Raw genomic sequence first — 57,671 nt, forward strand, 5'->3', positions numbered from 1 at the left:
ATCAAATCTTGAGCAAGTTTCCAAGACGCTTGTGTATTATACTCACCCTTATACATCCTGTGATAAAGGTAGCGTAGAGCGGCACAACGGGCTTATCAGACGCTATATTCCTAAGGGAGACCGGATAGATAAGTACAGCGTGGAAGACATTGCTAAGATCGAAGTATGGTGCAACTCTCTTCCTCGAAAGATCTTAAACTACAAGACTCCAGAAGAGTGCTTTGACATAGAGCTTGACCATATTTATCGACACAGATAGTCAAAATCTACCAGATGCTATTGGCAAGTGTTCAATTTATTATTGCAATTGGCGAACTAAATTTAGAAGAAGTTAATCGCTGGATTAAATTCTTTTATTTGTCTGAAAAGTTACGTATAATTAATGTCAAAGTTAGTCAAACTGTTTTTAAAGAAGGGTAGATCTTATGCAAGGAAGAAATATTTCTGATATAATCGAAAATTATTTAAAAAGCATCTTATCAGATAATAATCAAATCGAGATCAAGCGTTCGCAAATTGCAGATAGGTTCGATGTAGTCCCTTCGCAAATTAATTATGTGATTAAGACCCGGTTTACTACTCAAGAAGGGTACATTGTAGAGAGTAAACGTGGCGGTGGTGGCTATATTCGTATCGAAAAAGTCAACTTACTCGATAATACGGACTTCTTGGATACGTTGATTGCATCAATTGGTGATCGTCTATCTGATAGTAAGGCTTTTAATATTATTCAGAGTCTGTATGAAGATAAAGTGATGACAGAAAAAGAGGCTAACATTGTTTTAGCCACAATTGATAAGCGAACATTGAACTTTGGTGACAAGTACTTAGAAGAGAAAGTACGTGCACATATTATGATCGGGGTACTTAATCGGCTCCGATATGACTTAAAAAACGGGAAGTGACGATGAATGACAGAAAACTATACCCCAAGTGCCAAGCGGGTACTGGTTATTGCTCAGTCAGAGGCTAAGCATTTCAAACACCAGGCAGTAGGAACAGAGCACCTGTTATTGGCACTAACAACGGTTGATAACTCAGTGGCTGGTAAAGCACTTAAGCAGTTTTCACTTTTTCCGTTGGATATTAGAGAAGAAATTGAGTACATTGTCAGTTATGGCAACCTAGACCGTTCCCAACGGTATGACTATTTACCGTATTCACCTAAAGCTAAGCTTGTCTTGGATGAAGCACAAAGATTGCAACGGTTAATTGGGGCACCAGCTGTAGGAACGGAACATATTTTATTGGCATTGTTAGCTGATCAAGATAATATTGCGCGGCGAATTTTAACAGACTTAAATGTTGATCCTAATGTCTTAACCAGAACAATTAATAAAATGATCGGGGTAAATGGGGCGCAATTACAGCGAAAACAACGCCAAATGAACCGTAATAAAGAGCAAGGGACACCAACTTTAAATGAGCTCGCACGCGATTTAACTAAAACAGCAGCAGAAGGGCGAGTTGATCCAGTGGTTGGTCGGGAGCGGGAAATCCGCCGCCTAACACAAATTTTAAGTCGTCGGACCAAAAACAACCCAGTTTTACTAGGGGATCCTGGTGTAGGAAAAACAGCTATTGTTGAAGGACTCGCTACTAAACTAGCCCAAAATGAAGTTCCAGAGAACTTGCAGAATAAACGCCTAATGATGTTAGATATGGGATCATTAGTCGCCGGAACTAAATACCGTGGTGAGTTTGAAAATCGTCTTAAAAAAATCATCGAAGAAATACAACGTGATCGGAACGTTATTCTTTTTATCGATGAAATGCATACAATCATTGGAGCCGGAGGTGCAGAGGGGGCAATTGATGCAGCCAATATTTTAAAACCTGCATTAGCCCGGGGTGAGGTTCAAATCATTGGGGCCACAACATTAGATGAGTATCAAAAATATGTTGAATCAGATTCTGCATTGGAACGCCGCTTTGCAACGATTACAGTTGAAGCACCTACTCCTGATCAGACAGTAAAGATTCTTCAAGGCTTGCGCCCGCGGTATGAACAACACCACCATGTGCAATTATCTGATGAAGCACTTGTTGCTGCGGTAAAATTGAGTGATCGGTATATTACCAATCGTTATTTACCTGATAAAGCAATCGACTTGATGGATGAAGCAGCAGCTAGAGTTCGAATTGATAAAAACGACAAGAAGTCACGTCTAGCTCAAGTTAATGATGAAATTGCTTCATTAGCTCAACAAATTCAATCTGCTTTAATTGCAGGTGATTTTAATCAAGCGGCAGCTCTGCGCAAACAGAAACAAGCTCGAGATAAAAAGGCGGCAACATTAACTAAACGCCAAGCAACAATGGTCACGAAAGGTGAGTTTACAGCTAAAGTTACCGCTGAAGATGTTGCACGGGTAGTTGCTGATTGGACTGGTGTTCCGGTAACACAAATAAATAAGAATGAAGGGGAACGCTTAATTAATTTGGAAGAAACACTTCATCGCCAAGTTGTTGGGCAAGACGAGGCGGTTGTTGCTGTAGCAAAGGCAATTCGGCGTGCTCGAAGTGGATTAGGTGATCCTAACCGTCCTATTGGTTCATTCATGTTTTTAGGGCCTACTGGTGTAGGGAAAACAGAATTGGCCAAAGCTTTAGCGCAAGCAGTATTTGGATCGGAAGATAGTATGATCCGGATCGATATGAGTGAATACATGGAGAAATACTCGGTCAGTCGCTTAGTGGGATCCCCTCCTGGTTATGTTGGTTATGATGAAGGGGGGCAATTGACGGAAAAAGTGCGGCAGCATCCATATTCAGTCGTCTTGCTTGATGAAGTAGAAAAAGCCCATCCTGATGTCTTTAATTTGCTATTACAAGTTTTAGATGATGGCTATTTGACAGATTCAAAGGGGCGTAAGGTCAATTTCCAAAATACAATCATAATTATGACATCTAATCTCGGCGCTACTGCATTACGTGATGAGAAGACTGTGGGCTTTGGTAAAAAAGAATTGGCTGATGACTATCAAGCAATGAGTAAAAAAATTCGGGAAACATTGAAACAAACGTATCGGCCAGAATTTCTAAACCGAATTGATGACATTGTTATTTTCCATGCATTACACCAAAAGGAACTACATCAGATTGTCCGGCTATTAGCACAGAAATTAGTTCAACGATTAGCAGATCAAGGAATCAAGCTAAAAATTACTCCGGCAGCTATTGATGTTGTGGCTCAGAAAGGATTTAATCCGCAATATGGTGCTCGACCATTACGGCGGGCGTTACAGACTGAAATCGAAGATCGATTAAGTGATGAACTTTTGCGAGGACATGTTGCACAAGGAGATCAACTTACAGTTGGAGCTTCTAAGGGTAAGATTACAGTCACAGTTAAAGAATTAGCAACAACTAAATAGGGCACAAAAAACACGGTTCGAATACCGTGTTTTTTGTATTGACAAACTTTTTTGTTCTCGCTATAATAAATAAATGCAAAAACTGTGAATTTAACGGCTGTCATGATCTATTGTCCATGATAGTTGCTATAAAGAAGCAAAAATAGAGGGTTAAAGGTTCTTTTACCAGTTCTATTTTTGGTTTTTTTTTGCCAAAAAAAGGGAAAAAAGCGCCAATATCAGCATTTGTAACAAAAATGTAATATTGGTTGGCATTCACAGAATATTTTCGAGAGGTGAACAACTTGGCAGGACATTTAGTAAAATACGGCAAGCACCGTACTCGGAGAAGTTATGCGCGGATTAAAGAAGTACTTGATCTGCCTAACTTGATCGAGATTCAAACTGATTCCTATAACTGGTTCTTGGATGAAGGATTACGTGAAATGTTCAACGACATTATGCCGATTGAAGATTTCCAAGGCAATCTTTCTTTAGAATTCGTTGATTACCGGTTACTTGAACCAAAGTATACGGTTGAAGAAGCACGGGAACACGATGCAAACTATTCTGCTCCATTACATGTTACTTTAAGACTTACTAACCATGAAACTGGGGAAATCAAGTCCCAAGATGTATTCTTTGGTGATTTCCCATTGATGACAAAACAAGGAACTTTCATTATCAACGGTGCTGAACGTGTTATTGTTTCCCAATTGGTTCGTTCGCCAGGTGTCTACTTTAATTCAGAAGTTGACAAGAATGGACGGACAACATTTGGAACAACAGTTATCCCTAACCGTGGGGCATGGCTGGAATACGAAACAGATGCCAAGGATATTTCCTATGTTCGGATTGATCGAACACGTAAGTTGCCAATGTCTGAATTAGTTCGGGCTTTGGGTTATGGCTCCGATAGTGAAATCATCAATATGCTTGGTGATAGTGAAAGCCTGATGCTTACTTTGGAAAAGGATGTTCATAAGGATACTAATGATTCACGGGTTGAAGAATCATTAAAGGATATTTACGAACGGTTACGTCCTGGTGAACCAAAGACTGCTGAATCTGCTCGTAACTTGTTAACAGCTCGTTTCTTTGATCCAAAGCGTTATGATTTAGCGCCAGTGGGACGTTACAAGATCAATAAGAAGTTAGATCTTAAGACGCGCTTGCTAAACACAACATTAGCTGAAACGTTGGCTGATCCTGATACTGGTGAAATCATTGCTCGTGAAGGCGATGTAATCACTAAGCAAGTGATGGATAAGTTAGCACCATATTTAAAGCGTGATGACTTTAAGACAGTTACCTTTACACCTTCTGAAGAAGGTGTTGTTCAAGAACCAATGACTTTACAAATCATTAAGGTTCTATCACCAGTGGATCCTGACCGTGTAATTAATGTAATCGGTAATGGAAACATTGATCTTAAGTTTAAACACATTACCCCAGCTGATATCATTGCATCAATGAACTATTTCTTGAATTTACAAGAAAACTTAGGTTCAACTGATGATATTGACCACTTGGGGAACCGTCGGATTCGCTCTGTGGGTGAATTATTGCAAAACCAATTCCGAATTGGTTTATCACGGATGGAACGGGTTGTACGGGAACGGATGTCAATCCAAGATACATCTACAATTACGCCACAACAGTTAATCAATATTCGTCCGGTTGTAGCTTCTGTGAAGGAATTCTTTGGTTCTTCACAGTTATCACAGTTCATGGATCAAACTAACCCATTGGGTGAATTGACACATAAGCGCCGTCTATCAGCCTTAGGTCCTGGCGGTTTGACTCGTGATCGTGCGGGTTATGAAGTGCGGGACGTGCACTATACGCATTATGGTCGGATGTGTCCAATTGAAACACCTGAAGGTCCTAACATCGGTTTGATTAACAGTTTGTCTTCCTATGCACGGGTTAACAAGTATGGATTCATTGAAACCCCATACCGGCGTGTTTCTTGGACAACTCATAAAGTTACTGATAAGATTGACTACTTAACTGCCGATGAAGAAGATAACTATATCATTGCTCAGGCTAACTCTCCGTTAAATGATGATGGTTCATTCGTTGATGATGAAGTTATGGCACGTCATAAAGATGATGACGTTGAAATTTCAATTGAAAAAGTTGACTACATGGACGTTTCTCCTAAGCAAGTAGTTGCGGTTGCCACAGCATGTATTCCATTCTTGGAAAACGATGACTCCAACCGTGCCTTGATGGGGGCTAACATGCAGCGGCAAGCTGTTCCGTTGATTCATCCACATGCACCACTTGTTGGTACAGGGATTGAATACAAGGCAGCCCATGACTCTGGGGTAGCATTGTTATCCAAGTATGCAGGGACTGTTGAATATGTAGATGCACGAGAAATCCGTGTTCGGCGTGACGATGGCTCACTTGACAAGTACAAACTGATGAAGTTCCGTCGTTCTAATGGTGGTAAGAACTATAACCAAACACCGATTGTTCGTGTGGGTGAAAAAGTTGAAGCTGACGAAGTTCTTGCAGATGGTCCAGCAATGGAAGAAGGGGAATTAGCCCTAGGGCAAAACCCATTGATCGCCTTTATGACTTGGGACGGATACAACTTCGAAGATGCCATCGCAATCAATGAACGATTAGTTAAGGAAGATGTTTATACGTCCATCCATATCGAATCATACGAATCTGAAGCACGTGACACTAAGTTAGGACCTGAAGAAATGACACGGGAAATTCCTAATGTTGGTGAAGATGCACTGAAGGATTTGGATGAATTCGGGATTATCCGGGTTGGTGCCGAAGTACAAGATGGCGATATCTTAGTTGGTAAAGTTACACCAAAGGGTATGACAGAATTATCCGCTGAAGAACGACTCTTACACGCAATCTTTGGTGAAAAGGCACGCGAAGTACGGGATACTTCTCTCCGTGTTCCACACGGTGGTGGCGGTATTATTCAAGATGTTAAGGTCTTCACCCGTGAAAATGGTGATGAATTGGCACCTGGTGTCAACATGATGGTTCGTGTCTACATTGCTCAAAAGCGTAAGATCCAAGTTGGGGATAAGATGGCTGGTCGTCACGGTAACAAAGGGACTGTTTCCATTGTTATTCCAGAAGAAGATATGCCATTTATGCCAGATGGTACGCCAATTGACATCATGCTTTCTCCAATGGGTGTGCCTTCCCGTATGAACATTGGGCAGGTGTTGGAACTCCACTTAGGCTTTGCTGCACGTAAATTAGGAATTCACATTGCAACGCCTGTTTTTGACGGTGCTACCGATGATGACATCTGGGATGCACTTAAAGAAGCCGGCTTGCCATCTGATGGTAAGTCTGTGTTGTATGATGGTCGGACGGGTGAACCATTTGATAATCGGATTGCCGTTGGTGTTATGTACTACCTGAAGTTGGCACACATGGTCGATGATAAGATTCACTCACGTTCAATTGGACCATACTCCTTGGTTACACAACAACCACTTGGTGGTAAGGCACAATTTGGTGGTCAGCGTTTCGGGGAAATGGAAGTTTGGGCCCTTGAAGCATATGGGGCAGCATATACTCTCCAAGAAATCTTGACTTACAAGTCAGATGATGTTGTGGGTCGTGTTCAAACTTACGAAGCCATCGTCAAGGGTGAACCAATTCCTAAACCAGGTGTACCTGAATCCTTCCGCGTGCTTGTAAAAGAATTACAAGCTTTAGGATTGGATATGAAGGTTCTTGATGCTGATAAGAACGACATTGACCTCCGTGAAATGGAAAGCGACGATGATGAAGTGATTAACGTCGATGCATTGAGCAAGGTTGCCAAAGAAGAAGCGGACAAACGAGCTGCTAAAGAAAAGGCACAAGAAGAACAGTCTGAAAAGTAATTAAAAGCAAAATATTGAAAGGGAGGTCGGTCCTTTGATCGATGTCAATAAATTCGATAGTATGCAAATTGGTTTGGCTTCATCTGATAAGATCCGTCAATGGTCTTATGGTGAAGTAAAGAAACCTGAAACTATCAACTATCGTACATTGAAACCAGAACGCGACGGTTTGTTCGATGAACGTATTTTCGGACCATCAAAAGATTGGGAATGTGCTTGCGGTAAATACAAGCGTATCCGGTATAAGGGTGTGGTCTGCGACCGTTGTGGTGTCGAAGTAACTAAGGCTAAGGTACGGCGTGAACGGATGGGGCACATCGAACTTGCTGCACCTGTAACTCACATTTGGTACTTCAAGGGTATTCCAAGTCGGATGGGACTTGTTTTAGATATGAGTCCTCGTGCTTTGGAAGAAATCATTTATTTTGCTTCCTATGTTGTTACTGATCCAGGCGACACAGCTTTGGAAAAGAAGCAACTCTTAACTGAAAGAGAATACCGTGAAAAACGAGACCAATATGGTCAAGGATTCAAGGCTAGCATGGGTGCCGATGCAATTCGGACATTGTTACGTGATGTTGACCTTGAAAAAGAATGTGCTGAACTGAAAGAAGAATTACGTGAAGCTACCGGTCAAAAGAGAACACGGGCAGTACGGCGTCTGGATATCTTGGAAGCCTTCTTAACTTCCGGAAACAAACCGGAATGGATGGTTATGGATACTATCCCAGTTATTCCACCAGATTTGCGGCCAATGGTTCAACTTGAAGGTGGACGCTTCGCTACTTCTGACTTGAATGATTTATACCGGCGGGTAATTAACCGTAACAACCGTCTCAAGCGGTTATTGGATTTACATGCACCTGGTATTATTGTTCAAAATGAAAAGCGGATGCTGCAAGAAGCAGTGGATGCTTTGATCGATAACGGTCGCCGTGGTCGTCCAGTTACTGGTCCAGGTAACCGCCCACTTAAGTCCTTGTCACACATGCTCAAGGGTAAGCAAGGACGTTTCCGTCAAAACCTGTTAGGGAAGCGTGTTGACTATTCTGGTCGTTCCGTTATCGACGTTGGACCTAAGTTGCGTTTGACACAAATGGGGTTGCCACACGAAATGGCCTTAGAATTGTTCAAGCCATTTGTAATGCGGGAACTAGTTAAACGGGATATGGCTTCTAACATTAAGAATGCTAAACGTAAGATTGATCGCCGCGATGAAGACATCTGGGATGTTGTGGAAGATGTCATCAAGGAACACCCAGTTCTCTTGAACCGGGCACCTACGTTACACCGTTTAGGGATTCAGGCATTCGAACCAGTATTGGTATCTGGGAAGTCTATGCGGTTGCACCCATTAGTATGTACGGCTTACAATGCCGACTTTGATGGGGACCAAATGGCCATTCACGTGCCATTATCTGCTGAAGCACAAGCTGAATCACGGTTACTGATGCTGGCTGCACACCACATCTTGGCACCTAAGGATGGTAAGCCTATCATTTCTCCATCACAGGATATGACGATTGGTAACTACTACTTATCAATTGAAGAAGCTAACCGTGAAGGCGAAGGGATGATCTTTAAGGACATCAACGAAATTCGGACTGCTTACCAAAATGGTTATGTTCACTTGCACACACGTGTTGGTTTGCAAACTGATTGCTTAGTTGCACAAGGTAAGCCATTCTCTGATTGGCAAAAAGATCGGATCCTGGTAACGACTGTTGGTAAGGTATTCTTTAATGAAATTCTTCCTGAAGATTTCATTTATTTAAATGAACCAACACAAGAAAACTTAACTAAGGCAACACCAGATAAGTATTTCTTGGAACCAGGACAGGATATTCATGCTTTCTTGGCTGCTCAAGAATTAGTAGCACCATTCAAGTCTGGTTTCTTGGCAGATATCATCGCTGAAGTTTATAAGGAATACAAAGTTACTGCAACTGCAGAACTGTTGGACCGGATGAAAGACTTAGGTTACTATGAATCAACTAAGTCTGGTTTGACGGTGGGAATTGCTGATATTACTGACTTGAAAGAAAAGCCAGAAATTATTGCCAATGCTCGGCATAAGGTTGAACAAGTTGCTAAGCAGTTCCGTCGTGGTTTGATTACAGACGACGAACGTTACAATCGGGTTATCTCAATTTGGAACAATGCTAAGGATGAAATTCAAGCTAAACTGGTTGAAGACGTCGATCCAAGCAACCCAATTCAAATGATGAGTGACTCCGGTGCCCGTGGTAACATTTCTAACTTTACTCAGTTATCTGGGATGCGTGGTTTGATGGCTGCTCCTAACGGTAAGACTATGGAATTGCCAATCTTGTCTAACTTCCGTGAAGGTCTTTCTGTTTTGGAAATGTTCATTTCTACACACGGTGCTCGTAAAGGGATGACGGATACAGCCTTGAAGACTGCCGATTCTGGTTACTTGACACGGCGTTTAGTTGATGTGGCTCAAGATGTCATTGTTCGTGAATTTGATTGTCATACTGATCGTGGCCTGGAAGTATCTGCTATTATGGAAGGCAACCAAATGGTTGAACCTCTGTATGACCGGATCTTGGGTCGGTATGCGATGAAGACAGTTAAGAACCCTGAAACAGGTGAAGTCATCGTTCCTGCTGATACAATGATGAACGAAAAGTTAGCTCAAGCTGTGATCGATGCGGGTGTCAAGACAGTTACTATCCGTTCCGTCTTCACTTGCAATACTCGTCACGGAGTTTGTGTGAAGTGCTACGGTCGTAACATGGCTACTGGAGATACGGTTGAAGTTGGTGAAGCCGTTGGTACTGTTGCCGCTCAATCAATCGGTGAACCAGGTACTCAGTTAACCATGCGTAACTTCCACCAAGGTGGGGTTGCCGGTGGCGATGATATCACGCAAGGGCTTCCTCGTGTTCAAGAAATTTTTGAAGCACGGAATCCTAAGGGGCGTGCTACAATCACTGAAGTTACAGGTGTGGTCGATTCAATCGAAGAAAATCCAGCTGAAAGAACTAAGGAAATTACAATCAGTGGTAAGACTGATACTCGGACTTACAACTTACCTTACACTGCTGTGCTTAGCGTTGCTGAAGGTGATGAAGTAGTTCGGGGGCAAGCATTGACTATTGGGTCTGTGGATCCTAAGGAATTAATCAAGGTCCGTGATGTGTTGACAACTGAAAACTACATCTTGCGGGAAATCCAAAAGGTTTACCGGATGCAAGGGGTGGATATCTCTGATAAGCACGTCGAAGTTATGGCTCGACAAATGTTGCGCAAGGTTCGGGTTATGGATCCTGGCGAAACAGACCTCTTGCCAGGTATCTTGATGGATATCGATCAATTCAAGGATCAAAATGCTAAGACAGTTATCAGTGGTGGTGTTCCTGCCACTGCACGTCCTGTTCTGTTAGGGATCACTAAGGCATCCTTGGAAACTAATAGTTTCTTGTCTGCTGCTTCCTTCCAGGAAACAACTCGTGTCTTGACTGATGCTGCTATTCGCGGTAAGAATGATCCATTAGTTGGATTGAAAGAAAATGTTATCATTGGTAAGATCATTCCTGCTGGTACAGGGATGAAGAAGTACCGTGATATTCAACCAGAAGAAGTAGGTGCTGTTTCTAAGAGCGTTTACTCAATTGCTGATGTTGAAGCTGGTAACATTCCAACTGATTTCAATTTGTCTTCTGATAACAACTAATTAATTGAAAATAGGAGTTTGCACTAAGTGCAAACTCCTATTTTTTATGGATTTATAAATTTAATAAAACGGAAAAAAGAGTAATAGAATAAAATTTCCGGGGAAAAAGCAAGGGAAGAATGCGAGAGATTTTTTATCGTCCTCAATAAACAAATAATAGAGTAGTCCGCAACTACTGGCTAGCAAGAGATTTAAGCAGGTTAAAGTACTCCCCCACGTTAAAATCCAGAAAAGGATAAGTAAAAAATCCGCCCAGCCAAGAAGTTGACTGAGACAGCAACTAGTGAGAATCAAAATAAGGATAATTGCCGGTTGGTCTGGAAAAGAAAAATGGTGACAAAAACAAAAGCTGTAGAGGATTAATATTAGTAGTCCACTCCCAAAAAGAAAAAAGGAGACAGCTTGTTCATAATAGTCTTCAAATAAAAGGATATTAGCCCAAGTGAAATAAGCGATTAAAACCATAGCTTGATCAAGGGGAAAAATGTAAGTGATAATTGAACAGTAGATTCCTGCTAGAAATTCAAGGATTCCTTTCCAGATTGAGGGATGATAATGACATTGGGCGCAACTTGGCCCCCAGATGCTGCCCCAAACAGGAATCAATTGCTGAAAACTTAGTGGGGATTGACAATTGTCACAAATAGAACGATGCTGATGAGTTAAATTATTATTTTGCGCTAGGCGCCAGCCAAGGCACTGACTAAATGAGCATAAGCAAGTGCCAAGAGTAAAGAAGATTAAGTAATAAATGAACAAATTAATTCCTCCTTTACAAGATAGGTACGAAAAACAATCGGAAGTTAACATTAAAAAAGTGTTTGACAGGGAATGAAATAAAGTGTTAACCTATTGAAGGTGCTTTTATGTGAACAGTTCTTCTGGGCAACCAGAATCGTGCTGGCTGTGAGCAAAGTTAGCACACAATTTCGTACGTCTTGGACGTCTTTTTTAAACCCAAAAAAAGAAACTCCTGGATGTGTGTACTTAAATCATAATTTTAATCGGAAAATAGGAAGGAGGAACTCTTTAGATGCCTACAATCAACCAATTAATTCGGAAGGGTCGTAAGTCTAAAAGTTCAAAATCTGACTCCCCAGCTTTAAACTTTGGGTATAACAGTCACAAGAAAGTTACAACTAAGAATCCTGCTCCACAAAAGCGTGGGGTTGCTACTCGTGTCGGCACAATGACACCTAAGAAGCCTAACTCAGCTTTACGTAAATATGCTCGTGTACGCTTGTCCAACCTGATTGAAGTTACTGCTTACATTCCAGGTATTGGCCACAACTTACAAGAACACAGTGTTGTACTTATCCGTGGTGGTCGTGTAAAGGACTTGCCTGGGGTTCGTTACCACGTTATCCGTGGTGCGCTTGATACTGCTGGTGTAGAAGGCCGTATGCAAAGCCGTTCCAAGTACGGTGCTAAGAAGCCTAAGAAATAAGAGGAGGTAATATAGATGCCAAGAAAAGGTGCTGTCGCAAAACGTGACGTTTTACCAGACCCAATGTACAATTCAAAATTGGTTACACGCCTCATCAACAACTTAATGATCGATGGTAAGCGTGGTAACGCATCAAAGATCCTTTACAAGGCCTTTGAAATTATTAAAGAACAAACTGGCAATGAACCATTGGATGTGTTTGAAGAAGCTATGAAGAACATTATGCCTGTTCTTGAAGTTAAGGCACGTCGTGTTGGTGGTTCTAACTACCAAGTTCCTATTGAAGTACGTCCAGAACGTCGTACTACTTTAGGTTTACGCTGGTTAGTAAGCTACGCTCGTTTACGTGGCGAACACACTATGCCAGAACGTTTAGCTAAGGAAATCATGGATGCTGCCAACAACACTGGTGCATCTGTTAAGAAGCGTGAAGATACGCACAAGATGGCCGAAGCTAACCGTGCATTTGCTCACTATCGCTGGTAATATTTTGCATTGGCTATTATATGATTTCATAGGCAAATCCTATAGTAGCCTTTTTTTGAAGCTAACCAATAAAAGATTTTCTTAATTTTAGGAAGGAGAGAAACTCTCAATGGCAAACAAACGTGAATTCTCATTGGAAAAGACACGTAACATCGGTATCGTTGCCCACATCGACGCTGGTAAAACAACGACTACTGAACGGATTCTTTACTATACTGGTAAGATCCACAAGATCGGTGAAACTCACGACGGTGCTTCCCAAATGGACTGGATGGAGCAAGAACAAGAACGTGGTATCACTATCACTTCTGCAGCTACTACAGCTCAATGGAAAGATCACCGGATTAACATCATCGATACCCCAGGGCACGTTGACTTTACTATCGAAGTTGAACGTTCCTTGCGTGTTCTTGATGGTGCCGTAGTTGTTTTGGATGCTCAATCAGGGGTAGAACCACAAACTGAAAACGTATGGCGCCAAGCTACTACTTACGGTGTTCCAAGAATTGTGTTTGTTAACAAGATGGATAAGATCGGGGCTAACTTCGACTATTCTGTAAGCACAATCAAGGAACGTTTGCAAGCAAATCCATTGCCAGTTCAAATGCCAATTGGTGCTGAAGATAACTTCGAAGGTGTCATTGACTTGATCGAAATGAAGGCTGACCTTTATGACGAAGATGAATTAGGTTCTAAGTGGGATGTTGTTGATATTCCAGAAGACTACAAGGAAGAAGCTGCATCACGTCGTGACGAAATGATTGAAGCTTTGGCTGATGTTGATGAAGACATCATGGACAAGTACCTTGAAGGTGAAGAAATCAGCAACGACGAAATTCGGGCTGCTATCCGTAAAGCTACTTTGAACTTAGATGTATTCCCTGTTTTTGCAGGTTCTGCCTTCAAGAACAAGGGTGTGCAAATGATGTTGGACGGTGTTAACGACTACTTGCCATCACCATTAGATGTTAAGCCATACAAGGCAACTAACCCTGATACAAACGAAGAAGTTGACTTGATTGCTGATGACAGTGCTCCATTTGCTGGTTTGGCCTTCAAGATTGCAACTGACCCATTCGTAGGTCGTTTGACATTCTTCCGTGTATACACTGGTACCTTGGAAGCTGGTTCATACGTATTGAACGCATCTAAGGGCAAGCGTGAACGTGTAGGTCGTTTATTGCAAATGCACTCTAACCACCGTAACGAAATCCCAGAAGTATTCTCTGGTGATATCGCTGCCGCTATCGGGTTGAAGAACACTACAACTGGTGACTCATTAACTGATCCAAAGAACCCATTGATTCTTGAATCTATGGAATTCCCAGAACCAGTTATCCAAGTTTCTGTTGAACCTAAGTCCAAGGCTGACCAAGATAAGATGGACGTTGCTTTACAAAAGTTAGCTGAAGAAGATCCATCCTTCCGTGCAGAAACTAACCCTGAAACTGGTGAAACTTTGATCGCCGGGATGGGTGAGTTGCACTTGGATATCATCGTTGACCGGATGAAGCGTGAATTCAACGTTGAAGCTACTGTCGGTGCACCTCAAGTTGCTTACCGTGAAACATTCACTAAGCAAGTTAGTGCCCAAGGTAAGTTCGTTCGTCAGTCTGGTGGTAAGGGTCAATACGGTGACGTTTGGGTAGAATTTACTCCAAACGAAGAAGGCAAGGGCTTCGAATTCGAAGATGCAATTGTCGGTGGTGTTGTTCCTCGTGAATACATTCCTTCAGTTGAAGAAGGTTTGAAAGAAGCTATGTCTAACGGTGTCTTGGCTGGTTATCCATTGATCGACGTTAAGGCTAAGTTATACGATGGTAGTTACCACGAAGTCGACTCCTCAGAAGCTGCCTTCAAAGTTGCTGCATCCTTAGCATTGAAGAATGCTGCTAAGAAGGCTGGCGCTGTGATCCTTGAACCAATTATGAAGGTTGAAATCATCGCTCCTGAAGACAACTTGGGTGATGTTATGGGTCACGTTACTGCTCGTCGTGGTCGTGTTGAAGGTATGGCAGCACGTGGTAATACACAAGTTGTTAAAGCCTTTGTTCCACTTTCTGAAATGTTCGGTTACGCAACTACATTGCGTTCTGCAACACAAGGTCGTGGTACTTTCACAATGACTATGGATCACTACGAAGCTGTTCCTAAGTCAATCCAAGAAGAAATCATCAAGAAGAACGGCGGCGACGCAGAATAATTCTTCTATAATGATTTAATTGGAAAAGTAAAGATCGAGATGTATTGAAACTGCATCTCGGTCTTTTTTTATTTAACTAAATAAAGTGGCAATTATTGAAAAGGTATTCAATGAATTTCGTTGAAAAAAGCCCTTGATTTCAAGAATTGAATGTATTATTATAGTTAAGTGCTTGTTCAAGGGACAAGTATGTACTTAGTTGTTTTAATTAAGCTATGATGTAGAAGGTTGCGACACGCCCGGACGCTTTGCCACGAACGTGGCGGTAATTTCTACGGAGCTAGTCTTATTTTTTAAAATAGACGAAGGAGGGAATAACATGGCAAAACAAAAGATTCGTATTCGTTTAAAGGCATACGAACACCGCATTTTAGATCAATCCGCAGACAAGATTGTGGAAACAGCAAAGAGAACAGGTGCTGAAATTTCAGGTCCTATTCCATTGCCAACAGAACGGACAGTGTACACTGTTATCCGTTCCCCACACAAGTACAAGTATTCACGTGAACAGTTCGAAATGCGGACTCACAAGCGTTTGATTGACATTGTCAACCCAACACCAAAGACAGTCGACTCATTAATGAAGCTCGACTTACCATCAGGTGTTGACATCGAAATCAAGCTATAATTTACGAAATACAAATTACTATTAAATATATGGAGGTGTACTCATGACCACAAAAGGAATCTTAGGAAAAAAGGTAGGTATGACGCAAGTCTTTACTGAAGCTGGTGAATTGGTTCCTGTAACTGTTGTTAAGGTTGATGCTAACGTTGTTATGCAAGTTAAGACCATGGAAAACGATGGTTACGAAGCTATCCAATTAGGTTTCGAAGATCAACGTCCAGTTGCAGCTAACAAACCTGCCAAAGGTCATGCAGATAAAGCAAAAACTGCTCCTAAGCGCTTCGTTCGTGAAATCCGCGATGTTGAGCTAGGAGAATACAACGTCGGAGATGAAATCAAGGCTGATATTTTCGAAGCCGGTGAATTCGTGGATGTCACAGGTACATCTAAAGGTCATGGTTTCGCAGGTTCAATCAAGCGGAACAACCAACAACGTGGTCCTATGGCACACGGTTCTCGTTACCACCGTCGTCCTGGTTCAATGGGTTCAATCATTAACCGGGTATTCAAGGGTAAGTTATTACCAGGTCGGATGGGTAACAAGACTGTTACTATTCAAAATCTCGAAGTTGTTAAAGCTGACACTGAAAACGGCGTACTTTTGATCAAGGGTAATGTTCCAGGCGCAAACAAGTCTTACGTTACTATCAAGAGTACAGTTAAATAATAAGGAAGGGAGGAAACAACATGCCAACAGTTGCATTATTCAAACAAGACGGTAGCAAAAATGGTGACGTTCAATTGAACGACGGTATTTTTGGTATCGAACCAAACAACAATGTTGTATTTGACGCAGTGTTGATGCAACGTGCATCTTTACGTCAAGGTACACATGATGTTAAGAATAGAAGCGAAGTTCGTGGTGGCGGTCGTAAGCCATGGCGTCAAAAGGGTACTGGTCGTGCTCGTCAAGGTTCTATTCGTTCACCACAATGGGTTGGTGGTGGTGTCGTATTTGGCCCAACACCTCGCTCATACAGTTACAAGCTTCCTCGCAAAGTTCGTCGCTTGGCTATCAAGTCCGTCCTTTCTCAAAAGGTTATTGACGAAAGCTTAGTAGTTGTTGATCAATTACAATTTGAACAACCAAAGACTAAGGAATTTGCACAAGTTTTAGCTAACTTAAACGTTAACGAAAAAGTATTAGTAGTTCTTGAAGATGACAACAAAGTTGCTGCATTAGCTGCACGTAACTTAGCAAACGTTACTGTTATCCCTGCTAAGGGCTTAAACGTTTTAGACGTTATCAATAACGACAAGATGGTCATCACTCAAGGAGCTCTTTCTCAAGTAGAGGAGGTTCTTGCATAATGGAATCACGCGATATTATTTTACGTCCTATCATCACTGAAGCTTCAATGGCAAGCTTAGATGATAAGCGTTATACATTCGAAGTTGACCCACGTGCAACTAAGACACAAGTTAAGCTTGCTGTTGAAGACATCTTTGATGTTAAAGTTGCTAAGGTTAACATTATGAACGTAAAAGGCAAAAAGAAGCGTATGGGCCAATATGTTGGTTACAGAAAAGACCGGCGTAAGGCTATCGTTACTTTGACTGCCGATTCTAAAGAAATCAAATTATTCGACGAAGAATAAATCTATATATAGGAGGGAATCACAGTGGGGATCAAAAAGTTTAAACCTACATCAAATGGTCGCCGTAATATGACTGGACTTGACTATGCTGAAATCACTAAGTCCAAGCCAGAAAAGTCCTTGCTTGCTTCTAAAGCAAAGACAGCTGGACGTAACGCATACGGCCACATCACTGTTCGTCATCGTGGCGGTGGCAACAAGCGCCAATACCGTATCATCGACTTCAAGCGGATTAAAGATGATGTTCCAGCAACTGTAAAGGCCATTGAATATGATCCAAACCGTTCCACAAACATTGCGCTGCTTGTTTACGCAGACGGTGTTAAGTCTTACATTATCGCACCAAAGGGCCTCGAAGTAGGTCAAGTTGTTGAATCTGGTGTAGATGCCGACATCAAGGTTGGTAATGCATTGCCATTAGCTAACATTCCTGTTGGTACTGTTATTCACAACGTAGAATTAAAGCCTGGTAAGGGTGGCCAGTTGGCTCGTTCAGCTGGTACTTCTGCTCAATTACTTGGTAAGGAAGGCAAATATGCTATCGTTCGTTTGACTTCTGGTGAAGTACGGATGATCCTCTTATCATGCCGGGCAACTATCGGTGTTGTTGGTAATGAACAACACGAATTGATCAACATTGGTAAAGCTGGTCGTAACCGTTGGTTAGGCAAGCGTCCACAATCTCGTGGTTCTGTAATGAACCCTAACGATCACCCACACGGTGGTGGTGAAGGTAAGGCCCCTGTTGGTCGTCCAAGTCCATTATCCCCATGGGGTAAGAAGACTGTTGGTAAGAAGACACGTAAGAAGAAGAACAGATCAAACAAATTCATCGTTCGTAACCGTAAAAAGAAATAGTCACCGTGCATTAGCTGCATAGCGTGACTCATAATCCGAAGGGAGGATTACACTTTGAGTCGTAGTTTGAAAAAAGGACCTTTCGCAGATGAACATCTGTTAAAGAAGATCAAGGCACAAGCTGATCAAGAAAAGAAGTCTGTTATCAAGACATGGTCACGTCGTTCAACGATCTTCCCAAGCTTCATTGGCTACACAATCGCAGTATATGATGGACGGAAGCACGTTCCAGTTTATATTCAAGAAGATATGGTAGGCCACAAGTTGGGTGAATTCGTTCCAACACGTACTTTCCATGGTCATGCTAGTGATGACAAGAAGACTGGGAAATAGATAAGGGAGGATAATATAGATGGCTGAACAAGTAACATCGGCAAGAGCAACTGCTCGCACAGTTCGCATTCCTGCACGTAAAGCTCGTCTTGTGATCGACCTTATTCGTGGCAAGAGCGTTGCTGAAGCAATGGGGATTTTAAAGTTCACACCTAACAAAGGTGCTTTCATCATTGAAAAAGTTTTGAAATCAGCTGTTGCAAATGCAGAAAACAATTTTGACTTAGACGCTGAAGATTTATACGTAAGCGAAGCATTTGTTAACGAAGGACCAACTCTTAAGCGGTTCCGTCCTCGTGCAAAGGGTTCTGCTTCTCCAATCAACAAGCGGACAAGCCACATTACTGTAGTTGTATCTGAAAAATAAGGAGGGATAACGCGTGGGTCAAAAAATTAATCCAACTGGTTTACGTGTAGGTATCATTCGTGACTGGGATGCAAAATGGTACGCTGAAAAAGATTTTGCTGCTAACCTTCATGAAGATCTTCGTATCCGGGAATATATCGAAAATAGATTAGCCGACGCTTCTGTTTCTACCGTTGAAATCGAACGTGCCGCAAAGCGCGTTAATATTTCAATCCATACAGCTAAGCCTGGTATGGTAATCGGTAAAGGCGGTTCTGAAGTTGAAAAGCTTCGTAAAGAATTAAATGATTTGACAGGCAAGCGAGTACACATTAACATTGTGGAAATCAAGAAGCCTGACTTAGATGCTAAGTTGGTCGGTGAAAATGTTGCTGCTCAATTAGAAAACCGGATTGCTTTCCGTCGTGCTATGAAGCAAGCAATCCAACGGACAATGCGTGCTGGTGCAAAGGGTATCAAGATTCAGACTGCAGGTCGTTTAAACGGTGCAGATATGTCCCGTGTTGAACACTTCTCTGAAGGTACTGTGCCATTGCACACATTGCGTGCGGATATTGATTACGCATGGGTTGAAGCTCACACTACTTATGGTCGGATCGGTGTCAAGACTTGGATCTACCGTGGTGAAGTTTTACCAGAAAAAAAAGATAACAGTAAGGGAGGGAAATAATCTATGTTAGTACCAAAACGTACAAAGCATCGTCACGAATTCCGTGGTCACATGCGTGGTCGCGCTAAGGGTGGCAGATCTGTTGCTTTCGGTGAATATGGTTTAGTTGCACTTGAATCACACTGGATCACAAACCGTCAAATTGAAGCTGCGCGTATTGCGATGACTCGTTACATGAAGCGTGGCGGGAAGGTTTGGATTAAGATTTTCCCTCATAAGACTTATTCCGATAAGCCAATTGGTGTTCGGATGGGTTCAGGTAAAGGTGCTCCTGCTGGTTGGGTAGCTCCAGTTAAGCGCGAAAAGGTATTGTTTGAAATTGCCGGCGTTTCTGAAGAAGTTGCTCGTGAAGCTTTCCGTTTGGCTTCTCACAAGCTCCCAATCAAGACTAAGTTTGTAAAACGTGGGGAAGTAGGTGGCGAATCAAATGACTAATAAGGAAATTACTGAATTAACCACTGCTGAAATGCTTGAAAAAGAAAAGCAATTCAAAGATGAATTATTTAACTTACGCTTCCAATTAGCAACTGGTCAGTTGGAAAACACTGCTCGCTTGAAGGAAGTTCGTAAGACGATCGCACGTATTAAGACTGCGCTGCGTCAACAAGAATTAAACAAATAAAGAATACGAAAAGGAGGCTAATTCCTAATGAGTGAACGTAACGAACGCAAGGTTTACCAAGGACGTGTCGTTTCTGACAAGATGGACAAAACCATCACCGTTGTTGTTGAAACATACAAGAACGATCCAGTTTACGGTAAGCGTGTTAAGTACTCTAAGAAATACAAGGCCCATGATGAAAACAACGAAGCAAAGACTGGCGACATTGTTAAGATCATGGCAACACGCCCATTGTCAGCTACAAAGCGTTTCCGTTTATTAGAAATCGTTGAAAAAGCAGTTATCATTTAAGATAGTTAACTGATAAAATTGCACTGATTCGTATTCTTATCTAATAAATTGTGAAAGGAGGACACTAACTGTGATCCAACAAGAAAGTCGTTTAAAAGTTGCTGACAACTCCGGTGCTCGTGAAATCTTAGTTATCAAGATCTTGGGCGGTTCTCGTGTAAAGACTGCTACTGTCGGTGATATCATCGTTGCTACTGTTAAACAAGCAATACCAGGGGGCGTTGTCAAAAAGGGTGACGTTGTCAAGGCTGTTGTTGTTCGTACTAAGTACGGCACACACCGTCCTGATGGTTCATACATCAAGTTTGATGAAAACGCTGCTGTAATTATCGGTGAAGATAAGTCACCTAAAGGGACACGTATCTTCGGGCCAGTTGCTCGTGAATTACGTGACGGAAACTTCATGAAGATTGTTTCCTTAGCACCTGAAGTATTATAATCAACCATCGTCTAGCAAGGAGGTGCACAGATAAAGATGTTCATTAAGAAGAATGATAAAGTCAAGGTAATCGCCGGTAAAGACAAGGGTAAGGAAGGCGAAGTATTGCAAACTTTCCCTGGTAAAGACCGTGTGATTGTTAAGGGTGTTAACGTTGTTAAGAAACACCAAAAGCCAACTAACGCTAATCCAAACGGTGGAATTATTGATGTGGAAGCACCAATCCACGTTTCAAACGTTATGTTGATCGATCCTTCTAACAATGAAGCAACTCGTGTTGGTTTCAAGGTAGAAGATGGTAAAAAGGTCCGGGTTTCTAAGAAGTCTGGCAAAACTTTATAATAAATAAGGAAGGAGGATACTTTCTTCATGAGTCGTTTAAAGGATAAATATACTAATGAAATTGTCCCATCAATGATGGAAAAATTTAACTACACATCAATCATGCAAGTGCCTAAGGTTGACAAGATCGTTATCAACATGGGTGTTGGTGATGCTGTAAATAACTCTAAGTTTTTGGATGAAGCTGTCGAAGAATTAACTCTTATCTCTGGTCAAAAGCCAGTTATCACAAGAGCTAAGAAGTCTATCGCTGGCTTCCGTCTGCGTGAAGGTATGGCAATCGGTACTAAGGTTACCTTACGTGGACAACGGATGTACGAATTCTTAGACAAGTTAGTTTCTGTATCACTTCCACGTGTGCGTGACTTCCACGGTGTAAGCAAGCGTGCTTTCGATGGTCGTGGTAACTACACACTGGGTGTACGTGAACAGCTGATCTTCCCTGAAATCGATTTTGATAACGTTAATAAGGTACGGGGATTAGATATCGTTATTGTTACAACTGCTAACACAGACGAAGAATCCAAGGAATTATTAACTCAATTAGGAATGCCATTCGCCAAATAAGAGGGGGTTTCACATTGGCTAAAAAGTCACAAATTGCAAAGAATAAGCGTCCAGCAAAGTTCTCAACTCAAGAATATACTCGTTGTGAACGTTGTGGCAGACCACATTCTGTTTATCGTAAATTTAAGTTATGCCGTGTTTGCCTGCGCGAACTTGCTCACAAGGGTCAAATCCCTGGCATGAAAAAGGCTAGCTGGTAATCCACATATACTTTGATAAAAGGAGGCAAACAAGGTCATGACAGATCCAATTGCAGATTTCTTGACTCGCATTCGTAATGCAAATCAAGCAAGACTTGAATCTTTAGAAGTGCCTGCTTCAAACATGAAGAAGGCCATCGCTGAAATCCTTCAAAAAGAAGGATTTATCCGCGACGTTGAATACATTGATGACGACAAACAAGGCGTTATCCGCGTATTCCTTAAATACGGTAAGAACAACGAACGCGTAATCACTGGTCTTCGTCGTATTTCTAAACCAGGTTTACGTTCTTACGTTAAGTCCGATGATGTACCTAAGGTTTTAAACGGTTTAGGTATTGCTATCTTGTCAACACCAGAAGGCGTGATTACTGACAAAGAAGCACGGGCAAAGCACGTTGGCGGCGAAGTGCTCGCTTACGTTTGGTAATTAATATAAACAGTAAGGAGGTGTCAATCTCGTGAGTCGTATTGGTTATAAAGTAGTTGAATTACCAGAAGGCGTTGAAGTAAAACAAGATGGTAACGTAGTTACTGTTAAGGGTCCTTTGGGTGAATTAACTCGTGAATTTTCAAATCAAATCACAATGAAGATCGAAGGCAACGAAGTTACTTTCGAACGTTCATCAGAAGATAACAAAGTTAAGGCTCTTCACGGTACTACTCGTGCAAACTTCGCCAACATGGTTGAAGGTGTTTCTAAGGGCTTTAAGAAAGAACTTGAATTGCGTGGTGTTGGTTACCGTGCAGTTAAGAAGGGTAACAAGCTTGAATTAAGTCTTGGTTACTCCCACCCAGTTTACTTTGAAGAAGAAGATGGCATTAAGCTTGAAGCTCCTTCTGCAACTTCTGTAATCGTTTCTGGGATTAACAAAGAAGAAGTTGGGGATTTCGCTGCACGGATTCGTGCTAAGCGTGCTCCAGAACCTTACAAGGGCAAGGGTGTTCGCTATGTTGGCGAATTCGTACGTCGTAAGGAAGGTAAGACTGGTAAATAATGCAGCATAACTTGCTGATCCAAATTTAATTAAGAGGTGAAAATTTTGATTTCAAAACCAGATAAGAATAAGACACGTCAACGTCGTCACGTTCGTGTTCGTGGTAAGATCTCTGGTACTGCTGAGTGCCCACGCTTAAATGTTTATCGTTCAAACAAAAACATCTACGCTCAAGTTATTGATGACGTAGCGGGTGTGACGCTAGTTAGTGCCTCTACTTTAGACAGTGAAGTTAGTGGCAACACTAAGACTGAACAAGCTGCTTCAGTTGGTGCTGTTGTTGCAAAGCGTGCTCAAGATAAGGGTATCGAACAAGTTGTATTTGACCGTGGTGGATACCTGTACCATGGACGTGTTCAAGCTTTAGCCGAAGCTGCACGTGAAAATGGTTTACAATTCTAGGAAAGGGAGGAAATAACATTTATGGCTTTTATCGATCCAACTCAATTAGAATTAGAAGATCGTGTTGTAGCAATCAACCGTGTTACTAAAGTTGTAAAAGGTGGACGTCGTCTTCGTTTTGCTGCTTTAGTTGTTGTCGGCGACCACAATGGCCACGTTGGCTTTGGTACTGGTAAAGCTCAAGAAGTTCCAGAAGCTATTCGTAAAGCTGTTGACGCTGCTCGTAAGAACTTAATCGAAGTTCCGGTTGTTGGAACTACTCTTCCTCACGAAATCATCGGTCAACACAGCGGTAGTCGCATCTTGTTGAAGCCAGCTATTGCCGGTTCTGGGGTTGCTGCTGGTGGTGCCGTACGTGCCATCATGGAACTTGCTGGTATTGACGATGTGACAAGTAAGTCATTAGGTTCAAACACACCAGTTAACGTAGTCCGTGCTACAATGGATGGTTTGTTGCGTATGAAGAGTGCAGAAGAAGTTGCCCAATTACGTGGTGTTTCTGTACAACACTTAGCTGAATAAGGAGGACAAAAATTATGGCTCAATTAAAAGTTACATTAATTCGTTCTGTCATTGGACGTCCTCAAAATCAACGCGAAATTGTTAAAGGTTTAGGCCTTGGCCGCATTAATAGTTCAGTTGTTGTTCCTGACAACGCAGCTATGCGCGGAGCAATTACAAAGATCAATCATTTAGTGGACGTTAAATTGGCTGACTAAAGTCAAGATAAGTTAATGAGGAGGTGCCAACCCTAATGAAATTACATGAATTAAAGCCAAGTGAAGGCTCACGTAAAGTACGCAACCGCGTAGGTCGTGGTACTTCATCCGGTAATGGTAAGACTGCAGGCCGTGGTCAAAAGGGTCAAAAGGCTCGTGGCAAGGTTCGTCTTGGTTTCGAAGGTGGCCAAATGCCATTATTCCGCCGGATGCCAAAACGTGGTTTCAACAACATTAACCGTAAAGAATATGCTGTTGTAAACCTTACTGAATTAAACAAATTTGAAGATGGTGCTGTTGTTTCTGTTGCAGAATTAACTGAAGCAGGCATCGTTAAGAATCTCAAAGATGGGATCAAGATTCTTGGTAATGGTGAATTGAACAAGAAGTTAACTGTTAAAGCTAACAAGTTCTCTGCATCTGCTAAGGAAGCGATCGAAGCAAAAGGCGGTCAAGCTGAGGTGATTTAATTGCTTAAGACAATGAAGAACGCCTTTACTGTAAAAGAGATTCGCAATAAAATCTTATTTACTTTAGGTGTCTTGATTGTATTTCGCTTAGGCACTTATATCACTGTCCCTGGGATCAACGCTAAAGCTCTGCAAAGTGTTGCGTCTTCAGGGTTAATTAGTATATTGAACACTTTCAGTGGTGGTGGATTGACTAACTATTCCATCTTGGCAATGGGGGTTTCACCATATATTACTGCACAAATTGTAATCCAATTATTACAAATGGACATTGTGCCGAAGTATGTGGAGTGGAGCAAACAAGGTGAAGTTGGTCGGCGTAAACTTAATCAGCATACGCGGATCCTGACGATTGTCCTTGCGTTTATACAATCAATTGGTGTTACAGCAGGGTTTAATTTTTTGAGTTCATTAAACCTTGTGGAAAATCCAAGTATTCAAACCTATGTTAGCATTGGTTTGATTTTAACGGGGGGTACAATGTTTACCGCCTGGCTTGGTGACATGATTACAGATCGTGGGATTGGTAATGGAGTTTCCATTATCATCATGGCTGGTATCTTAGCTCGGGTTCCTACTGGAATTCAGCAAATTTACCAAGAACAATTTGGAAGTGCAAGTGATTTGGTTCAGCCACTGCTATACTGTGGCCTCTTATTGGTAGTAATCCTCATCATCGTAACTTTTGTTACGTTTGTTGAACAAGCTGCTTATAAGATTCCTATTCAGTATACGCGGCGGATGGCTGGAGCATCTGATAGCTCATATCTGCCATTAAAGATCAATGTTGCTGGGGTTATCCCAGTTATCTTTGCTAGTTCGTTTATTGCTACGCCCCAAGCAATCCTAATGGTTTTCACGCAAAATCATTCTGAAGATACATGGTATAAGATCATGACCAATCTGTTTTCAATGCAGACGACAGCAGGGATGATTTTATATACAGTATTGATTGTTGGTTTTACTTTCTTCTACGCTTTTGTTCAGGTAAACCCTGAGAAGCTAGCAGAAAATTTACAAAAACAGGGAAGTTATATTCCATCTGTTTGGCCAGGACGGGAAACACAAAATTATGTTTCTAGTCTATTGATCCGACTAAGTTCGGTTGGGTCACTTTACTTGGGCTTAGTATCATTGATTCCGTTAGTCTCCAGCAATGTTTGGGGATTGAATGAATCAATCGGACTAGGTGGTACCAGTTTACTAATTGTTGTTGGGGTTACAATCCAAACAATCAATCAGTTAAACGGGATGATGATGAAACAAGAATACGTTGGCTTCATCAGAGAATAATTTATCTATTTATTAATACGGGAAATAAGTAGTAGTACCTTATTTCCCGTATTTTCTTTAGATGAAAAACTTAAAGTACGGTATAATGATAATCGTATAAATATTTGAGGAGGAGTCATTACTATGGCTTTACAGTTAATGTTAATGGGCTTGCCAGGTGCTGGTAAGGGGACCCAAGCAGAACAGATTGTTGATGAGTACAAGATTCCACATATTTCAACTGGGGATATCTTCCGGGCAGCAATCAAGAATCAAACCCCAATGGGTGTTGAAGCTAAGAAATATATCGACAAGGGCGAATTGGTGCCGGATGATGTGGTTAACGGGATTGTGAAAGAACGTTTAGGCCAAGACGATGTTCAAAACGGCTACATGTTAGATGGCTTTCCAAGAAACATGGTTCAAGCACGAGCATTAAAGGAATTTAGTGCTGAACTTGGTCAACCATTGAACTGTGTGATCAATATTCACGTAGATCCTGAATCACTGATGGAACGTTTGACGGGACGCTTTATTTGCAAGAACTGTGGTGCTACATACCATAAGGTTTTCAACCCAACTAAAGTTGAAGGCACTTGTGATCGTTGTGGTGGCCATGAATTCTTCCAACGGGACGATGACAAGCCGGAAACAGTTGAGAACCGTTTGAAGGTTAACATTGAAATGAATACACCTTTACTCGATTTCTACCGTGAAGAAGGTATTTTACACGAAGTAAACGGAAATCAACCAATCGAAAAGGTTTTCGCTGATATTAAACAAATTTTAGATGCAATTAAGTAGCTAAAGGCTTACAATGAAGTTGTCGCTTTGCGGCAACTTTTTTTATGGAAATTTTTATTGAAAACAAATCCTTGCTAAGCACTTTAGAATATGATAGTATTATCAAGGTTTATCTTTTCAATAGGATTAGTTCGCGCTTTTTTGCGTTCATCCTGCGGAAAAAGGTGGGACTCCGTGAAGCTTCTCACATTTTTACGTGTAAAGTTTTCAAACCAAAATTTAAGGAGGTACTTTTACGTGGCGAAAGATGATGTGATTGAAATTGAAGGTAAAGTAAAAGAAACTTTACCAAATGCGATGTTCAAAGTTGAGCTCGAAAATGGTCACGAGATTTTAGCGCATGTTTCTGGGAAGATCAGAATGCACTACATTCGGATTTTACCTGGTGACAAGGTAACGGTTGAAATGTCACCATACGACTTAACTAAGGGTCGCATTACCTATCGCTTTAAATAGATTGTACTTCAAGTAAATATAGGAGGTATAATTCATGAAAGTAAGACCATCAGTTAAACCAATGTGCGAAAACTGCAAGGTCATTAAGCGCAAGGGTCGCGTAATGGTTATCTGCAGCAATCCTAAGCACAAACAACGTCAAGGCTAATTTTTAAGGAGGTGAATTTTAAATGGCTCGTATCGCAGGTGTCGACTTACCACGTGACAAGCGTATCGTAATCGGCTTAACATATATTTTTGGTATCGGTAATACAACAGCTCAAAAGATTTTGGCTGATGCCGGTGTTTCAGAAGATATCCGTGTTCGTGACTTGACTCCAGATCAAGAAGACAAGATCCGTGAACAAGTTGATAACTACAAGGTTGAAGGTGACCTTCGTCGTGAAGTTTCCTTGAACATTAAGCGTCTTTCTGAAATCGGTTCTTACCGTGGCCTTCGTCACCGTCGTCATTTACCAGTTCGTGGTCAAAACACGAAGAACAATGCGCGGACTCGTAAAGGCCCAGCAGTTGCTATTGCTGGTAAAAAAGGTTAATAAATAAATTAAAATAAAGGAGGTTAGTCAAATTCATGGCTGTTAAGAAATCACGTAAGCGCCGTGTGAAGAAGCATATTGAAGCCGGCGTTGCACACATTCACTCAACATTTAACAACACACTTGTTATGATCACTGACGTTCATGGTAACGCCGTTGCATGGTCATCAGCTGGTTCCTTAGGCTTCAAGGGTAGCCGTAAGTCTACTCCATTTGCTGCCCAAATGGCTTCTGAAGCTGCTGCAAAGGTTGCAATGGAAAACGGTATGAAGACTGTTGAAGTTGCTGTTAAGGGTCCTGGTTCAGGTCGTGAAGCTGCTATTCGTGCACTTCAAACTACAGGTCTCGAAGTTACATCTATCAAGGATGTTACACCAGTTCCTCATAATGGATGTCGTCCTCCAAAGCGTCGGCGTGTTTAATGTGGAACTTTGAAGCTTGCCTTCACAGTGTTGAAACCATGTTACTACACGTTACGTTTTGAAAGGGGTAAAGATAAGAATGATCGAATTTGAAAAACCAAAAATTCATAAGATTGAAGAAAATGATGGCTACGGCAAGTTTGTTATCGAACCGCTTGAACGTGGGTATGGTACAACTTTAGGTAACTCTTTACGCCGGGTCTTATTATCTTCATTGCCAGGTGCTGCTATTACTGATATCCAAATCGATGGGGTTCTCCATGAATTCTCTACCGTCGAAGGTGTTCTAGAAGATGTTACTCAAATCATCTTGAACTTAAAGAAGGTTGCATTGGGTATCAAGTCAGATGATCGTGTATCCTTAGAGATTGATGTTGTTGGTCCAATGGAAGTAACTGCCGGTGATATCCAAGGTAGTGCCGACGTTGAAATCTTCAACCCAGATCAATATATTTGTACTGTGGCTGATGGAGCTTCATTCCATGTTCGGATGACCGCTAACACGGGTCGTGGTTACGTTTCTGCAAAGGAAAACAAAGAAATGGCTGATGATATGCCAATCGGTGTTTTACCAATCGATTCGATTTATACCCCGATCGAACGCGTGAACTACCAAGTTGAAAAAACACGTGTTGGTCAAAAGAACGATTACGATAAGTTGACCTTAGATGTTTGGACTAACAAGTCCATCACACCTAGTGAAGCTGTTAGCTTATCCGCAAAAGTCTTAACTGAACACTTGAGTTTGTTTGTTAACCTGACTGAAGAAGCAATGAATGCTGAAATGATGGTTGTAACTGAAGAAACTCACAAAGAAAAGATGCTTGAGATGACAATTGAAGAGCTTGATCTCTCTGTTCGTTCATACAACTGCTTGAAGCGTGCAGGTATCAATACTGTTCAAGAGTTAACTAATAAGACTGAAGCAGATATGATGAAGGTTAGAAACCTTGGTCGCAAGTCTTTGGATGAAGTTAAGGAAAAATTAGCAAACCTTGGTTTATCATTACGCCAAGATGACTAAACATTATCAGAAATAAAGGAGGGAAACATTCATGGCATACCGCAAATTAGGTCGGACAAGCGAACACCGTAAGGCAATGTTACGCAATTTGACTACTGATTTGATTGTTAACGAAAAGATCGTTACTACTGAACAACGTGCTAAAGAAGTACGTAAATTTGCTGACAAGATGATCACTTTAGGTAAGAAGGGTGACTTGGCTGCTCGCCGGCGCGCTGCTGCTTTCATGATGAACGTTATTGCTGACGTTAAGGAAAACGGTGACGACGTAGTTATCCAAACTGCTTTACAAAAGTTATTTGATGATCTTGCACCACGTTTTGCTGAACGTAACGGTGGTTACACTCGGATCTTAAAGATGGACAAGCGTCGGGGCGATGCTGCTCAAATGGTTGTTCTTGAATTGGTTGACTAATTCGTTAACTGGTATTAATTGAATATATTCAATTAACAAAGTGTCACTTTTATAATGATAAATGGGCGTTAGGATGTTGGTTACAACCTTTACCTAGTCTAGCTCAGAGTACGTCGTCCTTGAGGCGGGGGAACTTTCATTATAAAAAGTGATTTTTTTGTTTTATAGGCATTAAAATGATCGATATGATGATTTTAATGCCTTTTTCTTGTGTTTAAGACTATGGTATATTAGAGACATTAGTAACGAGAAGGGATGTTGTAACGATGGGTAAGATCATTGAGGTTAAGGACTTGACCTTCCATTATCCTGACCAAAAAGAACCACTCTTTGACCAGCTGTCGTTGAGTATTGAACGAGGACAATGGGTAGCGATTATTGGTCACAATGGTAGTGGCAAGAGTACCCTTGTACGGATAATCGATGGTCTTTTAGCACCACAAGCCGGCACGATCTTTGTTGATGGAATGCCTGTGACACCAGAGAATATTTGGCAAATTAGGGAGAAGATCGGGATGGTCTTTCAAAATCCAGACAATCAGTTTGTCAGCGCTGATGTCGAAGGCGATGTTGCATTCGGGATGGAAAATCTAGGTCTTGACCGCGATGTGATGAAGTACCGTGTAGACCAGGCACTGCGCAAGGTGAATATGGAGGACTTCAAAGGCCATGATCCATCACGTTTATCTGGGGGGCAAAAGCAGCGAGTAGCCATTGCTGGTGTTTTGACCCTGCGTCCAGATGTTATTATCTTTGACGAGGCAACGAGTATGCTTGATCCGGAAGGACGCCAGGATATTATCAAGTTGATGACCAAATTGCACAAGAAAGGTTACACTCTAATCTCAATTACCCATAATATTGATGAGGCCGCTATGGCAGACAGGGTTTGTGTAATTGACGATGGGAAGATAGCTGCTGATAGCAGTCCAGCAGAGATTTTTGCACAAGAAAAAGAGTTAATAGCAATGGGGTTAGATGTTCCATATTCAGAACGTCTTAAGGATGAGTTGCTTCACAATGGGATTGAGGTCCCACACGAATATCTCACTGAGAAGGGAATGGTTGACTGGCTATGCAAATTACATTCGAAAAATTAGGTTTTACCTATCAACCAGGAACCCCGTTAGCATTTACAGCTTTAAAGGACGTTTCTTTCACGATTGCGGAACATAGCTACACAGCAATTGTCGGGCATACTGGAAGTGGTAAATCTACTCTTATTCAACACCTGAATGGTTTACTGAAACCAACAACAGGAACAGTACAAATCGGTGAGCAAGTGATTACAAGTGCAACTAGTAATAAGGACCTGAATAAATTGCGACGGAAAGTAGGCTATGTTTTTCAATTTCCCGAAGCCCAATTGTTTGAAGAAACAGTCTTAAAAGATATTGAATTCGCTCCGCTGAACTTTGGATATAGTCCTAAGGAGGCACGACAAATAGCAATTGAGCAGGCCCAAGCTGTACAACTACCGACAGACGTTTGGGAGAAATCTCCGTTTGAGCTTTCTGGGGGGCAGATGCGGCGGGTAGCCATTGCGGGAATTTTAGCAATGAAGCCCGAAGTTCTGGTTCTGGATGAACCAACGGCCGGTTTAGATCCCCAAGGTAGCCGTGAAATTATGAGTTTATTTCAACGGTTACATCAAGAACAGGGCTTAACTATTGTATTGGTCACCCACAACATGAATGATGTGGCAGACTATGCTGATCATGTTGTAGTGCTGGAAAAAGGAACAGTTGTTGGAGACGGACAACCACGGGAAATTTTTGCCGATCCACAGTGGTTGACGGATCATCATTTAGGTCTTCCACAGACAACGGCTTTTGCATATCAACTACAACAACGAGGGTTTGTCTTTACCGAAGGTTTACCCTTAACTGAAAAGCAACTAGCACATGAGTTAGCTATGATGCTCAAAGGGGGGAATAACCAATGAATAAACTCCTTTTAGGGCGGTACATTCATGCTGATTCGTTCGTTCATAAATTGGATGCACGCGCAAAGCTATTTTTGAGTTTTTATTTCATAGTGATCATCTTTTTATGTAACAACTGGCAAACGTATACTTTATTAGGGATTTTAACCTTAGTTAGTGTGGTATGTTCCAAGATAAAATTGAAGTTTTTCTGGGATGGGATTCGCCCCTTAGTATGGTTGATCATCTTTACGGTCGTATTACAACTATTCTTCTCCAGTGGTGGTCATGTTTACTGGCAGTGGGGAATTTTTAGAATCACTAGCTTGGGGATTGAAAATGCAATCTATATTTTTTGTCGGTTTGTCCTGATTGTATGTATGTCAACTTTGCTGACTTTGACGACACCGCCATTACAGATTGCTGACGGGATGGAGGCTTTGATGAAGCCATTAAAGAAAGTAAAAGTCCCGGTTGATGAGATTGCTTTGATGTTGTCAATAGCACTACGGTTTGTCCCGACCCTGATGGATGAGACAACGAAAATCATGAATGCCCAACGATCACGGGGGGTTAACTTTGAGGAAGGTAGCTTATGGCATCGTGCTAAGATGCTGGTTCCGTTATTGATTCCGTTATTCGTTAGTTCATTTAATCGGGCAGAAGATTTAGCGATTGCGATGGAAGCACGGGGGTATCGTGGTGGTTCGCATCGCACTAAGTATCGGCAGCAAGTATGGCACCGCAATGATACGCTTGTGATGATGCTTTTTGCGGTAGTGACAGGCTTGTTGATCTATTTACGTAAATAACGGGTAGAGGAGGAGAGCTGTGACTCAAAGATATAAGGTAACCATCGCGTATGATGGAACTAATTTTGCTGGTTTTCAAAAACAACCCCAGCAGCGTACGGTGCAATCTGTTATCGAAGATGCACTGAACAAGATGAATAAAACGGACGAACATATTTTCATTGTTGGTTCTGGGAGAACTGATGCAGGTGTCCATGCTTTAGCTCAGGTAATTCACTTTGATTTTCCCCATGAAATTCCAGCTCTAGGGATGAAACGAGGACTTAACAGTATGTTACCTTTGGATCTAGAAGTTAAAGACTGTGAAATAGTTGATGATAGTTTTCATGCTCGGTTCAGTACTCATGGTAAACGGTATATGTATCGGGTAAGTCGGGGCGAGTTTGTTAATCCGTTTAAGCGATTTTATACGGCCCATTACAAGTATCCGTTAGATATTGATAAAATTCGTGCTGCATTGCCAGATGTTGTAGGGACACATGATTTTACTAGCTTTGTAGCAGCTGGTAGTCAGGCCCGCGATCATGTTCGGACAATTTATGAGGCAACAGTTCGAGAAGATCTGGCTAACGATGAAGTAATATTTGAATTCTATGGGAATGGCTTTTTGTATAATCAGGTGCGAATTATGGTAGCAGCCCTGTTAGAAATTGGGCGGGGGCAACGACCGGTCCATGATTTTTTACGGTTATATGAAGTGAAAAATCGCAAAGAATGTTATCGTACTGCTCCAGCTAGTGGGTTATATTTGAAAGAAGTAGTATATAATCAACCGCAATAAGCAGAAAACATTACAATTATTTCGTGAATTGTAATTGACTTAGATACTGAAAGTAAGTATTATAGTACTTGGTATTGTTTGCCCCACAGTAAGCCCCGTTAACCTTATTGTTTGTCAAACATGCATTAAAAATGGAGGAAATAAACGTGCGTACAACATATATTGCAAAACCAGGCGAAGTAGAACGTAAATGGTATGTAGTTGATGCCACTGATGTATCTTTAGGTCGTTTAGCATCACAAGTTGCTGCTATTTTACGTGGTAAGAACAAGCCAACATTCACACCTCATGTTGATACTGGTGACAATGTTATCATTATCAATGCAGAAAAGGTTGCTTTAACAGGTCACAAGGCTGCTAAGAAGCTTTACTACTTCCACTCAGATTATCCTGGTGGATTTAAGAAGATCAAGGCTGGCGATATGCGGAATGACAAGCCAGAACGCTTGATTGAATTAGCAGTTAAGAACATGCTTCCAAAGAACTCTCTTGGTCGCAAGATGATTAAGAAGATGCATGTATACCGTGGTGCAGAACACAAGCATGCTGCACAACAACCAGAAGCATTGGACATCAACAAGTTAATCTAATAACATAGGAGGAAAATGATTTGGCACAAGTACAATATTTCGGCACAGGTCGTCGTAAGCATTCCGTTGCTCGTGTTCGTTTAGTACCAGGTTCTGGTAAGATCACTATGAACGGCAAACCTGCTGAAGAATACATTCCATATGAAAACTTACGCGCAGTTATGATGCAACCATTCGACGTTACTGAAACAAACGGTTCATACGATGTTTTAGTAAATGTTAACGGCGGTGGCTTCTCTGGCCAAGCTGGTGCAACTCGTCATGGTATTGCACGTGCATTACTTACTGTTGATCCTGACTTCCGTGGCGTATTAAAGCGCGCTGGTCTCTTAACTCGTGACCCACGGATGAAGGAACGTAAGAAGCCAGGTCTCAAGAAGGCTCGTAAGGCTTCCCAATTCTCAAAGCGTTAATCAGATTTCTGGTTACACTTTCCAAGCATCAGCATTTGCTGGTGCTTTTTTATTGTAAAAATTAAAAGCCCGGATAAAAAGTGAAGAGAAAATAATCTTTGTGTAATCCGCTTGTACTTAGCACTTAGACTTACGGGTAATTTTCCCGTCATTTAAACTATGGGAAATAATAAAAAGACTGGAAAATAGTTTTCCAGCCTTTTTTAGTATATATTTAGTCTTTAATATTAGCAGTAACAACAGCAGCAAACTTAACAAATAAACGTTGGTAAAGATTGAGCTGATGCAATTGTTCTAGTTGTTCCTTCTTTTTGAGCATGAAATCAAACATCCCCACAATGTACTTTTGGTACAGACGAGTATGAGTGATCCAAGCATGGAAGCGCGGCGAAACTTTCGATAAACTAAAGATTGCCAGTAAGAAGAAAGGAACTTGAGGAATGACTGGCAAAAGTAGACCAATAATTCCACATGTAAAGCCAAGAACAGCTAACAATAACCAAAAAAACTTAGCAATATTTTTCGTCATAAAAGCCCCTTTCTTACAAAACAGAACTTACCTACTACTTCTTGTTGTCATTATACCATAGGACCCAAGAATAGTCCGTTTATGAATTTATTAAGAAAGAGTGCTAAAATAAACAACTATAAATAACTTTAATAATTAGTAAAAGAGGCGTTTTTAGATGTTAGACAATATGATTCTCAAACAAGTGATGAAGCGGTCATTTACTATCCCTATTGAAGTGACCTATGCTGACGGTAAAACGGAACGGTACGGGAAAGGAACACCTGAGGTTAAAGTTAAATTTAATCAGAAGATTGCTCTGAAAGACCTGCGAAAGAATGCATCCATCACACTGGGAGAAGCATATATGGATAAAGCTATCGAAGTCGAAGGCTCATTGCAAAAGCTCATTGCATCAGCATATGCATCAGCTGATAGTTTTTTAAACAATAAAAAGTTCAAGCGTTTTTTGCCCCACCAAAGTCACGATGAGGCTGAAACTAAGCATGATGTGCAAACACACTATGACATTGGCAATGATTTTTATCGTTTGTGGCTTGACCCGACAATGACCTATTCTTGTGCTTATTTTGAAAAGCCCACTGATAGTTTAGAACAAGCCCAGGAAAATAAGGTACATCACATCATCAATAAATTGAATCCGCAACCTGGAAAGACCATGTTAGATATAGGCTGTGGTTGGGGAACGTTGATTTTAACGGCAGCACAAGAATATGGACTAAACGTGTGTGGAATCACTCTTAGTCAAGAGCAATATGAGTTTGTTAACAAGCGGATAAAGGAATTGGGCTTAGAACATCAAGCGCAAGTAATTTTGACTGATTATCGTGAATTAGATCATGTTCCTTTCGATTACATCACTAGTGTGGGGATGTTTGAACATGTTGGTCAAGAAGATCTCGGCCAATATTTTCGAACTGTAGCTTCATTGTTGAAGGATGATGGGACGGCATTGATTCACGGAATTACGCGGCAACAAGGGGGAGCTTATAATGGATGGATCAATAAATATATTTTCCCCGGTGGCTATATCCCTGGTTTGCAAGAAAATATTCAACACATCTTGGATGCAGGGATGCAGCTGGCCGATATTGAAATGTTGCGACGTCATTACCAAAAAACATTAGAGATCTGGGATGCTAACTTCAAAAAGGTAATTCCCCAAGTGATTGCGCAAAAAGGGGAACGTTTCGCCCGGATGTGGGACTTATATCTACAGGCATGTGCAGCATCATTTGAATCAGGCAATATCGATGTGATCCAGTTCCTGATGTCGAAAGGCCCAAGTGCAAAGAATTTACCGTTAACGCGGAATTATGTATATGCCAAGGAACTCACTGTACAGAATTAGTTGGACGTTCTGGTATAATCACAGTAGAAGAAAGAAGGGGAGGAGTGATCACAACGTGAAAGAGGCAAGCTCAGTTGAGATTACCAATGCGGAGTGGGAAATTATGCGCATCGTTTGGACTCTAGGGGCAGCAACAAGTAAGCAGATCAGTGAAGTGATGGCGGTTAAGAAAAACTGGAAAATGGCAACGACGAAAACCTTGTTGGGACGTTTGGTAACTAAAAATTATCTTGAAACTACGCGACAAGGGCGCGCTTTTATTTATCGGCCAACCGTAGACGAACAGGCAACCATCAACCAGCTGTTAGAGGCTGACCTGCGAACAATTTGTCAAATGCACACGGGCCGTTCGTTAGCAGAAATTCTCCGCAAGTTTACTTTTACGAAACATGACCTCCAGGTAATGCAAGATATCTTGCAAGCCAAGATGGCGGATGCACCGACAGAACTGCCATGTGATTGTGTACCGGCAGAGTTGGCTCCAGAATTAGACCATGATGAACAAACGTGTTGTCGTTAGGGATGTTTGATAAAAAAGTTTGGCAAACCTAAATATGTGGTATAATAAAAGGGTCAAAGATCTATGGTGGCAGATATGCAATGAGGAGTGATTAGGTTGGAAAAGATTCGCAATATTAAACGAATTTTAGTTGGGGTTGATGCTTCCGATGACGCGCAACTGGCTTTTCGGGTGGCCATTCACCGGGCCCGCGAATTGGGAGCAGACCTATATATTGTTAATGTTATTGAAGACCATGACATTAACGTGTATGAAAAGTTAGACGATGATTTCATGCGTCGCAAGCGGAGCATGCACGGTGAAACATTAACTAAGTATAAGCAACTGGCTGAAGAAGCTGGGGTAAAGAACGTTAAGATTATTTCGGTTGAAGGCAATCCAGGGAAAACAATTGTTAAAGATGTGATCCCATCAGTCAAGCCAGACTTGCTAATTGTTGGTTCGATTGGTAAACAAGGCGTCCGGAAATACTTTGGTTCGCAAGCAGCATACATGGCTAAATATTCACCAGTATCAGTTCTAGTTGTACGTTAAATTTTATAGTAATAGTAGGGGAGAATAATTTTGCTAATTATTCTCCCCTTTTGCTGTTTTTATGGTAAAGTCAATATATAAAATAAATTATATTATCTTTATATCCTAAACTACTGATAGGAAGGATAAGGAGAGGTGGCAATGACAAGACATCAAGAAGAACGGAAGCAAGCTTTTGCTGCTAGCTTAACTAATTTATTGCGGAAAGAAGCGATTGAGAAAATCACAGTTGATCAAATTTGCGAGGAAGCTAACGTTCATCGGAGTACTTTTTATCGCTACTTCACTGATAAATACGACCTCTTAGAATACGTTTTTAAAAATATCTTCGTTGCGCAAGTGGACCGGAGCAACGTAGTTGAATCCATTATCAGACACATTGCTAGTGAAAAGAAAATTTTTCGTAATGTGTTTAATAATAACAATAAGGCAGATTATTATTTATTTGGGACAATTTTACGTATTTTTAGTAGCCAAATCTATGACGCGGTGATGGCAGGACACCTGCATGAAATTCCGTGGATCGAGATTATGGTCAAAAATAGTAAGTATCCTAAAATTGCCACAGATATGATTGCTGGGGGCTTTTTAACGGTATTAATCGAGTGGATTAGTACCAACTATGAGATGGATGAAGAAGAACTCGCCCGCTTTATCCTCCATATTGAAGAGAGCTTGAAGGATAAGAAAATAAATATTAACGATTAGTTTAGCTTTTCTATTTTACATACAATCTTAAAAAGCGTAAAATAGTAGTAGCTATTGCGGGATAAACTATTAATTAATTAACACTGGTAGGAATTATATAGTAGTTGGCAACCAGTAGCGGTTACATTTTTTGTTTACCATATTAAGTTACCTTTATGCAATAGGAGGCGAACAAGTGTGAATTCATTGCAAAAGTCGATGACTAATTTGGCTCAGGTGCTACGGCTTCATGAACAAAAGAGTGGATCCAGTGATGAACTGGCTAAGCTGGGTGTAATAGATGTTTATTATCTCGAAGCAATCTATCAGCTTAAAGATCCAACTATTGGGACGATTTCTAAGCTTCTGGGTCAATCTACCCCCAACACTAACTACCATATCAAGAAGCTCGAAAAGAGTGGGCTTATCGAAAAGCGTTTAGATGACGTGGATCGACGGGTTACTCACCTATATGTCACGGAAAAGTATCTACAGATGCTAGAGTTTGATGCTGCTTTTTGGGCAGACCTACAACAAAAGCTCGAAGAAAGTGTTACTCCAAGCGATTTAGCAATTTTTAGACAGGTTTTGAGAGAAACAACCGATATTATTACGGAAAGTACACTACATAGAGATTAAGAGTGACGTAAGCGTAGAAAAAAATACTATGGGAAAGCTCATAGATGATAATAAAATATTGGTTATCAAAAGAGTGAGGCCAGCTGATAATTCAGTTGGCCTCACTCTTTTAGTTATTCCAAGGATGAAAAGTGGTAATTAGGTCCAATAATGCAGGGGCAGGAGGAAAACTTTCCCGATAAGCAAGTCCAATCTTGAACTCAGGCACCCCTTTGTTAGCCAAATCAAGGGCGACAAGATCATCATCTGGACGTAGTGCAATTGAGGTAATAAAGCTGATCCCTACGTTTTGAGCAACGAGTTTTTTGACGATTTGGATATCGTCAGTATGAAAGATCCGCGGTGGGTGGATAGCATTGATGGTTTCAAGCCGGGAAAAAGCCTTATTGTGGGTAAAACTATTAGTTAGGGCAATAAACGGATAGGATGCTAAATCTTTAAAGTACAGGGGTTGGGTCCGGTGCGCTAAAGGGTGGTTTTTACTAACAATGATCTTGAAAGTGGAATTAGCAAAGTAATTAACTACAAGGTTAGGATCTTTGACCTCATCCAAAATACCAATGAAAGCAAAATCAATGCTTCCTGTTGAAACAAGAGATAACAAGCGCTGAGATCCCTGCTCGACTGGTTGCATTCGGTTGAGTAGGTTGGCTTGGAGCAACTGGGGGGCAAGTAAAGGAAAGAGATAAGTCCCAATAATTGGTGGCAGGCCAAACTTGATTTTACGTGCTTTAAGGCGAACTAATTCTGTTTGAGCTAGGGCTAATTCTTGCAGGATTTTTTTGACATGGCGGTGAAAATTTTCACCGCTAGCGGTTAGGCGGAGGGTTTTATGCCGGTAGTCACGTTCAAAAAAATGTGTTTGGTAACTTTCTTCAAGGCGTTTGATAGCCATCGTGATGGTAGGTTGGCTAACACCAAAAAAAGTTGCAACTTTAGAGAAATTTTTTTCTTCGACTAATTTATCGTAATATTCTAACCATTTTAAATTCATGCTAAACCTCCTTTAAAGCATAGCTTAAATAGCTTTAGTATAAAATATATTTATATGTTACCACACTTTTGACTATAAACTAATCTTCACGCTAAGATACTATATGTAAACAAAAACAAAGGGAGTGGAAACATGCCACAAGCAGCAACTATTTTAAACAACCCTTATCTCAACAAGGGAACTGGTTTTACTTATGAAGAAAGAAAAGAATTAGGCTTAGTGGGGGCATTGCCACCCCGGGTCCAAACGTTAGCTGAACAAGCTGAACAAGCCTACCAACAATTTCAACGGATTGAAGATGGGTTGGACCAACGCCTCTTTTTAATGAAGATTTTTGATACTAACCGCACATTATTCTATTACCTTTTTGGGCAGCATATTGTGGAATTCATGCCAATTGTTTATGATCCGGTGATTGCTGAATCGATTGAACAATATAGTGAAATCTACACCCGACCACAGGATGCAGCTTTTATTTCAATTGACCGAATGGATGAAATTGAAGATACATTGCGGAACGCAGCCTCTGGTCGTGACATCCGTCTTATCGTTGTAACTGATGGTGAAGGAATCTTAGGAATTGGTGACTGGGGCGTCAACGGGGTTGATATTTCTGTTGGTAAGTTGATGGTTTATACAGCAGCTGCCGGGATTGATCCCGCCCAAGTACTAGCCGTTTCATTAGATGCCGGAACAAATAATGAACAATTACTTACTGATCCATTGTATTTAGGAAATCGCCATGAGCGGGTCTATGGGGACCGTTACTATGAGATGGTTGACAAGTTTGTAGCCGCTGCTGAAAAATTATTCCCGCAAGTGTTGTTGCACTTTGAAGACTTTGGCCGTGCCAATGCTTCCAATATTTTGAATAAGTATCAAGATAAGATTTTGACATTTAATGACGATATCCAGGGAACGGGGATTATTTGTTTGGCTGGGGTTCTAGGTGCCTTAAACATTTCTAAGCAAAAAATCACCGACCAAACATTCCTGACTTTCGGAGCTGGTAATGCCGGTGTCGGAATCGCCAAGATGATGTATGATGAATTGCTCCGTGAAGGGTTAACTCCTGAAGAAGCTAAGCAACATTTCTATTTAGTTGATAAACAAGGATTGCTATTTGAAGATACTCCAGATTTAACCCCAGAGCAAAAGCAATTTTTACGTAAGCGGAGTGAATTTGCTAACGCGGATGAATTGACTAATTTAGAAGCAGTAGTCAAAGCAGTTCACCCAACAGTGATGATTGGGACTTCCAAACAACCAGGAGCATTTACCGAAGCAATTGTTAAGGAAATGGCGGCTCATACTGAACGGCCAATTATTTTCCCAATCTCCAATCCGACGAAGTTAGCTGAAGCAAAAGCAGCTGATTTGTTGAAGTGGACAGACGGTAAAGCGTTGATCGGAACAGGTATTCCAGTCGCTCCAATTGAATACAAGGGAGTAACTTATGAAATTGGACAGGCTAACAATGCCTTGGTTTACCCTGGTGTTGGGGTTGGGGCATTGGCCGTTAATGCCAAAGTAATCAATGAGAAGATGTTGGCTCAAGCAGCCCATGCTTTAGGCGGGATTGTTGATCCAGACCAACCAGGGGCAGCCGTCTTACCTCCAGTAGAACGATTAACGGAATTCTCCACTACGGTGGCTGAAACAGTAGCTCAAGCAGCTATTGACCAAGGATTGGCACAAACCGATTTAACAGCCCATGATGCCGTTCAAGCTATGAAATGGGAACCTAAATATTAAGTAAAGAGATTTAGAAAGAGAATTGATTTGAGGGGAGTTGAATACAAGTGCAAGTATTCTTAACATCATTATCAAGCATCGCTGTGATCGTGTTGATTATGGCTTTGGGATATATTTTGCGGCGGACCGGTTGGTTTGCTGATTCCTTTGGGAGTAATATTGCTGGGTTGATTACCAAGATTGCCTTGCCTGCGTCGATTTTCGTCAGTGTAATGAACTACCTAACACGGGATAAATTGGCAAGCTTAGGGGTAGGGATTCTTTTCCCAGCAGTCGCGGTAATCATTGGTTATCTAATCGCTTGGGTAACAGTCAAAGTAGCACGGATCCGTCCCGGTCGCCGAGGGATCTTCATGAACGCCGTAGTTAACGCGAATACAATCTTCATCGGAATGCCATTGAACAACGCTTTGTTTGGCGCCAAGGCAATGAGTTATTTCTTGATTTACTATATTATCAATACGGTTTCGACATGGGCGTTTGGGATCTATTTGATTTCCAACGATGATCCAACAGTAGATAAAAGTGAACAGGAAAAGAGTCATAAGATTAACTGGAAGAAACTTCTGCCAATGCCATTGGTAGGATTTGTGGTAGCAGTTGTTTGGTTATTATTAGGAATTCCAGTACCAACATTTATGAACCAGACCCTGTCATATGTTGGTGGCTTGGTTACACCATTATCCTTGATTTATATCGGGATTGTGTTAGCAGATGCGGGCTTGGATAAGTTTAAGTTCGAACGGGATTCGGTAATGGCTTTAATCGGTCGGTTTATCCTGTCACCATTAGTGCTGATCCTAGTGATTAAACTCGGGACAGGGATGATGGGAATTAGCTTACCAACCCTGATGCGGCAAACATTGGTAGTTCAATCAGCTCTCCCAATGTTGGCAGTATTGCCAATTCTAGCCAAAGAAGCTCATGGTGATGTTGACTATGCAACCAATATTGTAGTGATGAGTACTGTGTTGTTCATCGTGGTTGTTCCAGTTCTGATGGCCATTCTACAATTTATTTAAGTTATATCTATAACGTAAGAAACGCGCGCAAAACTTATATGGTTGAGCGCACGTTTTTTGTTTAAAAAATACTGAGAAGCAAAGGAGAAGTTGTCAGTGTAACTAGTTAGAAAAATATTTTATGCTATAATCATCTTAATACACTAATCAAAGGGGAACGGGTCAACTTGCCGCAAAAAAAGACTGGAAATAAGGCCAAGGTCAGGTCCAAAAAAAGACGACGTAAGCCGCACAAATGGCGGTATTTTTTTCATAAAAATGGTCATTTACGCCCAGCCAATATTTTATTGACGGTAGTACTTTTATCCCTATTGTCGTTACAGGTTTTACGGTGGGTGGGACAACATCGTTTAGCTACCTGGGAACAGCAGACAGAGACGCAACAAGGGACAACTGTGGACGAGCAACGCCAGCAATTTTTGGATAAGATTGCTGGTGCGGCTCAAGCGGACCAAAAGCAGTATCATTTGCGAGCAAGCATCACGTTGGCCCAGGCAGCTTTAGAATCTGACTGGGGACGGAGCGCACTGGCGACTAAATACAATAATCTGTTTGGGATTAAGGATCGTGGTCCCGATGCGACTATGATGACTACCAAAGAGTATGTAAATGGACAATGGATCACAGTCAAAGCCCCGTTTGCAGTATATAGTAGCTGGACCGACTCAGTACATGCTCATACAATGCTGATTGTTAATGGGACAAAGTGGGATCCTAATCACTATCAAGCAGTGTTGACGGCAACAAATTATCAGGAAGCGGCCCAAGCTTTACAGCGTCAGGGGTATGCTACTGATCCGACTTACGCTGAAAAGTTAATTAATGTCATTAAGAAATATCACTTGGATCGGTATGATTCATAAAGAAAAGGGAGTTGCAGAATGGAAGAGCTGAAACAAAGAATTCGGGAAGATGGGGTCGTTTTACCAGGAAACGTTTTAAAAGTTAATCAATTTTTAAATCACCAAATTGATCCCGATTTGTTATATCGAATTGGACAAGAATTTGTGGAATTATTTAAAGATCAAAAGATTACTAAGATTGTAACAGTAGAATCTTCAGGAATTGCTCCCGCAACAATGGTTGGCTTGAATTTGCATGTACCAGTTGTGTTTGCGCGTAAAAAGAAGAGTTCAACCATGAATGACAATCTCTATACTGCAGATGTTTTTTCATATACTAAGCGCGTAACTAATACAATTTCGATTGACAGTAAATTTTTGAGTGCCGATGATCATGTTTTGATCATTGATGACTTCTTGGCAAATGGTCAAGCCATTTTAGGTTTGATTGATATTTGTCGGCAAGCCCAATGTACTATTGTTGGAGCTGGTGTTGTTATTGAAAAATCCTTCCAAGAAGGAGCAAGTTTGATCAAAGAAAAGGGTGTGCACTTAGAGTCATTGGCTCGGATTGCCTCGTTTGCTGGTGACGAAGTACACTTTGTTGGGGAAGAAAACTAATCAGTCCGTAGCTATGGCTGAGAATATGGTAAAATGAGAAACGAATAAGTTTTTCTAAAAGCCGGTTTGATTGCAAATTAAAGCAAAGGTTGTGACAGAAATGGCAGAGAAGGTTCTATTTCCAGGAGATACGATTGGTATCGTTGGTGATAGTCCCAATGGTATCATGATGGTTGCAGCAGCAAAGCGTTTAGGCTTTAAGGTCATTGTGTGTGGAAGCAATGAATCTAGTCCTACGATGCAGGCTGCTGACGTAAGAATTGTTGGTACAAGCAAAGAAAAATTACAAGATTTTGCAGAACGCTGTGACTTGATCACGTATGAATCACAGTATGTGCCTGCTAGTGTGATTGAATTTCTCAGTCGCTTTACGGCGGTTCCCCAGGGAAAAGATACGTTGGAGATCACTCAAGATCGGTTGTTGGAGCGGGCATTTTTTGAACAGATCAATGTTAACATTGCGCCGTATGCAACAATTGTTAGCCTTGATGATATTTACCAATCAGTGTCTTCGATTGGTTTTCCATGTATTTTGAAGCCAATTCAAAAGGATATCAATAACAAGCACCAAGCGGTAATCAAACGGCAAACCGATATCGCTAAGGTAGCTGATATAGTTGATTTGGGAACCTATGTGCTGGAGTCGTTGATTTCATTCAATAAAGAGATTTCAGTGGTCTTTAGTCGTGACTATGACGGTGAGCTTAAGTTCTTCCCGTTGACTGAGGAAGTATACCACGGGCACGATTTGAATCGTGTGTTAACACCAGCGCGAGTTACTAATGATGTAGAAGAAGAAATTCACCGCTTAGCACATCAAATTGCTGAAAACATCAACTATGTTGGGGTGATGCAACTATCATTTTACCTAACTGATAGTGGCTCCTTGTATGTTAAACGGATGGTGCCGGCAGTTAGTCCAACGGGTTATGTCTTTGACAAAGCAACATTGGTTTCCATGTTTGAACAACACCTGCGGGTTTTAGCGCGGATGCCATTAATGACAACCGAATTAGTTGAACCAACTGCAATGGTCATGATGACGGATGATGACCAAGATAGCATTCGAACCCAATGGGTTTTGAAAGATAACTGGTCGTACAACTTCTTCCGTTATCCTGAAAGGATGAAGCCACGACCAGCGGGATATGTGCTGGTCACGGCGCCGACGATTGATGCAGCTGAAGAACAGATCCAAGCAACTGAGATTTGGCCGGATGAAACGTCAGAATAATTAAACAGTTGAAAAGTGACAAGAAAGCTGCTGAGAGGCAGCTTTTTTCGTTGTGAATTTTAGGTAATTTTAAAGAAGCAAATAATGATCTTTGCTATAATATGAATGATTGTATACTTGACGAGAGGATTGAATTTGAGCGTGGAAAATAATCTGTTACAAGGGTTAAATAACAAGCAACAAGAAGCAGTAAAAAGTGTCGCTGGTCCTTTGCTAATCATGGCGGGCGCTGGCAGTGGGAAAACCCGGGTTTTAACACACCGGGTTGCTTATATTATTGAGCAAAATTTAGCCAATCCCTGGAATATTTTGGCGATCACCTTTACCAACAAGGCTGCGCGTGAAATGCGAGAACGGGTTGATAAATTAATGGGCGAAGGTGCTGAAGATATTTGGGTATCCACATTCCACGCTTTGTGTGTCCGAATTTTGCGGCGTAATGCTGAACGGATTGGTTATGAGCGGGCGTTCAATATTGCTAGCACCAGTGAACAACGTACTTTGGTGAAACGTTTGTTAGCAGCCCTAAACGTTGATTCTAAACAATATACCCCCCGGACAATTCTAGGAACTATCTCTAATGCTAAAAATAACATGGTAACGCCTGAGGAATTTGCCAGCAATGCGAAGGGTCCATATGAAGAAGTTGTAGCCAAGGTTTATCGGCAATATCAGGAAGAATTGCACCGTAACCAGGCGATGGACTTTGATGATTTGATCATGAAAACAATTGAGCTGTTCAAAGAATTTCCGGATGTTTTAGAATATTACCAAAACAAGTTTCATTATATTCATGTGGATGAATATCAGGATACTAACGAAGCCCAGTATGAATTGGTAACTTTATTAGCAGCACGCTACCGCAATATTTGTGTTGTAGGTGATGCTGATCAGAGTATCTATGGTTGGCGGGGAGCTAATATGGAGAATATCCTTAATTTTGAAAAGGATTATCCAGATGCAACGGTAGTAAAATTGGAACAAAATTATCGTTCAACTAAAAATATCCTCAAAGCAGCTAATGCGGTAATTGACAACAATATTAACCGGAAAGATAAGACTTTGTGGACAGACAATGCTGCCGGGGATAAGGTGCATTATTATCGGGCTGGTAATGAGAATGATGAAGCATACTATGTGATCAAACAAGTGCAAAAGTTGCGTCAAGATCAAGACTATGATTACAGTGATTTTGCGGTCTTGTACCGGACTAATGCTCAATCTCGGGTAATTGAAGAAGCTTTGCTGAAGGCTGGTATTCCATATAAGTTAGTTGGTGCACATAAGTTCTATGACCGGATGGAAATTCAAGATGTGCTGGCGTACTTGCGGTTAGCTACGAATCCTGATGATTCCTTGAGTTTTCGCCGGGTTGTCAATGTACCTAAACGTGGGATCGGAACAACTAGTGTCGATAAGCTAGCTGACTTTGCAACGATGAATAATATCACGATGTTAGAAGCAGCTCGTCAAGCAGGAGCGGCTAATATTCGTGGCAAGGCTCAGGGGCAACTATTAGCTTTTGCTGATCTCATTGCTGACCTCCATGATTTTCAAATGGAGCATAATATCACTGAATTAACAGATGAAATCTTACAGCGGTCAGGTTATAAAGAGATGCTGGAGACCGAAAAGACTCTTGAAAATCAAAGCCGGCTGGAAAACTTGGAAGAATTTAAATCAGTTACGGCGGAATTCGAAAAGAATTGGATGCCAACAGATGAAGAAAGCAATATGTTTGTGGATTTCTTATCTGATTTGGCGTTGGTATCTGACCAAGATGATGTCGAAGAAGATGCCCCAGAAGTAACTCTGATGACCCTACATGCAGCTAAAGGATTGGAATTCCCGGTTGTTTTCTTGATCGGGATGGAAGAGGGGATCTTCCCTTTGGGACGAGCAACAGAGGATGACGGGGAATTAGAAGAAGAACGACGCTTAGCTTATGTGGGAATCACGCGGGCAGAAAAAGAGTTGTACTTGACCAATGCCCAGTCACGGATGCTGTATGGGCGGCGGCAAATCAATCCAGCTTCCCGGTTTATTACTGAAATCGATACTGATGTCTTGGTATCAGAAGGGCATAAGGCAAGTGAAATCGCACGCCCTGCAGGACGACGAGATTATCCGTTTGATCGCTACCGCAAAAAAACAAGTTTCCAGCCAGGCCAGCGGATTGAAAACAAGGGCACTGGGGCCGAGAAAAAGGCATGGAAGATTGGTGACCAAGTTAAGCATAAAGCTTGGGGGACTGGCACAATCATTAAGGTAACCGGCCAAGGCGAAGGAATGGAACTGGACATTGCTTTCCCATCTCAAGGGATCAAGCGGTTGTTAGCGTCCTTTGCTCCAATTACACGAGTTTAGTTTTTGATGAAGGAGATGAACGGGATGGACCGCGAGCAAGCAACACAAGTGGTAACAGAGTTACGACGACGGTTAAACCAGTGGAGTCATGAATACTACGTGCTAGATAAACCAACTGTTGCGGATCAGGTATATGATCAGGCATATGAGAAGTTGCGCCAATTAGAAGCAGACTTTCCAGAATTAGTGACAGCTGATTCACCGACACAGCGAGTAGGAGGACAGGTACTAGCTGGTTTTACCAAGGTTCAGCATGAAATTCCGATGCTGTCTTTAGGAGACGTATTTTCCGAGGATGAGTTGTTGGCTTTTACCAATAAGTTGCAGGCAGATACAGGACAGACCTTTGCATACAATTGTGAATTGAAGATTGACGGTTTAGCCATTTCTTTAACCTATGAAGATGGAGTTTTTGTCAAGGGTTCAACCCGGGGTAATGGTCTAATCGGGGAAGATATCACTGCCAACCTTAAGACCATCAAAGCCATCCCCCTGCGGTTAACTGAACCAGTTTCAGTTGAAGTGCGGGGTGAATGTTACATGCCACTGGCAGCGTTTAATCAACTCAATGCTGAACGTCAGGCGCAGGGACAAGAAGTATTTGCTAATCCCCGTAATGCGGCTGCAGGTTCCTTACGGCAGCTAGATACCAAAATTACCGCTCAGAGGAAATTAAGTACGTTTATCTATTATTTAATGGAGCCAGATCGGTTCGGAATAACAACGCAGAGTGCAGCCCTTAAGCAATTAGCTGCTTGGGGCTTTAAAGTTAATCCAGATTCGCGGTTATGCCAGACAGAAGATGAGATTAAGGCATACGTAGCCGAATACACCGCTAAGCGGAACCAGTTGGCTTACGATATCGATGGAATTGTTGTTAAATCTGATCCATTTGCAATCCATAATGAAGTTGGCAATACCGTCAAAGTTCCTAAGTGGGCGATTGCTTATAAATTTCCACCGGATGAACAAGAAACGGTTGTCCGAGATATCACTTGGACAATTGGGCGGACAGGGGTAGTAACTCCTACTGCAGTGATGGATCCAGTTCAATTGGCTGGGACCAAAGTGGAACGAGCAACGTTGCACAATGTTGATTACTTACAGGCGAAGGATGTCCGCATTGGTGATACAGTGAAAATCCATAAAGCAGGAGATATTATTCCGGAGATTTCGCAAGTGGTTTTGGCTAAGCGCCCAAATGATACAGTGCCATATGTAGTGCCAACCACCTGTCCGGTATGTGGTTCTGATTTAGTGCATTTGGATGATGAAGTTGCCTTACGGTGTATCAACCCGATGTGTCCAGCTTTGATTAAAGAGAGTTTAACGCACTTTGCTTCCCGAAATGCGATGAATATTGATGGTTTGGGGACTAAAATCATTGATAAATTATATGAACAAGGTCTAATCAAAGATGTTGCTGGTTTGTATAAGCTCACGTTTGCTGACCTGATTGGACTGGATAAGTTCCAGGAAAAGTCTGCTAATAATTTGCTGACAGCAATCGCTAATAGTAAGCAAAATTCTTTAGAACGTTTGTTGTTTGGACTAGGGATCCGTCATGTTGGTGCTAAAGCTGGTCAAATTTTGGCAGAACATTTTGGTACGATTACGCAACTAATGCAAGCCAGCAGTGAAGAAATAGCTGCTATTCCAAATGTCGGCCAGGTCATTGCTGATAGTGTGGTTCAGTATTTTGCTAATGAGCACGTGCAAATTTTGATAGCAGAATTAGCAGAGGTTGGGGTTAATACGAAGTATCTTGGCCCAACGACTGCCGAAAGAGCACAAGCAGCAGCTACTAGTCAATTCAACGGTTTACGGGTTGTTTTGACAGGGACGCTCGATACGATTAAACGGGCTGATGCCAAGAAGTGGTTAGAAGCCCATGGTGCTAAAGTAACAGGGAGTGTGTCCAAAAAGACGGATCTATTAATTGCAGGACATGATGCTGGTAGTAAATTAACTAAAGCAGAGCAGTTACAGGTAAAGATAATTAACGAACAAGAATTCATTGCACAAATGGAGGCAGAACAGTGAAAAAGATAGGTGTATTAGTAGGAGTGTGTTTGAGTGCATTGCTGTTAGCTAGCTGTGGGACTTCTGGCTCGACTTCTTCAAGTGGTTCCAAGGCTAAGGGTAGTTATCAAACAACCGGTACTGCCAATAGTGGTGAATACAAAGGCATTATCACTAACGGGCGTTATCGGACAAGCAAATCACGGGGTGTTGGTGTCTCGCAGAACACAGAAAATATGCTCAATTTGAAGAGCTTTGAATCGGGTTTGACAACTATTTCCAAGGATCACTTCTCACCTAAGAGTTATGTTTTTCAGGAAGGCCAGATCCTATCCAAAGGAACAGTTGAAAATTGGTTGGGACGTAAGTCCAAGGACAATCCTGAAGGCTTGAACCCCAAAGACAATGGGAAAAAGGATGCTAATAAGCGGAATCCAATTTACGTTCAGCAAATTGAAGAACAAGACTATATGAAAGAGGAAAATGGCAAGTTGCACCTAGCGGGGATTACGATCGGGATTGGGATGAACCGCAAGGACTACTACCAAAAAGAAGAATATGGTGCAACTTACACCACCGACATTCCTAAGGAACAGATGATTGCTGAAGGAAAGAAGGCTGCTGCTAAAGTTTTAGCACGGCTACGATCCTATAATGCGGTTGGGTCTAGTATGCCAATCGTGATTGCGATGTATCAACAAGCGCCAAATGACAGCTTGGTTGGTGGAACTTTCTACGCTACAACGGTAAGCAACAGTGGGACCCAAATGGGAACGTGGAAGGCAACTGATCTCAAGAACTACGTCTTCCCTGTCACCGATACGGATACTGTCCCAAGCAAAAACGATGCCGATTCTTTTGATAATTTCAAAAATAAGATTCAAAACTTCTTCCCTAATTTAGCTGGAGTTACAGCTCAGGCTCAGTATGATGGTGATTCACTCCAAGGATTGAACGTCACTATTACCACGCAGTTCTACTCGGAAACAGAGATTACTAGTTTTACTCAATATGTAGCCAAAGCAGCTCAGACTTATCTTCCTTCGGGGATTAAAGTAGATATTCAAATTCAAGGATCAGATGGATCAGTTCAGAGTTTTGTTGCCCGGGATAATGGGGACAAGGGCTTCTATACTCACGTCTTTAGTAGTTACTAGTCAACATTTACCTAGGACAATAATTTTACCTGTGCTAGAATAAAAAAAGATATTGCGGAAAGAGGGATGAAAATGGCTATCAGTTCACAAGAAGTAGCCCACGTGGCTAGCTTAGCTAAATTAGCCTTCGCTCCGGAGGAACTTGCTAAGTTTACCGGACAAATGGACGCCATCATTAAGATGGTTGAACAGTTACAAGAAGTAGATACGACAGGAGTACCAGTGACAACCCACGTTACTGATGCCCGCAACATTATGCGCGAAGATGTTGCAGTTCCAGGAACAGATCGTGATTTGATGATGCGTAATGTTCCCCAACAGCAGGACGGCTTAATTAAAGTTCCTGCAATTATTGATGAAAGCGAGGAAGGCTAGTTGATGGATTACTTGAAACATGACTTGACATCGCTCCACCAAGGTCTGGTTAACAAGGACTTTAGTGCGGAAGAATTGGTTGCCCAAACCTACGATGTAATTGCAGAACGGGATGAAAAAATTGACGCTTTCTTGGCCTTGAACAAGGACCAAGCATTAGCTCAAGCTAAAGAATTAGATCAAGTGGGAATTGCGGCTGACCAAGTGTTGGCAGGGATTCCAGTGGGGATCAAGGATAACATTGTGACCCGTGACTTGACTACGACAGCTGCTAGCAAGATTCTGGAAAACTTTAATCCAATTTACAATGCAACAGTAATGGATAAGTTAGCGGCAGCGAAGATGATTACGGTTGGAAAGCTCAACATGGACGAGTTTGCTATGGGGGGTTCCACCGAAACATCAGCCTTTAAGTTGACCAAGAATGCTTGGGATCAGACTAAGGTTCCAGGTGGATCTTCCGGTGGGTCAGCAGCAGCTGTGGCATCCGGGCAAGTGATTGCGGCGTTGGGTTCAGATACTGGTGGTTCTATTCGTCAACCAGCCGCTTATAACGGAATTGTTGGGATGAAGCCTACTTATGGCCGGGTATCCCGCTATGGGTTGATCGCCTTTGCTTCTAGTTTGGATCAGATCGGACCATTGACCCGGACGGTAAAAGATAACGCCTTGATGTTAAATGCTATTAGTGGGGCCGATCAACATGACTTTACTAGTTCTCGCCGGCCAGTGCCTGACTTTACCGCTGGAATTGATGCTGGTGTTAAGGGAATGCGGATCGCTGTACCAAAAGAATACATGGGTGACGGGATCGCACCAGAAGTTAAAGATGCAATCAAACAAGCAATCAAGACTTATGAAGAACTGGGGGCAATAGTGGAGGAAGTTTCCCTGCCATACAGCAAGTATGGGGTGGCAGTTTACTACATCATTGCTTCTTCTGAAGCTTCATCTAACTTGCAACGGTTTGATGGTATTCGTTATGGTTTCCGAGCACAAGACGTTAAGAATTTGGAAGATGTCTATGTTCGTTCCCGTTCTGAAGGATTTGGGGATGAAGTAAAACGGCGGATTATGCTAGGGACATTCTCCTTGTCAGCTGGAACCTATGATAAGTTCTTCAAGAAAGCGGCCCAAGTTCGGACATTGATTTGCCGTGACTTTGACCGGGTCTTTGCTGATTATGATTTGATTTTGGCACCAACTGCACCAACAGTAGCATATGGGATCGGAGAGGAAATCGATGACCCGGTTACAATGTATATGAACGATATTTTGACAATCCCAGTTAACTTGGCAGGCTTGCCAGGAATGTCCCTGCCAGCAGGCTTTGCTAACGGATTGCCAATTGGAATGCAATTGATCGCACCACAGTTTGCTGAACAAACGATTTACCAAGCGGGATATGCGTTTGAACAGGCAACTGACTTCCACAAACAAGTTCCAACGATTGGGGGTCAAAACTAATGAATTTTGAAACAACAGTAGGGATCGAAGTCCACATCGAGTTACAAACGAACTCTAAGGCATACTCACCAACCCCAGTAGTGTATGGGGCAGAAGCCAACACGAATACTAACGTTATTGACTGGGGCTACCCTGGAGTTTTGCCCGAAGTTAACAAAGGCGCATTGGAGTACGCAATGCGGGCCGCTTTGGCTTTGAACTGTGAAATCGAACGGGATATTCATTTTGATCGGAAGAACTATTTCTACCCGGATAATCCTAAAGCATACCAAATTACCCAGCGCGAAACACCAATTGCTCACGATGGTTGGTTAGAATTTGAATTAGAAGATGGAACTAAAAAGAAGGTTCGGATTCATGAAATTCACGTTGAAGAAGATGCGGGTAAGAACAGCCATAACCCAGATGGATATTCATATGTTGATTTGAACCGTCAGGGAACACCATTGATTGAAATCGTGGCGGAACCAGACTTGACGTCTGCTGATGAAGCATACGCATACTTGACACGGTTGCGGCAGATCATCCAGTTCACTGGGGTTTCAGACGTGAAGATGGAACAAGGTTCAATGCGGGCGGACGTTAACGTTTCTGTTCGGCCAATCGGTTCTGACCAGTACGGAACACGGACAGAAATGAAGAATCTGAACTCATTTGAACACGTACGGAAAGGGATTGAGTACGAAGTCAAGCGGCAACAAGGAATCTTGTTGCAAGGGGGCGTAATCGAACAAGAAACAAGACGGTACGATGAACCTACGGGCAAGACATACCTGATGCGTTCCAAGGAAGAAGCAAATGATTATCGCTACTTCCCAGAACCTGACTTACCACCAATTCACATTGATGATGAATGGGTAGCTGAAGTAACAGCCTCAATCCCAGAAATGCCAGATAAGCGGCGGGAACGCTATGTCAAAGAATGGGGAATTCCAGAATATGACGCTGGCGTCTTGACTCAAACTAAGGAAATGTCTGACTTTTATGAAGCAACGGTTGCAGCTGGAGCTGACGCTAAGTTGGCTGCCAACTGGTTGATGGGGGAAGTGAATGCTTACCTCAACAAGAACCAGGTTGAACTGAGTGCAACAGCGTTGACACCGGAACACTTGGCAACGATGATTAAATTGATTGTAGATGAAACAATTTCATCTAAGATTGCTAAGAAAGTTTTCAAGGAAATTATCACAAACGATACTGAGCCACAAGCTTGGGTAGAAGCTAAGGGAATGGTGCAGTTATCAGATCCAGCAGTCCTCCAGCCAATCATTGATGAAGTTTTGGATAACAATGAACAATCAATCGAAGACTTCAAGAATGGTAAGGACCGGGCAGTTGGTTTCTTAGTTGGTAATATCATGAAGCAAACCCGGGGTAAGGCTAATCCGAAGGTGGTCAATAAGCTCTTAATGGCAAGTTTAAAGCAAAGATAAACGATACGATAGGAGTAGAGAGAACGTAAATGAGGAAGCGTTGTCGAATTATTTATAATCCCACTTCCGGGCGGGAAGCGATGAAGAGTAGCCTGGTAGAAATTCTAGATATATTAGAAAATGCCGGTTATGAAACGAGTGCTTTCGCAACGACAGCTGACCCTAATTCGGCACAAAATGAAGCACGGCGGGCAGCTTTGGATGGGGTTGATGTCCTGGTGGCAGCCGGTGGCGACGGAACCATTAACGAAGTTGTAAATGGAATTGCGCCGCTATCAAAGCGACCGAAACTGGGGATTATCCCGGCTGGTACTACCAACGATTATGCGCGGGCTTTGCGTATTCCGCGTGAAGATCCCGTTAAGGCAGCCAAGGTGATTGCTAAGGGGCTAACAGTGAACATGGATATCGGGCTGGCAGGTGACAAGTATTTTGTCAATATTGCTGGTGGTGGTTTGTTGACGGAGCTCACCTACGGGGTGCCATCACGGATTAAGTCCTTGTTTGGATACTTGGCATACCTGGTTAAGGGAGCAGAACTGCTTCCCCAGATGAAGTTGACTCCAATGCATCTGGAATATGATGACGGAGTGTTCGATGGGGATGCATCGATGTTCCTGTTGGCTTTAACCAACTCGATCGGGGGCTTTGAAAAGATTGTTCCTGATGCATCATTGGATGACGGAAAATTCACTCTGATCGTAGTAAAAACCGATAACCTGAGCGAGATTATCCAATTGTTAACGATGGTAGTCAATGGTGGAAAGCACATCAATGATCCGCGCATCATGTACGTTAAGACCTCTCAGGTGTTGGTCGAATCCAAGGATGGACAGATGAAGATCAACATTGATGGTGAATACGGAGGCGATGCGCCAATGTTATTCAAAGATTTGAAGCAACACCTACAAATCTTTGCCAATGTTGACAGTATTCCAGATCAGGCTTTAACGGCGTTGCCGGATGCACCAACAAAAGATAATGATTAGAGAAAACAAGCGTCTTCCAGACGCTTGTTTTTCTTTAGGTACGCCCTTTATAATGTTAATAATGATTATGCGGCGTTGCCGAGAGATAAGAAAGGGAAATTATGGCGAAATTAAACTTACCAGTTTATAAAAAACAGGAATTAACGGTAACTATTACTGACTTGACCTATCAGGGGCTAGGAGTAGCTAAAGTTGAAGGATATCCATTGTTCATTAAAGAAGCGTTACCCCAAGAAAGACTCGTGGTCCGTGTAACTAAAACGGGCAAGAACTTTGGCTATGCGCAAGCAGTGAAATGGTTGGAACGGTCACCAAAACGGGTTAAGACCAAAGCCAAATACTTGCAGACGGGGATTGCCCCCCTGATGCATTTGCAGTATCCAGCTCAACTAGCATTTAAGCAAAAATTGATTCAAGACTTGCTAGTCAAAGCACACTTAGGTCAAGTTGAAGTGGCGCCAACGTTAGGAATGGACCAACCATACGCCTATCGGAATAAGGCCCAGGTCCCAGTTCGGCAGGTTAGAGGGCAGTTAGAGATTGGCTTTTTTAAACAGGGAAGCCATGACTTCGTCCCCCTGGAGGATTTTTATATTCAAGATCAACGAATTGATGAGATCTTAGTTACGGTGCGGGATATCCTCCGTCAGTATCAGATTGCAGCTTATGATGAAGTTCATCACCAGGGGGTAGTTCGGCATATCATGGTGCGACGGGGGTATTACTCCCATCAGGCAATGGTTGTTTTGGTGACACGGACTAAGAAGCTACCTCATGCTGAAGCAATTGCCCAGGCTATCCAGACTGCTTGTCCGGATGTGATCAGTATTTTGCACAACATTAATTCGGCTAAAACAAACGTCATTTTAGGTTCAACAACTAAATTATTAGCGGGAAATACAGAAATTGAAGACCAGTTGAATGGATTGACTTTCAAGATTTCAGCTCAGTCCTTCTACCAGGTTAACCCGACCCAAACAGAACGTCTTTATCAAACAGCGATTGCCCAGGCCCAATTGACCGGGCGAGAAACAGTTATTGACGCTTATTGTGGGATTGGGACGATTTCTTTGAGTATGGCCCGCCATGCGCAACACGTTTATGGGGTAGAGATCGTGCCTCAGGCGATTGAAGATGCAAAGGAAAATGCCCGGGTAAATAATCTAACTAACCTGACCTTTGAGGTGGGGGAAGCAGAAACATGGATGGCTAAGTGGCAAGAACAAGGAATCAAACCAGATGTGATCATGGTGGATCCACCCCGAAAGGGCTTAACTTCCAGCCTGATTCAGAGTGCAACGGCAATGAAGCCAAATAAGATCGTCTATGTTAGCTGCAATCCAGCGACATTGGTCCGGGATATTCGCGAATTTATGGATTATGGTTATCACGTGACTAAGCCAATCCAGCCAGTGGACCAGTTCCCACAGACGACGCATGTTGAGAGTATCACAGTACTGTCGAGGAGCTAAGCGACAAAGAGAGTGCTAGTGATACTCCATGCGATAGGTTTCCAAGAACGAGGAGCGATAACGACGAAGTGATTGGTTAAACCGAACCGTTGAGAGCGTAACGGTCCTTGAGCGCCAAAAGTAGGGTGCCAGAAACAGCGCTGTTAAGGCATTTATAAAAGCAAAAAATGTATATCTTTTTGTGACCAGTTCCCACAGATAGATACACTTTTTTGTTGCTCAATCAGAAACGTTGATTTAATAGGCTTTGTCCTTAGTGGTGATCAGTTTCCACAGACTACCTGCAAAATTGGCTTAATTTCGGGGCGACCAATTCCCGCAGTTAGTGTTGATATGTTCCCGCAGATTGAGTTGATCAATTTCCACAAAGGAAGAGACAGTTTCCTACAGTTAGGTGTATAATTACCTATCAACTTATTACTAAAGGGGCAGAGTGATATGAAGAAAAATGATGTTAAGCTACAGACTAAGGTAAACAATGATTTGCGTACTGAACGTGAACAACAGTATCGGCGGATCATTAAAAGGCATCGGGCAGCATGGTTAGTTTTGTTTATTGCCGCAATTGCGCCAACCGACTACTCACTAGCCCATCAATTAATTTGGCTGCACTATATTTTCGTTGCTCTTTTTGCAGCGACTACCATTTCCATGGGCTATTGGCATCATCGGTTAAATCAACTACTTCATCCCAAAAACTGATAAATGAAGACAAAAAAACCAGCCAAATTAGCTGAGTGCGGTAATGGTTAACTTACATTTTGACTGTAATCACTTCACCATCCTTGAAAGTAAATTCAATTTTGCTTTTGTAGATGGTGATTTTTTCAATCAAGAGGCGGACCAATTTCTCATCAAACTTGATGAGGCCGCCTTGGTAGGTCTGGAAGAAAGATTGGATGTTTTTGAGGTTGGAGCGTTTGATATCGTGGTCGATTTCCTGTTGGATAAGCTGTTCGCGTTGTTTTCGTAGAGCCTGGACTTGATCGGTTAGTTGAGTAACGTTCTTAATAATGCCCATCTTAAGTCGTGAAGCCATCCTGGGTTTTTGTGCTGATAGTAAATGATACGGGAAATGATAGCTGGTTGATTGCTTTCCTAATAGTATTACGGAACTTACCCTATAATTTTTGACGCGCTACAGTATAGGTTTTTTAGAAGGGTAATGAGGAAATCAAGTTGCGTGAAGAAGGTCTATATCTACTTTTGTTCTCTTCTATTAGGTAAGCACCATTTTAAATTCTTAAAATCAGAATAACTGATACTTCTATCATTGCGAATTTCGTAAGCAACTTTTACAAGACTGTTTACAAATTTTAGGGATGTAAATATATACTTCCAAAAATAGAAATCTTGGTTATCATCAACAAAATTAATAACGGTATATGCTGGGGAAGTTATTCCTTCAAGTTCTGAAGCAGCAAAACCATCTTGAAATGATCTTAGATAAATTACAAAGTCCCCGGGTTTTACTCGCATATAACTTACTTCGTTTTTCTTATTGTGTAGAATATCATAACCACTTTCTGTTCTAAAAAACATACCAGTTTTCCAAGATGTTGAAATAAAAGGTAATTGAGGATATCCTTTGTCTGAAATAGATTTAAAAATATCTTCAAGCTTTCGTTGTCTCCA

Annotated in this window: 66 protein-coding genes and 1 pseudogene; 62 read left to right on the plus strand and 5 right to left on the minus strand. The window is 41.8% G+C overall.

Annotated features, from left to right (window positions below; translation table 11 throughout):
- The 5 genes and pseudogenes from G541_RS09340 to rpoC all read left to right on the plus strand — a co-directional run.
- Nucleotides 1–259: pseudogene (locus tag G541_RS09340) on the plus strand (IS30 family transposase); the annotation flags it as partial.
- A gap of 166 nt (nt 260–425) precedes the next feature.
- The gene (locus G541_RS0103720) at nt 426–905 is read left to right on the plus strand and encodes a CtsR family transcriptional regulator (protein ID WP_009550887.1); all 480 of its coding nucleotides are present in this window, start codon (nt 426–428) and stop codon (nt 903–905) included.
- Nucleotides 906–911: 6 nt separating this feature from the next.
- Nucleotides 912–3,377 carry an ATP-dependent Clp protease ATP-binding subunit gene (locus G541_RS0103725; RefSeq protein ID WP_027826547.1) on the plus strand — a complete coding sequence of 822 codons (2,466 nt, stop codon included), beginning with the start codon at nt 912–914 and terminating at the stop codon, nt 3,375–3,377.
- Between the two features lie 275 nt (nt 3,378–3,652).
- On the plus strand, nt 3,653–7,237 hold the full coding sequence (gene rpoB, locus G541_RS0103730) for a DNA-directed RNA polymerase subunit beta (protein WP_155824490.1): 3,585 nt from the start codon (nt 3,653–3,655) through the stop codon (nt 7,235–7,237).
- A gap of 34 nt (nt 7,238–7,271) precedes the next feature.
- Nucleotides 7,272–10,937, plus strand: coding sequence for a DNA-directed RNA polymerase subunit beta' (rpoC, locus tag G541_RS0103735; RefSeq protein WP_009550881.1), 3,666 nt, complete (start codon nt 7,272–7,274; stop codon nt 10,935–10,937).
- 60 nt (nt 10,938–10,997) lie between these two features.
- On the opposite strand, the gene G541_RS10785 is transcribed toward rpoC, so the two are convergent.
- Nucleotides 10,998–11,747 carry a prepilin peptidase gene (locus G541_RS10785; protein ID WP_081654778.1) on the minus strand — a complete coding sequence of 250 codons (750 nt, stop codon included), beginning with the start codon at nt 11,745–11,747 and terminating at the stop codon, nt 10,998–11,000.
- 223 nt (nt 11,748–11,970) lie between these two features.
- Here G541_RS10785 and rpsL point away from each other — a divergent pair, with 223 nt between their 5' ends.
- The 38 genes from rpsL to rpsI all read left to right on the plus strand — a co-directional run bounded on the left by rpsL (nt 11,971) and on the right by rpsI (nt 34,026).
- The gene (gene rpsL, locus G541_RS0103745; protein ID WP_009550877.1) at nt 11,971–12,384 is read left to right on the plus strand and encodes a 30S ribosomal protein S12; all 414 of its coding nucleotides are present in this window, start codon (nt 11,971–11,973) and stop codon (nt 12,382–12,384) included.
- Between the two features lie 15 nt (nt 12,385–12,399).
- Nucleotides 12,400–12,870 carry a 30S ribosomal protein S7 gene (rpsG, locus tag G541_RS0103750; protein WP_009550875.1) on the plus strand — a complete coding sequence of 157 codons (471 nt, stop codon included), beginning with the start codon at nt 12,400–12,402 and terminating at the stop codon, nt 12,868–12,870.
- Nucleotides 12,871–12,979: 109 nt separating this feature from the next.
- Entirely contained in the window at nt 12,980–15,073 is a 2,094-nt protein-coding gene (gene fusA / locus G541_RS0103755) for an elongation factor G (protein ID WP_009550873.1), read from the plus strand.
- A gap of 319 nt (nt 15,074–15,392) precedes the next feature.
- A complete protein-coding gene (gene rpsJ, locus G541_RS0103760; protein WP_027826550.1) occupies nt 15,393–15,701 on the plus strand; it encodes a 30S ribosomal protein S10 in 309 nt (102 codons plus the stop codon).
- A gap of 43 nt (nt 15,702–15,744) precedes the next feature.
- The gene (rplC, locus tag G541_RS0103765; RefSeq protein WP_009550869.1) at nt 15,745–16,368 is read left to right on the plus strand and encodes a 50S ribosomal protein L3; all 624 of its coding nucleotides are present in this window, start codon (nt 15,745–15,747) and stop codon (nt 16,366–16,368) included.
- A gap of 20 nt (nt 16,369–16,388) precedes the next feature.
- On the plus strand, nt 16,389–17,012 hold the full coding sequence (gene rplD / locus G541_RS0103770) for a 50S ribosomal protein L4 (protein ID WP_027826551.1): 624 nt from the start codon (nt 16,389–16,391) through the stop codon (nt 17,010–17,012).
- A complete protein-coding gene (rplW, locus tag G541_RS0103775; RefSeq protein ID WP_027826552.1) occupies nt 17,012–17,299 on the plus strand; it encodes a 50S ribosomal protein L23 in 288 nt (95 codons plus the stop codon). Before rplD ends, rplW begins: the two co-directional genes overlap by 1 nt.
- Before the next feature lie 24 nt (nt 17,300–17,323).
- Nucleotides 17,324–18,157, plus strand: a complete 834-nt coding sequence (rplB, locus tag G541_RS0103780) for a 50S ribosomal protein L2 (protein ID WP_027826553.1) — start codon at nt 17,324–17,326, stop codon at nt 18,155–18,157.
- Nucleotides 18,158–18,211: 54 nt separating this feature from the next.
- Nucleotides 18,212–18,490: a 30S ribosomal protein S19 gene (gene rpsS, locus G541_RS0103785; protein ID WP_009550860.1), complete on the plus strand. Its 279-nt coding sequence runs from the start codon at nt 18,212–18,214 to the stop codon at nt 18,488–18,490.
- 19 nt (nt 18,491–18,509) lie between these two features.
- Complete coding sequence (gene rplV / locus G541_RS0103790) at nt 18,510–18,857, plus strand: 50S ribosomal protein L22 (protein ID WP_009550858.1); 348 nt, start codon at nt 18,510–18,512, stop codon at nt 18,855–18,857.
- A 13-nt stretch (nt 18,858–18,870) separates the two neighbouring features.
- A complete protein-coding gene (gene rpsC / locus G541_RS0103795; RefSeq protein ID WP_027826554.1) occupies nt 18,871–19,527 on the plus strand; it encodes a 30S ribosomal protein S3 in 657 nt (218 codons plus the stop codon).
- A gap of 3 nt (nt 19,528–19,530) precedes the next feature.
- Complete coding sequence (gene rplP, locus G541_RS0103800; RefSeq protein ID WP_009550854.1) at nt 19,531–19,962, plus strand: 50S ribosomal protein L16; 432 nt, start codon at nt 19,531–19,533, stop codon at nt 19,960–19,962.
- Nucleotides 19,955–20,149, plus strand: coding sequence for a 50S ribosomal protein L29 (gene rpmC, locus G541_RS0103805; protein WP_009550852.1), 195 nt, complete (start codon nt 19,955–19,957; stop codon nt 20,147–20,149). Before rplP ends, rpmC begins: the two co-directional genes overlap by 8 nt.
- A 27-nt stretch (nt 20,150–20,176) precedes the next feature.
- Nucleotides 20,177–20,440 (plus strand): 30S ribosomal protein S17, encoded by a 264-nt coding sequence (rpsQ, locus tag G541_RS0103810; RefSeq protein WP_009550851.1) that lies wholly within the window; start codon nt 20,177–20,179, stop codon nt 20,438–20,440.
- 70 nt (nt 20,441–20,510) lie between these two features.
- Nucleotides 20,511–20,879 (plus strand): 50S ribosomal protein L14, encoded by a 369-nt coding sequence (gene rplN, locus G541_RS0103815; protein ID WP_027826555.1) that lies wholly within the window; start codon nt 20,511–20,513, stop codon nt 20,877–20,879.
- Nucleotides 20,880–20,915: 36 nt separating this feature from the next.
- Complete coding sequence (gene rplX, locus G541_RS0103820) at nt 20,916–21,221, plus strand: 50S ribosomal protein L24 (protein WP_009550844.1); 306 nt, start codon at nt 20,916–20,918, stop codon at nt 21,219–21,221.
- Between the two features lie 27 nt (nt 21,222–21,248).
- The gene (gene rplE / locus G541_RS0103825; RefSeq protein WP_009550842.1) at nt 21,249–21,788 is read left to right on the plus strand and encodes a 50S ribosomal protein L5; all 540 of its coding nucleotides are present in this window, start codon (nt 21,249–21,251) and stop codon (nt 21,786–21,788) included.
- A 14-nt stretch (nt 21,789–21,802) separates the two neighbouring features.
- Nucleotides 21,803–21,988, plus strand: coding sequence for a type Z 30S ribosomal protein S14 (locus tag G541_RS10140; protein WP_009550840.1), 186 nt, complete (start codon nt 21,803–21,805; stop codon nt 21,986–21,988).
- A gap of 37 nt (nt 21,989–22,025) precedes the next feature.
- Nucleotides 22,026–22,418 carry a 30S ribosomal protein S8 gene (rpsH, locus tag G541_RS0103830; RefSeq protein ID WP_009550838.1) on the plus strand — a complete coding sequence of 131 codons (393 nt, stop codon included), beginning with the start codon at nt 22,026–22,028 and terminating at the stop codon, nt 22,416–22,418.
- 31 nt (nt 22,419–22,449) lie between these two features.
- Nucleotides 22,450–22,986: a 50S ribosomal protein L6 gene (gene rplF / locus G541_RS0103835; protein WP_027826556.1), complete on the plus strand. Its 537-nt coding sequence runs from the start codon at nt 22,450–22,452 to the stop codon at nt 22,984–22,986.
- 36 nt (nt 22,987–23,022) lie between these two features.
- A complete protein-coding gene (rplR, locus tag G541_RS0103840) occupies nt 23,023–23,388 on the plus strand; it encodes a 50S ribosomal protein L18 (RefSeq protein WP_027826557.1) in 366 nt (121 codons plus the stop codon).
- A 21-nt stretch (nt 23,389–23,409) separates the two neighbouring features.
- Nucleotides 23,410–23,910, plus strand: a complete 501-nt coding sequence (gene rpsE / locus G541_RS0103845; RefSeq protein ID WP_009550833.1) for a 30S ribosomal protein S5 — start codon at nt 23,410–23,412, stop codon at nt 23,908–23,910.
- Nucleotides 23,911–23,924: 14 nt separating this feature from the next.
- Nucleotides 23,925–24,107: a 50S ribosomal protein L30 gene (gene rpmD, locus G541_RS0103850; RefSeq protein ID WP_009550831.1), complete on the plus strand. Its 183-nt coding sequence runs from the start codon at nt 23,925–23,927 to the stop codon at nt 24,105–24,107.
- 35 nt (nt 24,108–24,142) lie between these two features.
- The gene (gene rplO / locus G541_RS0103855; RefSeq protein WP_009550829.1) at nt 24,143–24,577 is read left to right on the plus strand and encodes a 50S ribosomal protein L15; all 435 of its coding nucleotides are present in this window, start codon (nt 24,143–24,145) and stop codon (nt 24,575–24,577) included.
- On the plus strand, nt 24,578–25,870 hold the full coding sequence (secY, locus tag G541_RS0103860) for a preprotein translocase subunit SecY (protein WP_009550827.1): 1,293 nt from the start codon (nt 24,578–24,580) through the stop codon (nt 25,868–25,870). It begins immediately after the preceding gene.
- 123 nt (nt 25,871–25,993) lie between these two features.
- On the plus strand, nt 25,994–26,653 hold the full coding sequence (locus G541_RS0103865) for an adenylate kinase (RefSeq protein WP_009550826.1): 660 nt from the start codon (nt 25,994–25,996) through the stop codon (nt 26,651–26,653).
- 237 nt (nt 26,654–26,890) lie between these two features.
- Nucleotides 26,891–27,109, plus strand: a complete 219-nt coding sequence (gene infA / locus G541_RS0103870; RefSeq protein ID WP_009550824.1) for a translation initiation factor IF-1 — start codon at nt 26,891–26,893, stop codon at nt 27,107–27,109.
- 34 nt (nt 27,110–27,143) lie between these two features.
- Nucleotides 27,144–27,257 (plus strand): 50S ribosomal protein L36, encoded by a 114-nt coding sequence (rpmJ, locus tag G541_RS0103875; RefSeq protein ID WP_009550822.1) that lies wholly within the window; start codon nt 27,144–27,146, stop codon nt 27,255–27,257.
- A gap of 22 nt (nt 27,258–27,279) precedes the next feature.
- A complete protein-coding gene (gene rpsM, locus G541_RS0103880; protein WP_009550820.1) occupies nt 27,280–27,645 on the plus strand; it encodes a 30S ribosomal protein S13 in 366 nt (121 codons plus the stop codon).
- A gap of 35 nt (nt 27,646–27,680) precedes the next feature.
- On the plus strand, nt 27,681–28,067 hold the full coding sequence (gene rpsK / locus G541_RS0103885; protein WP_009550818.1) for a 30S ribosomal protein S11: 387 nt from the start codon (nt 27,681–27,683) through the stop codon (nt 28,065–28,067).
- Between the two features lie 79 nt (nt 28,068–28,146).
- Nucleotides 28,147–29,091, plus strand: a complete 945-nt coding sequence (locus G541_RS0103890; RefSeq protein WP_009550816.1) for a DNA-directed RNA polymerase subunit alpha — start codon at nt 28,147–28,149, stop codon at nt 29,089–29,091.
- Between the two features lie 31 nt (nt 29,092–29,122).
- Entirely contained in the window at nt 29,123–29,506 is a 384-nt protein-coding gene (rplQ, locus tag G541_RS0103895) for a 50S ribosomal protein L17 (protein ID WP_009550814.1), read from the plus strand.
- Nucleotides 29,507–29,772: 266 nt separating this feature from the next.
- Nucleotides 29,773–30,606 (plus strand): energy-coupling factor transporter ATPase, encoded by an 834-nt coding sequence (locus G541_RS0103900; protein WP_009550812.1) that lies wholly within the window; start codon nt 29,773–29,775, stop codon nt 30,604–30,606.
- On the plus strand, nt 30,582–31,451 hold the full coding sequence (locus G541_RS0103905; protein WP_027826558.1) for an energy-coupling factor ABC transporter ATP-binding protein: 870 nt from the start codon (nt 30,582–30,584) through the stop codon (nt 31,449–31,451). The genes G541_RS0103900 and G541_RS0103905 overlap by 25 nt, the downstream gene beginning before the upstream one ends.
- Complete coding sequence (locus tag G541_RS0103910; protein WP_009550808.1) at nt 31,448–32,242, plus strand: energy-coupling factor transporter transmembrane component T family protein; 795 nt, start codon at nt 31,448–31,450, stop codon at nt 32,240–32,242. The genes G541_RS0103905 and G541_RS0103910 overlap by 4 nt, the downstream gene beginning before the upstream one ends.
- A gap of 19 nt (nt 32,243–32,261) precedes the next feature.
- Complete coding sequence (gene truA, locus G541_RS0103915; RefSeq protein ID WP_027826559.1) at nt 32,262–33,023, plus strand: tRNA pseudouridine(38-40) synthase TruA; 762 nt, start codon at nt 32,262–32,264, stop codon at nt 33,021–33,023.
- A gap of 146 nt (nt 33,024–33,169) precedes the next feature.
- Nucleotides 33,170–33,613, plus strand: coding sequence for a 50S ribosomal protein L13 (gene rplM / locus G541_RS0103920; RefSeq protein WP_009550804.1), 444 nt, complete (start codon nt 33,170–33,172; stop codon nt 33,611–33,613).
- A 20-nt stretch (nt 33,614–33,633) separates the two neighbouring features.
- Entirely contained in the window at nt 33,634–34,026 is a 393-nt protein-coding gene (gene rpsI / locus G541_RS0103925; protein WP_009550802.1) for a 30S ribosomal protein S9, read from the plus strand.
- Nucleotides 34,027–34,240: 214 nt separating this feature from the next.
- Here the strand turns inward: rpsI and G541_RS0103930 are convergent, their stop codons facing one another.
- Nucleotides 34,241–34,555: a DUF454 family protein gene (locus G541_RS0103930; protein WP_009550800.1), complete on the minus strand. Its 315-nt coding sequence runs from the start codon at nt 34,553–34,555 to the stop codon at nt 34,241–34,243.
- 157 nt (nt 34,556–34,712) lie between these two features.
- Between G541_RS0103930 and G541_RS0103935 the strand changes: the two genes are divergently transcribed.
- The 5 genes from G541_RS0103935 to G541_RS0103955 all read left to right on the plus strand — a co-directional run bounded on the left by G541_RS0103935 (nt 34,713) and on the right by G541_RS0103955 (nt 38,286).
- A complete protein-coding gene (locus G541_RS0103935) occupies nt 34,713–35,906 on the plus strand; it encodes an SAM-dependent methyltransferase (protein WP_027826560.1) in 1,194 nt (397 codons plus the stop codon).
- 55 nt (nt 35,907–35,961) lie between these two features.
- The gene (locus tag G541_RS0103940; RefSeq protein ID WP_027826561.1) at nt 35,962–36,426 is read left to right on the plus strand and encodes a CopY/TcrY family copper transport repressor; all 465 of its coding nucleotides are present in this window, start codon (nt 35,962–35,964) and stop codon (nt 36,424–36,426) included.
- A 96-nt stretch (nt 36,427–36,522) separates the two neighbouring features.
- Nucleotides 36,523–36,960 carry a universal stress protein gene (locus tag G541_RS0103945; protein WP_009550795.1) on the plus strand — a complete coding sequence of 146 codons (438 nt, stop codon included), beginning with the start codon at nt 36,523–36,525 and terminating at the stop codon, nt 36,958–36,960.
- A gap of 141 nt (nt 36,961–37,101) precedes the next feature.
- Nucleotides 37,102–37,668 carry a TetR family transcriptional regulator gene (locus G541_RS0103950; protein ID WP_009550793.1) on the plus strand — a complete coding sequence of 189 codons (567 nt, stop codon included), beginning with the start codon at nt 37,102–37,104 and terminating at the stop codon, nt 37,666–37,668.
- A 177-nt stretch (nt 37,669–37,845) separates the two neighbouring features.
- Nucleotides 37,846–38,286 carry a MarR family winged helix-turn-helix transcriptional regulator gene (locus tag G541_RS0103955; RefSeq protein WP_027826562.1) on the plus strand — a complete coding sequence of 147 codons (441 nt, stop codon included), beginning with the start codon at nt 37,846–37,848 and terminating at the stop codon, nt 38,284–38,286.
- Nucleotides 38,287–38,395: 109 nt separating this feature from the next.
- Here G541_RS0103955 and G541_RS0103960 read toward each other — a convergent pair whose 3' ends face one another.
- Nucleotides 38,396–39,280, minus strand: coding sequence for a LysR family transcriptional regulator (locus G541_RS0103960; RefSeq protein ID WP_027826563.1), 885 nt, complete (start codon nt 39,278–39,280; stop codon nt 38,396–38,398).
- 132 nt (nt 39,281–39,412) lie between these two features.
- Between G541_RS0103960 and G541_RS0103965 the strand changes: the two genes are divergently transcribed.
- From G541_RS0103965 to G541_RS0104030, 14 genes are all read left to right on the plus strand, one after another.
- Complete coding sequence (locus G541_RS0103965; RefSeq protein ID WP_027826564.1) at nt 39,413–41,035, plus strand: malolactic enzyme; 1,623 nt, start codon at nt 39,413–39,415, stop codon at nt 41,033–41,035.
- 47 nt (nt 41,036–41,082) lie between these two features.
- Entirely contained in the window at nt 41,083–42,057 is a 975-nt protein-coding gene (locus tag G541_RS0103970) for an AEC family transporter (protein ID WP_027826565.1), read from the plus strand.
- Between the two features lie 167 nt (nt 42,058–42,224).
- Nucleotides 42,225–42,920, plus strand: coding sequence for a glycoside hydrolase family 73 protein (locus tag G541_RS0103975; RefSeq protein WP_027826566.1), 696 nt, complete (start codon nt 42,225–42,227; stop codon nt 42,918–42,920).
- An 18-nt stretch (nt 42,921–42,938) separates the two neighbouring features.
- Nucleotides 42,939–43,520 (plus strand): xanthine phosphoribosyltransferase, encoded by a 582-nt coding sequence (locus G541_RS0103980; protein WP_027826567.1) that lies wholly within the window; start codon nt 42,939–42,941, stop codon nt 43,518–43,520.
- A gap of 100 nt (nt 43,521–43,620) precedes the next feature.
- Nucleotides 43,621–44,754: an ATP-grasp domain-containing protein gene (locus tag G541_RS0103985; RefSeq protein ID WP_027826568.1), complete on the plus strand. Its 1,134-nt coding sequence runs from the start codon at nt 43,621–43,623 to the stop codon at nt 44,752–44,754.
- Nucleotides 44,755–44,859: 105 nt separating this feature from the next.
- Nucleotides 44,860–47,121, plus strand: coding sequence for a DNA helicase PcrA (gene pcrA / locus G541_RS0103990; protein ID WP_051012826.1), 2,262 nt, complete (start codon nt 44,860–44,862; stop codon nt 47,119–47,121).
- Between the two features lie 24 nt (nt 47,122–47,145).
- On the plus strand, nt 47,146–49,164 hold the full coding sequence (gene ligA, locus G541_RS0103995; protein WP_027826570.1) for an NAD-dependent DNA ligase LigA: 2,019 nt from the start codon (nt 47,146–47,148) through the stop codon (nt 49,162–49,164).
- Nucleotides 49,161–50,300: a CamS family sex pheromone protein gene (locus tag G541_RS0104000; protein WP_009550775.1), complete on the plus strand. Its 1,140-nt coding sequence runs from the start codon at nt 49,161–49,163 to the stop codon at nt 50,298–50,300. The genes ligA and G541_RS0104000 overlap by 4 nt, the downstream gene beginning before the upstream one ends.
- 72 nt (nt 50,301–50,372) lie before the next feature.
- Nucleotides 50,373–50,675 (plus strand): Asp-tRNA(Asn)/Glu-tRNA(Gln) amidotransferase subunit GatC, encoded by a 303-nt coding sequence (gatC, locus tag G541_RS0104005; RefSeq protein ID WP_009550773.1) that lies wholly within the window; start codon nt 50,373–50,375, stop codon nt 50,673–50,675.
- Between the two features lie 3 nt (nt 50,676–50,678).
- On the plus strand, nt 50,679–52,142 hold the full coding sequence (gene gatA / locus G541_RS0104010) for an Asp-tRNA(Asn)/Glu-tRNA(Gln) amidotransferase subunit GatA (protein WP_027826572.1): 1,464 nt from the start codon (nt 50,679–50,681) through the stop codon (nt 52,140–52,142).
- A complete protein-coding gene (gene gatB, locus G541_RS0104015; protein ID WP_009550770.1) occupies nt 52,142–53,575 on the plus strand; it encodes an Asp-tRNA(Asn)/Glu-tRNA(Gln) amidotransferase subunit GatB in 1,434 nt (477 codons plus the stop codon). Before gatA ends, gatB begins: the two co-directional genes overlap by 1 nt.
- A gap of 29 nt (nt 53,576–53,604) precedes the next feature.
- Nucleotides 53,605–54,564 carry a diacylglycerol kinase gene (locus tag G541_RS09345; protein WP_051012825.1) on the plus strand — a complete coding sequence of 320 codons (960 nt, stop codon included), beginning with the start codon at nt 53,605–53,607 and terminating at the stop codon, nt 54,562–54,564.
- 101 nt (nt 54,565–54,665) lie between these two features.
- Nucleotides 54,666–56,036, plus strand: a complete 1,371-nt coding sequence (gene rlmD, locus G541_RS0104025; RefSeq protein WP_027826573.1) for a 23S rRNA (uracil(1939)-C(5))-methyltransferase RlmD — start codon at nt 54,666–54,668, stop codon at nt 56,034–56,036.
- Between the two features lie 438 nt (nt 56,037–56,474).
- A complete protein-coding gene (locus tag G541_RS0104030; RefSeq protein ID WP_012846556.1) occupies nt 56,475–56,738 on the plus strand; it encodes a hypothetical protein in 264 nt (87 codons plus the stop codon).
- A gap of 52 nt (nt 56,739–56,790) precedes the next feature.
- On the opposite strand, the gene G541_RS09350 is transcribed toward G541_RS0104030, so the two are convergent.
- Together G541_RS09350 and G541_RS09355 are read right to left on the minus strand one after the other, a co-directional pair.
- A complete protein-coding gene (locus tag G541_RS09350; protein WP_051174553.1) occupies nt 56,791–57,057 on the minus strand; it encodes a hypothetical protein in 267 nt (88 codons plus the stop codon).
- A gap of 179 nt (nt 57,058–57,236) precedes the next feature.
- Nucleotides 57,237–57,578 (minus strand): restriction endonuclease subunit S, encoded by a 342-nt coding sequence (locus tag G541_RS09355; protein ID WP_155824488.1) that lies wholly within the window; start codon nt 57,576–57,578, stop codon nt 57,237–57,239.
- Nucleotides 57,579–57,671: the final 93 nt, after the last annotated feature.

The sequence above is a fragment of the Ligilactobacillus saerimneri DSM 16049 genome, from assembly GCF_000423265.1.
Lineage (GTDB): Bacteria > Bacillota > Bacilli > Lactobacillales > Lactobacillaceae > Ligilactobacillus > Ligilactobacillus saerimneri.

Bases quoted from the DNA above. Each gene is read 5' to 3' on its own strand.
- rplV (WP_009550858.1), top strand. From the start codon at position 18,510: ATGGCTGAACAAGTAACATCGGCAAGAGCAACTGCTCGCACAGTTCGC.
- G541_RS0103965 (WP_027826564.1), top strand. From the start codon at position 39,413: ATGCCACAAGCAGCAACTATTTTAAACAACCCTTATCTCAACAAGGGA.
- G541_RS0103985 (WP_027826568.1), top strand. From the start codon at position 43,621: ATGGCAGAGAAGGTTCTATTTCCAGGAGATACGATTGGTATCGTTGGT.
- gatB (WP_009550770.1), top strand. From the start codon at position 52,142: ATGAATTTTGAAACAACAGTAGGGATCGAAGTCCACATCGAGTTACAA.
- rpsK (WP_009550818.1), top strand. From the start codon at position 27,681: ATGGCTGTTAAGAAATCACGTAAGCGCCGTGTGAAGAAGCATATTGAA.
- G541_RS0103980 (WP_027826567.1), top strand. From the start codon at position 42,939: ATGGAAGAGCTGAAACAAAGAATTCGGGAAGATGGGGTCGTTTTACCA.
- gatA (WP_027826572.1), top strand. From the start codon at position 50,679: ATGGATTACTTGAAACATGACTTGACATCGCTCCACCAAGGTCTGGTT.
- G541_RS0103725 (WP_027826547.1), top strand. From the start codon at position 912: ATGACAGAAAACTATACCCCAAGTGCCAAGCGGGTACTGGTTATTGCT.
- rplX (WP_009550844.1), top strand. From the start codon at position 20,916: ATGTTCATTAAGAAGAATGATAAAGTCAAGGTAATCGCCGGTAAAGAC.
- rpsQ (WP_009550851.1), top strand. From the start codon at position 20,177: ATGAGTGAACGTAACGAACGCAAGGTTTACCAAGGACGTGTCGTTTCT.
- rplC (WP_009550869.1), top strand. From the start codon at position 15,745: ATGACCACAAAAGGAATCTTAGGAAAAAAGGTAGGTATGACGCAAGTC.
- rpmD (WP_009550831.1), top strand. From the start codon at position 23,925: ATGGCTCAATTAAAAGTTACATTAATTCGTTCTGTCATTGGACGTCCT.
- G541_RS09355 (WP_155824488.1), bottom strand. From the start codon at position 57,578: ATGTTTTTTAGAACAGAAAGTGGTTATGATATTCTACACAATAAGAAA.
- G541_RS0103935 (WP_027826560.1), top strand. From the start codon at position 34,713: ATGTTAGACAATATGATTCTCAAACAAGTGATGAAGCGGTCATTTACT.
- pcrA (WP_051012826.1), top strand. From the start codon at position 44,860: ATGATTGTATACTTGACGAGAGGATTGAATTTGAGCGTGGAAAATAAT.
- G541_RS0103905 (WP_027826558.1), top strand. From the start codon at position 30,582: ATGCAAATTACATTCGAAAAATTAGGTTTTACCTATCAACCAGGAACC.
- G541_RS0103720 (WP_009550887.1), top strand. From the start codon at position 426: ATGCAAGGAAGAAATATTTCTGATATAATCGAAAATTATTTAAAAAGC.
- rplO (WP_009550829.1), top strand. From the start codon at position 24,143: ATGAAATTACATGAATTAAAGCCAAGTGAAGGCTCACGTAAAGTACGC.
- fusA (WP_009550873.1), top strand. From the start codon at position 12,980: ATGGCAAACAAACGTGAATTCTCATTGGAAAAGACACGTAACATCGGT.
- rplP (WP_009550854.1), top strand. From the start codon at position 19,531: ATGTTAGTACCAAAACGTACAAAGCATCGTCACGAATTCCGTGGTCAC.
- rlmD (WP_027826573.1), top strand. From the start codon at position 54,666: ATGGCGAAATTAAACTTACCAGTTTATAAAAAACAGGAATTAACGGTA.
- rpsJ (WP_027826550.1), top strand. From the start codon at position 15,393: ATGGCAAAACAAAAGATTCGTATTCGTTTAAAGGCATACGAACACCGC.
- G541_RS0103960 (WP_027826563.1), bottom strand. From the start codon at position 39,280: ATGAATTTAAAATGGTTAGAATATTACGATAAATTAGTCGAAGAAAAA.
- rplW (WP_027826552.1), top strand. From the start codon at position 17,012: ATGGAATCACGCGATATTATTTTACGTCCTATCATCACTGAAGCTTCA.
- G541_RS0103930 (WP_009550800.1), bottom strand. From the start codon at position 34,555: ATGACGAAAAATATTGCTAAGTTTTTTTGGTTATTGTTAGCTGTTCTT.
- rplE (WP_009550842.1), top strand. From the start codon at position 21,249: ATGAGTCGTTTAAAGGATAAATATACTAATGAAATTGTCCCATCAATG.
- G541_RS0103950 (WP_009550793.1), top strand. From the start codon at position 37,102: ATGACAAGACATCAAGAAGAACGGAAGCAAGCTTTTGCTGCTAGCTTA.
- G541_RS10785 (WP_081654778.1), bottom strand. From the start codon at position 11,747: ATGTTAACTTCCGATTGTTTTTCGTACCTATCTTGTAAAGGAGGAATT.
- rpsL (WP_009550877.1), top strand. From the start codon at position 11,971: ATGCCTACAATCAACCAATTAATTCGGAAGGGTCGTAAGTCTAAAAGT.
- rpmC (WP_009550852.1), top strand. From the start codon at position 19,955: ATGACTAATAAGGAAATTACTGAATTAACCACTGCTGAAATGCTTGAA.
- G541_RS09350 (WP_051174553.1), bottom strand. From the start codon at position 57,057: ATGGGCATTATTAAGAACGTTACTCAACTAACCGATCAAGTCCAGGCT.
- gatC (WP_009550773.1), top strand. From the start codon at position 50,373: ATGGCTATCAGTTCACAAGAAGTAGCCCACGTGGCTAGCTTAGCTAAA.
- ligA (WP_027826570.1), top strand. From the start codon at position 47,146: ATGGACCGCGAGCAAGCAACACAAGTGGTAACAGAGTTACGACGACGG.
- rpsH (WP_009550838.1), top strand. From the start codon at position 22,026: ATGACAGATCCAATTGCAGATTTCTTGACTCGCATTCGTAATGCAAAT.
- rpmJ (WP_009550822.1), top strand. From the start codon at position 27,144: ATGAAAGTAAGACCATCAGTTAAACCAATGTGCGAAAACTGCAAGGTC.
- G541_RS0103890 (WP_009550816.1), top strand. From the start codon at position 28,147: ATGATCGAATTTGAAAAACCAAAAATTCATAAGATTGAAGAAAATGAT.
- G541_RS0103900 (WP_009550812.1), top strand. From the start codon at position 29,773: ATGGGTAAGATCATTGAGGTTAAGGACTTGACCTTCCATTATCCTGAC.
- G541_RS0103865 (WP_009550826.1), top strand. From the start codon at position 25,994: ATGGCTTTACAGTTAATGTTAATGGGCTTGCCAGGTGCTGGTAAGGGG.
- G541_RS0104030 (WP_012846556.1), top strand. From the start codon at position 56,475: ATGAAGAAAAATGATGTTAAGCTACAGACTAAGGTAAACAATGATTTG.
- G541_RS09345 (WP_051012825.1), top strand. From the start codon at position 53,605: ATGAGGAAGCGTTGTCGAATTATTTATAATCCCACTTCCGGGCGGGAA.
- G541_RS0103910 (WP_009550808.1), top strand. From the start codon at position 31,448: ATGAATAAACTCCTTTTAGGGCGGTACATTCATGCTGATTCGTTCGTT.
- rplD (WP_027826551.1), top strand. From the start codon at position 16,389: ATGCCAACAGTTGCATTATTCAAACAAGACGGTAGCAAAAATGGTGAC.
- rpsM (WP_009550820.1), top strand. From the start codon at position 27,280: ATGGCTCGTATCGCAGGTGTCGACTTACCACGTGACAAGCGTATCGTA.
- rpsE (WP_009550833.1), top strand. From the start codon at position 23,410: ATGGCTTTTATCGATCCAACTCAATTAGAATTAGAAGATCGTGTTGTA.
- rplQ (WP_009550814.1), top strand. From the start codon at position 29,123: ATGGCATACCGCAAATTAGGTCGGACAAGCGAACACCGTAAGGCAATG.
- rpsG (WP_009550875.1), top strand. From the start codon at position 12,400: ATGCCAAGAAAAGGTGCTGTCGCAAAACGTGACGTTTTACCAGACCCA.